This is a genomic window from Micromonospora sp. NPDC053740 (assembly GCF_040677775.1).
GTDB classification, from domain to species: Bacteria; Actinomycetota; Actinomycetes; order Mycobacteriales; family Micromonosporaceae; genus Micromonospora; species Micromonospora alfalfae.
This window is the reverse complement of record NZ_JBFASO010000007.1, coordinates 324071-381544: the sequence shown is the minus strand read 5'-3', so window position 1 is coordinate 381544 and position 57474 is coordinate 324071. Positions and strand designations below refer to the sequence as shown.

Sequence of the window (57474 nt, the reverse complement as noted above, 5' to 3'; positions counted from 1 at the left end):
AACCCGGCGCTCGCCAGCCGATCGGCCAACGGCCCGTCCGCGTCGGCGAGGCTGGCGACCGCCACCTGCACGTCGATGACGTTCTGGGCGGCCAGGCCGGGCACCGCCGTCGAACCAATGTGATCGATCCGGAGGGCATCCGAGCCGAGCGCGTGCTGGATCCGGGCGGCCAGCCGCGCGTACTGCTGCGGCCAGCTCGCGTCGGCCCCGGCCCGCTCGGCCGCGTCCGGCGGGACCACCCGCCGCTGGCGCAGGTTGTCCTCGTAGGGCACCAGCCGCTGCTTCCAGAGCCTGTCGACGGCGTCGTGCAGCGCCGTCAGGCTCCCGTCGTTGGTCAGCACCACGTCCGCGGCCGCCCGGCGGCGGGCGTCGTCGGCCTGCGCGGCGATCCTCCGCTCGGCCTCCGCACGACCCATCCCCCGGTCGCGCGCCAGCCGCTCCAGTCGCGTCGACACGGCCGTCTGCACCACGACCACCAGGTGGTACGTCGGCGCGAGACCCACCTCGACCAGCAGCGGTACGTCGTTGACGACTATCGCTTCGGGTGCCGCCGCAGCGGTCAGCTCCGCTGTGCGGGCCCGGACCCGGGGGTGGGTGATCGCCTCCAGCCGACGGCGGGCGGTCTCGTCGGCGAACACCACAGCTCCCAGTGCGGCACGGTCCAGTGCCCCGTCGGCGTCCACCACCGCGTCGGAGAAGGCTGCGACGATCTCGGCCAGCCCGTCCGTCCCCGGTGCCACCACCTCCCGGGCCACCCGGTCGGCGTCGATCAGCACCGCGCCCCGCTCGACGAGCCGCGCGGCCACCGCGCTCTTGCCTGACCCGATCCCGCCGGTCAACCCCACCTTCAGCACCCGAACAGTCAACCGGATCGACGTTCCCGCCGCCAAACCCGCCCACGTTCACGCGCACGTTCACGCCCACGCCCACGCGCACGCCCACACCCACACCCACACCCACGCCCACGCCCACGCCCACGCCCACGCCCACGCCGGCATGATCGTGCTCGAACCAGGATGTAGTGGTGTGCGGTGGCCGGGATGCCACTGCAACATGGATCGAGCGCGATCTTGGCCGTCCGTACGGGCCACCGGCCGGCCGCCTGGTGCGCCGCACCCGCCGCGGCTCAACGCGGGGCGCACCTCGCCACCCGAGGGCGGACCGCGGGTACGGCGAAGGCCCCGCCCCCAGCGATCCGGAGATCGCGGGGACGGGGCCCGTCGTCGTTCAGCGGGTCACTTACCGCCGGCGAGCTTCTCCCGCAGTGCGGCGAGCGCCTCGTCGGTGGCCAGCGTGCCGGCCGGCTCCTCGGCCTGCCGGCTGGGGGCCGGGCTGGACGAGGAGGTGGTGCCACCGCCACCGCCGCCGCCAGCGGCCGGAACGGCCGGGGTCGGGTTGGCGGCAGCCTCGGCGTCGGCGGCCCGAGAGGTCTGCACCTGCTTGGTGTGGGCCTCCCAGCGCAGACGAGCCTCGGCGTACTGGTTCTCCCAGGTCTCGCGCTGCTTGTCGTACCCCTCGAGCCACTCGCCCGTCTCCGGGTCGAAGCCCTCGGGGTAGATGTAGTTGCCCTCGGTGTCGTACGTCGCGGCCATGCCGTAGAGGGTCGGGTCGAAGTGCTCCTCGCCCTCGACGAAGCCCTCGTTGGCCTGCTTGAGCGACAGCGAGATCCGGCGACGCTCAAGGTCAATGTCGATGACCTTGACCATGACCTCGGAGCCAACCTGGACGACCTGCTCCGGGATCTCCACGTGGCGCTCGGCCAGCTCGGAGATGTGGACCAGGCCCTCGATGCCGTCGTCCACGCGGACGAACGCACCGAACGGAACCAGCTTGGTGACCTTGCCCGGCACGATCTGCTGGATCGCGTGGGTGCGGGCGAACTGCCGCCACGGGTCTTCCTGGGTCGCCTTCAGCGACAGCGAGACCCGCTCGCGGTCCAGGTCGACGTCCAGGACCTCGACCTCGACCTCCTGGCCCACCTCGACGACCTCGGACGGGTGGTCGATGTGCTTCCAGGACAGCTCGGAGACGTGCACCAGACCGTCGACGCCGCCCAGGTCCACGAAGGCGCCGAAGTTGACGATCGAGGACACGACGCCCTTGCGGACCTGGCCCTTCTGCAGCTTGTTGAGGAACTCGGTGCGCACCTCGGACTGCGTCTGCTCCAGCCAGGCCCGGCGGGACAGGACCACGTTGTTGCGGTTCTTGTCCAGCTCGATGATCTTGGCTTCGAGCTCCCGCCCGACGTACGGCTGCAGGTCGCGCACACGACGCATCTCGACCAGGGACGCGGGCAGGAAGCCGCGCAGCCCGATGTCGAGGATGAGGCCGCCCTTGACCACCTCGATGACCGAACCGCGGACGACGCCGTCCTCGTCCTTGATCTTCTCGATCGTGCCCCAGGCCCGCTCGTACTGTGCCCGCTTCTTGGAGAGGATCAGACGACCCTCCTTGTCCTCCTTCTGGAGGACCAGGGCCTCGATGTGGTCGCCAACCGTCACAACCTCGGCGGGGTCCACGTCGTGCTTGATCGACAACTCCCGAGAGGGGATGACACCCTCGGTCTTGTAGCCGATGTCGAGCAGGACCTCGTCCCGATCGACCTTGACGACGGTGCCTTCGACAATGTCGCCGTCGTTGAAGTACTTGATGGTCTCGTCGATCGCGGCGAGGAATGCCTCCTCGGAACCGAGATCGTCGTGGGTGACCCGGGTGGCGCTCGAGGGGGCCTCGATGCTGCTCGTCATGTGGGCGGTTGCTCCGGTCGGTGGGTTGTCACAGCAGGCTGGTGTGTCGCAGTGACCTGTTCGCGCCAGCGGATCCGTCGCCGGGCACACCGAACGATCGCCTAGTGAGATCATGATGTGGCTCCGTCGACCGCGCACCTGCTCCCTGCCGAGGCAACGCGATCCGCGAGCGCATCGTCTAGCCTACCGTGCGCATTACCACAGCGTGCAAGCCCTCCCGGCTTCTCTTCGTGCGATGACCTGCGAAAGCCGAACAATCGCCCGGAAAAGACCCCTGCTGTCTCCTGCGTCACAACGGCCCCTCCGGCCCCGCCGCCGCGCCCGCCCGCGAGGAGTCGCGTGGATCGTGGACGCGCCGCCGTACCCGATGGGGTGGGAGGGGCCTAGCGTGAGCGCGTGGATGACGACAGCCGGGTTACCCGGCGCCGGGTGGGTGACGCCGAGGCCCGGCGCGCCAACCGCGGCTGGTGGGACACCGACGCCGACGACTACCAGGCCGAACACGGCGCGTTCCTCGGCGACGTGGACTTCGTGTGGTGCCCCGAGGGCCTGCGCGAGGCCGACGCCCGGTTGCTCGGCGACGTGTCGGGGCGGCGGGTGCTGGAGGTGGGCGCCGGCGCCGCGGCCGCCGCCCGCTGGCTCGCCACCCAGGGTGCCCGGCCGGTCGCCTTCGACCTGTCCGCCGGCATGTTGCGGCACGCCGCCGAGGCCGCCGACCGCACCGGGGTACGCGTACCGCTGGTGCAGGCCGACGCGCTCGCCCTGCCGTTCGCCGACCGGTCGTTCGACGTCGCCTGCACCGCGTTCGGCGCGATCCCGTTCGTGGACGACTCGGCGGCGCTGCTCGCCGAGGTGCACCGGGTGCTACGCCCCGGCGGCCGATGGGTGTTCTCGGTGACCCACCCGATGCGGTGGATCTTCCTCGACGACCCCGGCGAGGGCGGCCTGACGGCAGTGCACTCGTACTTCGACCGCTCCCCGTACGTGGAGCAGGACGAGAGCGGCGTGGCCACCTACGTCGAGCAGCACCGCACCCTCGGCGACCGGATCCGCGAGCTGGTCGGCGCCGGGTTCCGGCTGCTGGACCTGGTGGAGCCGGAGTGGCCGCAGGGACACGAGGGGATCTGGGGGCAGTGGAGCCCGCTGCGCGGACGACTCTTCCCCGGCACCGCCATCTTCGTCACCGAGAAGCCCGCCGGGTGAGCGCGCCGCACCCGTTGTCCGAGGTGCGAGCCATCGATCGCCGGTAGGCTCGGCCCCATGAGCGCCGAGCCCATCCCGACATCACCTGGCCCCTGGTGTCCGGACCCGATGCGGCAGCAGCGTGCCGACTACACGCTGGAGGACCTGCTCGCTCTGCCGGACGACGCCCCCCGCGTCGAACTCGTCGACGGAGTTATCCAGGTGACACCCTCCCCCACCCTGGGCCACCAGAACATTTCCAGCCTGCTGTGGCTCTGGCTGCACAACCACGCGCCGCAGCACCTCGGCGCTGCCCAGGCCATCGGTGTCAAGCTCAGCCACAACACGAGCCGACAGCCCGACGTGCTGTTACACCGGGCCGACGTGGCGTCCGCTCACTCCATCCTGCGGCCCGCCGACGTCGTTCTCGCCGTCGAGATCGTTTCGCCGGGCACGCGACGGATCGACCGGTTCGCGAAGCCGGGTGAGTACGCCGCCGCCGGCATCCCGTTCTACTGGCGGATCGAGCAGGACCCGGTGCACGTGTACGCGTACCGGATCGGCGATCGGGTGGGGCCGGGCGGTGAGCGGCAGTACGAGCTGGTCGCCGACGGCGCCGACGTGATCGAGCTGACCGAGCCGTTCGACATCAAGCTGCCGGTCGCCGAGATCACGCCGTAGTCGTTTCGGCTTGGCCGCCCCGGGTAGCCGAGGGCCATGGCCGAACCGAGATTTCACAAGGGCGACCATGTCTCCTGGTCGGCCCACGGCAGCCGCGCGTACGGCGTGGTGCAAGGGACGATCACCGAGCGGACGCGGATCCGCGGGCGGGCCGTGAACGCGGCCCCTGACGACCCGCAGTACCGGGTCCGCAGTGGCGGCACGGGCCGCGACGTGGCCCACCGGCCCGAGGCGCTGCGCCATGAGCAGAGGTGACGACGGCCGGGACACCTACCGGGAGTTCACCGAAGCGGTGAACATGAAGCCCGGTGAGCTGTCCACATGGCTGGAGACCGACGAGTCGAAGCAGGTCGGCTGGCACAAGGGTGGTCGTGCTGGTGGCGGCGAGTCCGTCGGACACGAATCCGGGCGGAAGATCATCAATCTGCTCCGCCGCAAACGCGGTGACCTGTCCGACGGCGACTACAAGCACATGCGCAAGGTCGTCGGCTACGTGCGCCGGCACATGGCGCAGCGCCCCGCTGGCAACGTTCGCGACACCAAGTGGCGTTGGTCGCTCATGAACTGGGGCCACGACCCCCTGAAGTAACCGGCTGGTCCAGCAGGACCAGCACTACCACCCTGATTCGACATGTCACGGCCGCGACCAGGGCAACCCGGTCAGGGGTTCCGGGGCAGCCCGACCCACGCAGGGGTCAAGCCTGACCGCACGGAGTGGGTCGGGCTGCCCCGGAACCCCCACACCGCAACCACATCAGTGGTCGGCGCTGTTCCAGTCCCGACCCAGACCGACGGACACCTCCAGCGGCACCGACAACGGGTACGCCCCGCCCATCTCCTGGCGGACCAGGGCCTCCAACGACTCCCGCTCACCGGGCGCGACCTCGAAGACCAGTTCGTCGTGCACCTGCAACAGCATCCGTGAGCCCAGCCCAGCCTCGCGGAGCGCGGTGTCGACGTGCAGCATCGCCACCTTGATGATGTCGGCGGCGGAGCCCTGGATGGGGGCGTTGAGCGCCATCCGCTCCGCGATGTCCCGGCGCTGCCGGTTGTCGCTGACCAGGTCGGGCAGATAACGGCGTCGGCCGAGGATGGTGGAGGTGTAGCCGTCCTGGCGGGCCCGGGCGACCACCTGCTGGAGGTAGTCGCGCACCCCACCGAAGCCGGCGAAGTAGTTCTCCATCAGCCCGCGTGCCTCTTCGGTGCTGATGCTGAGCTGTTGGGACAGGCCGAAGGCGCTCAGGCCGTACGCGAGGCCGTAGTTCATGGCCTTGATCTTGCGGCGCTGGTCGGGGGTGACATCGCCGAGCGGCACCCCGAAGACCGACGAGGCGGTGGCGGCGTGGAAGTCGGCGCCGGAGTTGAACGCGTCGATCAGCGCGTCGTCCGAGCTGAGGTGCGCCATGATGCGCATCTCGATCTGGCTGTAGTCGGCGGTGAGCAGACACTCGTAGCCGTCTCCCACCACGAAGGCCCGACGGATCCGACGGCCCTCCTCGGTGCGGATCGGGATGTTCTGCAGGTTGGGCTCGGTGGAGGAGAGCCGACCGGTGGCCGCCACTGTCTGGTTGAAGGTGGTGTGGATCCGGCCGTCGTCGGAGACCGACTTCAGCAGCCCGTCGACTGTCGACTTCAGCTTGGCAACGTCCCGGTGACGCAGCAGGTGGGCAAGCACCGCGTGTGGCTGCTGCGCGTAGAGCCACTGCAGGGCGTCGGCGTCGGTGGTGTAGCCCGTCTTGATCTTCTTGGTCTTCGGCAGACCCAGCTCGGTGAAGAGGATCTCCTGCAACTGCTTGGGCGAGCCGAGGTTGAACTCCCGACCCACCGCCTCGTACGCGCCCTGCGCGGCGGCCTTCACCTCGGCGGCGAAGTGGGCCTCCAGCTCCGAGAGATAGTGGGTGTCGGCGGCGATGCCGGTGCTCTCCATGGTGGCCAGCACCCGCATCAACGGCAGTTCCACGCCGGCCATCAGCCGGGCGGACTGCTCTCCGTCGCGGGACAGCTCGGCGTCGATAGCGTCGGCCAGGTCGAGGGTGGCACGGGCCTGGAGCATCAGGTTCTGCTCGACCACCCCCTCGTCGCCGAGGCCGTCGAGCGTGAGCTGGCCGGACTCCGGGACGTCCACCCGCAGCTCCCGGTGCAGGTAGCGCAGCGCCAGGTCGGTCAGGTCGTAGGACCGCTGATCGGGGCGGGCCAGGTACGCGGCGATCTGGGTGTCCCGGACGATGCCGGCGAGCTGCCAGCCGTGCGCGGCGCAGGCCAGCACGGCCGGCTTGCTGTCGTGCAGCACCTTGGGGCGCTGCTCGTCGGCCAACCAGGCAGCCAGGGCGCCCTCGTCGGTCGGGTCGAGCCTTGCCGGGTCGACCCAGGCCGCCGCGCCACCGGCGGTGGCCAGCGCGAGACCGGTGATCGAGGCGGTGTGCCGGCGGTTGGGGCCGGTGTCGAGTTTGACCGCCAAGCCGACCGGGGTGCCGCTCGGAACGTGCGTGGTCAGCCACCCGGCCAGCGCGCCGGGCTCGGTGAGCACCTCGCCGGTGAGGTCGAAGCCGGACTCGGCCTCCGGCTCGACCGCCTCCAGGTACTGGTAGAGACGGTCGCGCAGGATGCGGAACTCCAGGGTGTCGAAGACCTGGTGCACCGCCTCCCGGTCCCAACCCGTCCAGCGGCTGTCCTCCGGGCGCAGCGGCAGCTCCAGGTCGGAGACGAGACAGTTGATCTCGTAGTTGCGGATCACGTCGGCGAGCCGCTCCCGCAGGCTGTCGCCGGCCTTGCCCTTGATCTCGTCGGCCCGGGCGATCACGCCCTCCACCCCGCCGTACGTGGTGATCCACTTGGCCGCGGTCTTCGGGCCGACGCCCGGGATGCCGGGCAGGTTGTCACTGGTCTCGCCGACCAGCGCGGCGAGGTCCCGGTACTGCTGTGGCGGAACGCCGTACTTCGCCTCGATCGCCGCCGGGTCCATCCGGGCCAGGTCGGAGACGCCCTTACGCGGGTAGAGGACGGTGATCTGATCGTCGACAAGTTGGAACGCGTCGCGGTCACCGCTGCTGATCAGCACCGACATGCCCTGGTCGCGGGCCTGGGAGGCGAGCGTGGCGATGACGTCGTCGGCCTCGAAGCCCTCTTTCTCGACCACCGGGATCTGCAGCGCGGCCAGGACCTCCTTGACCAGGCTGACCTGGCCCTTGAAGTCGGTCGGGGTCTCACTGCGGCCGGCCTTGTACTCCGCGTATTTGTCGGTGCGGAAGGAGTGGCGGGAGACGTCGAAGGCCACGACGATGTGGGTGGGCTGCTCGTCGCGCAGCACGTTGATCAGCATCGAGGTGAAGCCGTACACCGCGTTGGTCGGCTGCCCCGTCGTGGTGGAGAAGTTTTCCACAGGCAGGGCGAAGAACGCCCGGTATGCCATGGAATGTCCGTCAACGAGAAGCAGGCGCGGTGTCGTAGCTGTCACGGCAGCGACTCTAGCCCGCCGCTACGACAGGACGGGACACCGGCACGACGCCCGGCGCGGCCGAACAGATCGGCCGCGCCGGGTACCGGCTCAGAGCACCTTGGCCAGGAACGCCTTCGTCCGGTCGTGCCGGGGGTTGGCGATCACCTCGCGCGGCGCGCCGGACTCCACCACCACACCGTCGTCCATGAAGACCAGCGAGTCGCCGACCTCCCGGGCGAAGCCGATCTCATGGGTCACCACGATCATCGTCATGCCGTCGCGGGCCAGGTCCTTCATCACGTCGAGCACCTCGCCGACCAACTCCGGGTCGAGCGCGCTGGTGGGCTCGTCGAAGAGCATCAGCTTCGGCTGCATGGCCAGGGCCCGGGCGATGGCCACCCGCTGCTGCTGCCCGCCGGAGAGCTGACCGGGGTAGTTGCCCAGCTTGTCGCCGAGCCCGACCCGCTGGAGCAGCGCGGCGGCCCGGTCCCGGGCGGCGGCCTTGCGCTCCCGGCCCAACAGCACCGGCGCCTCGGCGACGTTCTGCAGGGCGGTCATGTGCGGAAAGAGGTTGAACCGCTGGAACACCATGCCGATCGCGCGGCGCTGGGTGGCGATCTCCTTTTCCCGCATCTCGTGCAGCTTGCCGCCGCGCTCCCGGTAGCCGATCAGGTCGCCGTCCACCCGGATCCGGCCGGCGTTGATCTTCTCCAGGTGGTTGATGCAGCGCAGGAACGTCGACTTGCCCGAGCCGGAGGGCCCGAGCAGACAACAGACCTCGCCGCTGCGGACCTCCAGGTCGATGCCCTTGAGCACCTCCACCGACCCGAACGACTTGTGCACCTGCTCAGCACGGACCATCACGCCGTCGCCCGCAGTTCCCTCGGCCTCCGCCGGTGTCGTCACCTGCGTCATCACCGACCCGCCTCGCTCGTGCTACCGCCCGCCTCCGCGGTGATCCCGCGCAGTCTGATCTTCGCCTGGGCGCTCCGGCCGAACCCCTTGGAGAAGTGCCGCTCCAGGTAGTACTGCCCGACGAGCAGGACGCTGGTCAGCAGCAAGTACCACAGGCAGGCCGCCACGTACATCGGGAAGACCTGGAAGGTCCGGTTACCCACGGCCTTGAGCTGGAAGAACAGCTCGGTGGAGACCGGCACGAAGGCCACCAGCGAGGTGTCCTTGAGCATCGCGATGGTCTCGTTGCCGGTCGGCGGGATGATCACCCGCATCGCCTGCGGCAGCACGATGCGGCGCAGGATCTGGGTACGGCTCAGGCCCAGCGCCTGCGCCGCCTCGGTCTGCCCCTCATCCACCGACTGGATCCCGGCCCGAACGATCTCGGCCATGTACGCCGCCTCGGAGAGCCCGAGGGCCAGCATGCCGGCGACGAATCCGGTGAGGATCTCCAGCGCGGAGAAGCCGAACAGGCGTGCTTCGAAGTCGTCGACTCCGAAGAGCGCGCCGATCTGCCGATCGAACGGGAGCCCGAACTCGATCCGGGCCCAGAGGATGCCGAGGTTGCCGAAGAGGATCGCCAGCACCAGCCGGGGCACCGCCCGGAAGAACCAGGTGTACGCCCAGGAGACGCCCCGCAGGATCGGGTTCTCCGACAACCGCATGATGGCGACGACAACGCCGAGACTGACCCCGATCACCATCGCGAGCACTGTCAGCGCGAGGGTACCGCGCAGACCCTCCATGATCGGCGGCCGGAACATCTCGTCGACCATGAACGCCCAGTTGAACGCCTTGTTCGTCACCAACAGGTGGACAAACATGGCCACCAGCACCCCGATCACGGCGACCGCGACCCAACGTCCGGGATGCCGGACGGGCACGGCCTGGATGGGTTCCGGCCGTGCCCGTTCGGTTGTGTCCGTTTCCGACGACATGCGTCAGCTGGCGGGGTTCAGCGCCGAGGAGGTGATGGCGCCGCCCTCGACGCCCCACTTCTTCAACGCGGTCTGGTACGAGCCGTCAGCGATGACCGCCTGGACGGCCTCCTTGAGCACCTCGGCGAAGGCGGTCTGGTCCTTCTTGACGGCGTAGCCGTACGGGGCGGACTCGTAGATGTCGCCGACCAGCTCCAGCGCGCCGTTGCTCTGCTTCACCGCGTACGCCCCGACCGGCGAGTCGGCCAGCATGGCGTCGTTCTTGCCGCTGAAGACCGCGGCCGTGGCGTCGCTCTGCGCCTGGTACTGGTCGATGGTGATCGCCGGCTTGCCGCCGGTGGTGCACTTCTTCGACCGGGCGGTGATGTCGTCGAACTGCACGGTGCCGGTCTGCACGGCGATCTTCTTGCCGCAGGCGTTCTCAATGTCGATCTTGGCCGCGTTGCCGGCCTTGGTCGCCCACTGGGTACCGGCGGAGAAGTAGCTCACCATGTTGACGCTCTTGAGCCGCTCGGCGTTGATCGTGAACGACGAGACACCGATCTCGTACTTGCCCGAGTCGACACCGGGCAGGACCGCGTCGAAGGGCGACGACTCGTACTCGGCCTTGAGACCGAGCTTCTGCGCCACCGCGTTGAACAGCTCGACGTCGAAGCCGACCACCGTCTTGCCGTCGGCGTCGAGGAACTCCGCCGGGGCGTACGTCGAGTCGGTGCCGACCTTGATCACACCGTCGGCCTTGATCGCGTCGGGCACCTTCCCGGCCAACGCCGAGTCGGCCGCCGCCGTGACGGTCGGACCGGCGCCGGGCGAGCCGCTGTTCTCCTTCTCCCCACACGCCGTCAGCGAGAGGGCGATCAGCGCCGCACTGGCGGCACCGAGCGCCGCCCGGCGGGCACCGTTGGTATTGAACATGTCTCTGCACTCCTTGCGTGAGGGGTGTGACGGCCGCTCAGGCCACGCCGAGGTATGCCTCTTTGACCGCCGGGTCGTGCAGCAGCTCGGCGCCGGTTCCGGTCTTGACGATCTTGCCGGTCTCTAGCACGTACGCCCGGTGCGCTCGGGCCAGCGCCTGCTGCGCGTTCTGCTCCACCAGCAGGACGGTGGTGCCCTGCTCGTTGATCTCCTTGATGATGTCGAAGATCTGTTGGATCAGCATCGGCGCCAACCCCATCGAGGGCTCGTCGAGCAGCAGCAGCTTGGGCCGGCTCATCAACGCCCTACCGACCGCCAGCATCTGCTGCTCGCCGCCGGAAAGGGTACCTCCGGCCTGCTTACGTCGCTCCGCCAGCCTGGGGAAGAGATCGAGCACCCGGGCCAGGTCCTCGGCGATGCCGGCGCGGTCGCGCCGGGTGTACGCCCCCATGTCCAGATTCTCGAGCACCGACATGCCGGGGAAGATCCCCCGGCCCTCGGGCGCCTGGCAGAGCCCTCGCCGGACCCGCAGGTCCGCCCGGAGCTTCGAGATGTCCTCACCGTCGAAACGGATGCTGCCGGTGGCGATCGGCCGAATCCCGGAGATCGCCCGCATGGTGGTCGACTTCCCGGCGCCGTTGGCGCCGATCAGCGCGACGATCTCACCCTCGGCCACGGTCAGGCTGATGCCGTGCAACGCCTGGATCCGCCCGTAGAGCAGGCTCACATCGTCGATCTCAAGCAACATCGTCCGGCACCCCCAGGTACGCCGCGACCACCTTCGGGTTGTCCCGCACCTCGGCGGGCAGCCCCTCGGCGATCTTCTTTCCGAACTCCAGCACGACGATCCGGTCAGTGACGCCCATGACCAGGCGCATGTCGTGCTCGATCAGCAGCACTGTCACGCCGGTGTCCCGGACCTGCCGGATGAGCTGGAGCAGTTCCTCCTTCTCCGCCGGGTTGAAGCCAGCGGCCGGCTCGTCCAGGCAGAGCAGCACCGGATCGGTGGCCAGCGCCCGGGCGATCTCCAACCGCCGCTGCTCCCCGTAGGAGAGGTTGCGGGCGAACTCGTGCAGCCGGTGCCGGATGCCGACGAACTCCAGCAGCCGCTCGGCCTTCTCCCGACCCTCGCGCTCCTCGCGCCTGTGCCGGGGCAACCGGAACAGAGCGGACAGCACACTGGTCTTGTGGTGCGCGTCCGCGCCGACCTGGACGTTCTCCAGGGCGGTCATCTCCGGGAACAGGCGGATGTTCTGGAACGTCCGGGCCATACCCAGTTGGGTGATCTGGTGGCGCTTCTTCCCGCTGATCTTGCCGCCACGGAACCGGATCTCACCCTTGGTGGGCTGGTAGATGCCGGTCATCGCGTTGAAGCAGGTGGTCTTGCCAGCGCCGTTCGGGCCGATCAGCCCAAGGATCTCCCCCTTGTAGAGGGTGAAGTTGACGTTGTCGAGCGCGACCACGCCGCCGAAGCGCAGCGTGACGCCGTCGACCTCCAGCAGCGGCTCCCGGCTGGGGACCGCCTCCATCGCGGGCGCGCCGGCCTGCGCCGGAACAGCCGGCGTCTGATCGGTGTCACTCACCGACGATCACCTCCTTGCGACGGTCTTTGAACTCCGCCGCCCGTCGTCGGTTCGGAATCAGGCCTTCCGGCCGGAAGATCATCATCACCACGAGGACCAGACCGAAGATCAGGAACCGGTACTCGTACAGCTCCACGCCGAACAGCTCGATGCCGCGGAACCGCTCGATCATGTACGCCACCAGGCCACCACCGACGATCGCGCCGACGATGTTCCCCGAACCACCGAAGATCACCGCCGCCAGGATGATGATCGAGTTGAGCAGCTCGAAGTTCTGCGAGTTGACGAAGTTCTGCTTACCGGCGAAGAGCGCGCCGGCCAGACCGGCGATCGCGGCACCCGAGGCGAACGCCCAGAGCTTGAACTTGAACGTTGGCACACCCATCAGCTGCGCGGCGTCCTCGTCCTCCCGGATCGAGATCCAGGCCCGACCGACCCGACTGTGCGTCAGGTTCCGCACACCGATCACCACCAGGATGATCAGCGTGAGCACCAGCCAGTAGTACGGCCGGGCGTCCAGCACGCCGAAGAACGGCTTGCCGTCGGCGTACTTGCCGGGCGGGTGCGGGATCTGGTTGAAACCCCGCTGGCCCTTGAGGAACTCCGAGCTGACCGCGGCGATCCGGATCATCTCGGCGAAGCCGAGCGTCACGATCGCCAGGTAGTCACCGCGCAGACGCAGCGTCGGCGTACCGAGCATCACACCCGAGAGCATTGTCAGCCCGATCGCCAGCGGCACCACGAGCAGCCACGGCCAGAGGGTCTTGAGGTTGCTGCTCGGCGAGGTCAGCACCGCGACGGTGTACGCGCCGACGGCGAAGAAGCCGAAGTAGCCCAGGTCGAGCAGGCCGGCGAAACCGACCACGATGTTCAACCCGACGGCCAGCAGCACGTAGATCGAGACGGTGAACAGCACCTGTGTGAAGTTCGCACCGGGGGTCGGGATCGGCCCGAGATACTGGTAGAACTCCCTGTTCGGCAGCGCGTAGAAGAACGCGATCACCGCGACCAGCAGCGCCCAACGCACCCAGCGCGGCGCCCCGCGCCACCGTTCTCCGGCCGCCTCGCGGCCGGAGCGCACCCTCTCCAGGACGGTCGTCATGCCCGTGCCCTCCCCAGCGATTCGCCCAGCAGACCGGTAGGCCGGAACATCAGCAGCACCACCAACACCGCGAAGGCAGCGAAGTCCTTCCACTGACTGCCGAACAGACCGGCGGCGTAGTTCTCCACCACGCCCAGCAGCAGGCCACCGATCAGCGCGCCGCGCAGGTTGCCGATACCACCCAGCACCGCGGCGGTGAAGGCCTTGAGCCCCAGCAGGAAGCCGACGCTGTAGGTCAGGGTCTGGATCCGCACGTCGTAGAGCAGACCGGCTACGCCGGCCATGGAACCACCGGTGATGAAGACCATCAGGATGATCCGGTCCTTGTTCACGCCCATCAGCGCGGCGGTGTTGGCGTCCTGGGCCACGGCCCGGATGCCCCGGCCGGTACGGCTGCGGTTGATGAAGAGGTCCAGCAGGACCATCATCAGCAGCGCCGCGCCAATCGTCAGCAGCTGCACCGAGTCGATCGGCACACCGAAGAGGTGGAACAGCGGCTTGCTGCTCACCAGACTGGGCGCGCCCTCGGGCAGTCGGCGGGTCCAGATGCCGAAGGCCTCGGAGATCGCGATAGAGGCGCCGATCGCGGTGATCAGGAAGGCCAGCGGCGGGGCGTTGCGCTTACGCAACGGCCGGTACGCCACCCGCTCGATCACCGTCGCCGTGCCCGCCGAAGCGATGGCGGCGACGATCATCGCCACCAGCAGGTAGAACAGGATCGATCCAACCCCGCTGACCTGTGAGTTCTGGTCGAGTCCAAAGCCGTTCCAGGTCCAGATCGCCGCGAACGCGCCGGCGATGAAGACCTCGGAGTGAGCGAAGTTGATGAGTCTCAGCACGCCGTAGACCAGCGTGTAGCCGAGCGCGACCAGGGCGTAGATCGCGCCCTGCGTCAGGCCGGTCGTGGTGAGTTCCCCGAAGTTGGAGAACAGTCCATTGAAGTCCAAGGGAGGGACGCTCCATCACGTCTGGAGAGAAAATTGGGGTGCGGCCGGGAGCGAGCAGCTCCCGGCCGCACCCGCGATCACAACTCAATCGCCGAAGCAGCGACCAACATCAGGACTTCGGGATCTCCTGGTCCGGGACAACCTTGCCGCCGGTGACCTTGAAGGCCCACACCTTGACCTGAGCCGGGTCCAGCTCGCCGGTCTCGGTGAACTTGTAGCTCGCCGCGACACCCTCGCCGCTGTAGCCCTTCACGAACTCCAGCAGGCCCTCACGGGTGGTCTTGCCAGCCTTGATACCGGCCAGCAGGATGTTCGCCGCGTCGTAGGCGGTGTCGCTGTAGGTGCCCGGGTCGGTGCCGTTGAGCGCCTTGAACTCCTGCACGAAGGTGCCCCGGGCCTCAGCGGCCGGCTGGCACGGGCAGGTGAGGATGGTGCCCTCGGCCGCCGCCTGACCAGCGGAGGTGATGTACGCGCCGTCGTTGACGCCGTCGCCAGCGACCAGCGGCGCGGTGACCCCGGCAGCGGTGAGCTGCTTACGGATCAGGCCAGCCTCCTGGTAGTAACCGCCGTAGAAGATCGCCTTCACGTTGGCGGCCTTGACCTTGGTGACCACGCCGGAGAACTCGGTCTGCTTGCCCTCGCCCTGGACCTTGTCCGAGCCGACAACCGCCGAGCCGAGCAGCTTCTTGACCTCGTCGGCCAGGCCGGCACCGTACGCGGACTGGTCGTCGATGACGTAGACCTTGTCGGCCTTCATCACGTTCTTCATGTAGTTGCCGGCCGCCGGGCCCTGGCTGAAGTCGTTGCCGACCGCGCGGAAGAAGGTCTTCCACTTCTGCTCGGCCAGGCTCGGCCGGGTGGCGGACGGGGTGATGGTCACCAGGCCGGCCTCGTTGAACAGCGGGCCGGCAGCCTCGGACTCACCCGAGTAGGCCGGGCCGACGACGCCAAGGATCTTGGTGTCGTCGATCGCCTTCTGTGCCAGACCAGGCGCCTGGTCCGGGCTGCCCTGCGAGTCCAGGGAGGCCAGCTCGACCTTGCAGTCGGCGTTTTCCTTGTTGTACTTGTCGACGGCGAGCTTGACACCGTTGTTCTCGTTGATGCCGAGCGCGGCCGAGCTGCCGGTCAGCGCGCCGAAGAATGCGATCTTGCTGCCGCAGGCGTCACCGCCCCCGCCTGCCGCATCGTCGCCACTGGAGCATGCGGTTCCGCCGGCGACGAGCGCCACCATGGCGACCCCACCGATAACGCGCGCGAGCTTTTGCCTCAAGGCCCGAACCCTCCTCGTCCCATGGTCCGAACCACCCGCTGGCTATTGGCCCTTGCGGGGGGCGGACGAACCAGACCGTCGTCGCCGGTCTGGGGCCGGACGTTATCCCACCGTGGAGCTGTGACGTAAGACCCAAGCGAGCGGGTTGACCGAACCGTTACACGCCGTGGCGGATTGGAAACGATCCCTGTAAGAACCTTCGGTCGTGAAGCTTTTTCACCTTCGTTTCTTCGGGGCCGGCGAGTGGGCCTCCGTCAGCTGCCGATCGAGGTCTGAAACCCCCGCCCACCAGGCACGCGACGTTTTTCCATCGTCCGCCACCAACAGCAGTCGATCTCCCGTCGAGGTCACCGCGACCGCAGTGTCTCCGCTGTCCGGTACCGGCTGCGGCATGGTCATCGCCCGCCACGACTCGCCCGCATCGACCGAGAGCCACAGTGCGTGACGGTCCCCGTCCCTCGTCACCGCCACCAACCTCTGCCCGACGGCCACCAGCCCCGCCGCCGACGCCACACCCGGTCCGGCCGCCCCGAACCTGCCCGCCGGCCGCCAGCCCTGCGCGGTCAGCCGCCAACTGCCGAATCCAGCCCGCACCGGCCCGACCGCCACCGACACGTCGCCAAGCACCGCCACCCGCTGCGCCTGCCCCCGCCCGTCCACCACCGGCAGGGCGGACCGCCGCCAGCTCCGGCCGTCCGCCGAGGACCAGGCCAGCGGCACCAGCGCGGTACCCCCGGGCGGCAGCAGCGCACCCACCATCAGCCAGCCCGACGGCACGGCGACCGCGTCGTACGCCGCCGTCCGCCCCCGCTCGTCACCGGCCAGCTCTGGTGCGCCCTCCACCAGCGCGAACCCGGCCGCATCCGGGGAGATCCAGACCGCCGCACCGTCGATCCGACTACCGGCGATCAACCAGCCCCGCGGCCCCGCCGCCAGCCCGGCCACGCTGACTGCGCGCGGCCCGGCATACCGCTCGAAGGGCGCGTCCACCTCGTGCAGCGCGCCGTCCGACGCCTGCCTCCAGGTGCCGGTGCGGGGATTGCCGTGCACGCCCCCGCTCTTCGCCCCGACCGCCGCCAGCCGTCCCTCCCGGCAGGCCGCCGCGGAGAGCACGTGCTGCTGCCCGTAGAACGTCACTGGCTCCGTCGGCAGCGGCACCCAGGAATTGGCGTCCGTGCTGCTCCAGGCGGCCGGGCGGGTCCCCCCGGCCGGATCGACCACGCCGCCGACCACGTACCACCGGTCGGCACAGGCGGTGGCGTCGCGCAGCACCGGTCGACCCGGCACACCCGGCGTGTCCGGCAGGACCACCGACTGCCAGGCCGGCCGGACCGGTAGCGGCTCCGCACAGTCGGGACAGGCCGAGACCTCACAGGCGGCCACCAGCACGGCGAGAACGCCGAGCACTGCCCCCACCCGCCGCCGCATGGATCGATGCCGGTCAGGGTGCCGGCAGGGTCACCTCGCCACCGGCGGTCTCCGCGAGGATCCGCTCGGCAACCTCTTTCATGGTCATCCGGTGGTCCATCGCCGTGCGTTGGATCCACTTGAACGCCTGCGGCTCGGTCATGCCGTACGTGGTCATCAACGCGCCCTTGGCGCGCTCCACCGACTTACGGATCTCCAGCCGGTCGGTCAGGCTCGCGACCTCCGCCTCCAGGGCCGCGACCTCCGAGTAACGCGACAGCGCGATCTCCACCGCCGGGACCAGGTCGCTCTTCTGGAAGGGCTTCACCAGGTACGCCATCGCGCCAGCCGCCCGCGCCCGCTCCACCAGATCACGCTGGCTGAACGCGGTCAGAATGATCACCGGGGCGATCCGGGCACCGGCGATGCGCTCGGCGGCGGCCAGCCCGTCCATGATCGGCATCTTGATGTCGAGGATGACGAGGTCGGGCTTCAGCTCCTCGGCGAGGCGTACGGCTGTCTCGCCGTCACCGGCCTCCCCCACCACCTCGTAACCCTCTTCGACGAGCATCTCGGCGAGGTCCAGCCGGATCAGCGCCTCGTCCTCGGCGATCAGTACGCGCCTACGCTCGGCATCCGTCGGCGTCTCAGCCACCAGCCCTACCCCCACCATCGATCACTGCACGGCTACCACCCATGCTCCCGCATGAGAGTAGTCGGGTACAGTAGGCGCCACCCGCCGGGATGGTGGAACGGCATACACGGAAGTCTCAAACACTTCTGCCCGAAAGGGCTTGCGGGTTCGAATCCCGCTCCCGGCACTTTGTCATACACGTGTTCGACGATGTGGGCGTGCATCCACCGCAGATGCGGGCACAGGCCCGCGCCCTCCGCGCTCGCGGACACAACATCCACGCAGTAGCGCGCACACTCTCCCTGCCGTACGCGACGGTCTGGCACTGGTGCGTCGATCGACCGGAACCGGTGAAGCGCGGCACGGAGCTTCGGTGCTTCCGGTGCCGGTCGGATGTCGAGAATCCGACCGACCCCGCTGCCTACGCCTACCTGCTTGGTCTCTACCTGGGTGACGGCCATCTGGCCATGTCACCAAAGGTCCCGGTGCTCCGAATCGCTTGCACGGCCACCTATCCGGATCTCACCGGCGCGTGCGAGGCCGCCATGCTCGCCGTGCTCGCCGCGCGTGTGCAGCGGATCCCCAAGCAGGGCTGCATCTCGGTCGAGAGCAGCGGGGCGCACTGGCCGTGCCTGTTGCCGCAGCACGGCCCAGGTAAGAAGCACGAGCGACCGATCGTCCTGGCCGACTGGCAGCGACCGATCCTCGAACGACACCCGGGCGACTTCCTGCGTGGACTGTTCCACTCCGACGGCTGTCGGTTCGCCAACCGGGTGACGGTGCGCGGCAAGGCTTACGTCTACCCGCGGTACATGTTCGTCAACGAGTCGGCCGACATCATGCGGCTCTGCCAGTGGAGCCTCGACCTGCTCGGCGTCACCTGGCGGATGAACCGACGCAACTCGCTGTCGGTGGCGCGACGCGACGCCGTCGCCACACTGGACCGGCACGTCGGCCCCAAGTCCTGAGCGGTACCGCGCGGATCACGCCGACCGTGGCAGCCTGACTGACGCGCGGCCGGATGGCCGGTGGCAGTGGCGGCGACAGGGGTGCGATCTGATGCGGGTGGTTGTCTTCGGTGCGACCGGGATGGTCGGCCAGGGTGTGTTGCGCGAGTGCCTGCTCGCCGATGACGTGACGGAGGTGCTCACCGTCGGTCGTCGGCCGACCGGCCGGCAGGATCCGAAGCTGCGGGAGCTGACCGTCGCGGACGTGGGCGAGTTGGAAGCGGTGCGGGCCGAGTTGACCGGTGTCGACGCGTGTTTCTACTGCCTGGGGGTGTCCTCGCTGGGTCTGGACGAGGCCGCGTACACCCGGGTCAGCTACGACTACCCCCTCGCCGCGGCGCGGTTGTTCGCGCAGGTGAGCCCGCAGCTCACTTTCGTCTACGTCTCGGGTCAGGGGACCGACTCGTCGGGTCGGGGTCGGGTGATGTGGGCGCGGGTCAAGGGTCGCGCCGAGAACGCGATCATGGATCTGCTGCCCAACGGTTACGCGGCGCGGCCGGGTTTCATCCAGCCGACGTACGGGGCGGTGTCGAAGACGCGGTGGTACCGGTTCGGCTACGCGGTCACCAGTCCGCTGTTTCCGGTGCTGCGTCGGTTGCTGCCGAATCAGGTCACCACCACCGACGGGATCGGTCGGGCCATGCTGCGGGTGGCTCGGCAGGGTTCGCCGGTGCGGGTGCTGGGCAACCGCGAGCTGCGCTGAGGCTCAGGCGATCACGTCGAGGGCGTGGGCCAGGTCGGCGCGCAGGTCTTCGGGGTCTTCGAGGCCGACCGAGAGGCGCAGCAGTGCGGCTGCGGGTTTGGCGTCGCCCTCGACCGGCCGGTGGGTGAGTGAGGCGGGGTGCTGGATGAGGGTGTCCACGCCGCCGAGGGACACCGCGTGGGTGATGAGGCGGCAGGCGCCGGCGACGGCGGCCGCGGCTGGCGCGCCGCCGCGTACCTCGAAGGCGAGCAGGCTGCCGGGTCCGGACATCTGCCGCCCGACCAGCGCCGCCGGGTCGTGCACCGAGGGGTGGTGCACCCGCTGTACGGCGGGGTGGTCGGCGAGCCAACCGGCGAGTTTCTCGGCGCTGGCCTGTTGGGCGCGGACCCGCAGCGGCAGGGTTTGCAGGCCGCGGTGCAGCAGGTAGCCGCCGAGGGGGTGCAGGATCGCGCCGGTGACCGCGCGGACCTGGCGTAGGCGTACGGCCCAGGTGTCGTCGCAGGCGACGACACCGGCGAGGACGTCGCCGTGACCGCCGATGCTCTTGGTGGCGCTGTGCAGGACGAGGGTGGCGCCGTGCCGGGCGGGTTGTTGCAGTACGGGGGTGGCGACGGTGTTGTCGACAAGCAGTGGGATGTCGCCGGCAGCGGCGGCGAGGGCGGCGATGTCGACCAGGTCGACTGTGGGGTTGGCGGGTGTCTCGACGATGACCAGCGCGGTGTCGGGGCGGATGGCGGCGGCGACCTCGTCGGGGCGCGTCCAGGTGACTGTGGTGCCGAGCAGGCCGGTGGCGAGGACGTGGTCGGTGCCGCCGTAGAGGGGTCGGACAGCGACGACGTGTCTGCGGTCGGCGCGGGCGGCGGCGAGCAGGGTGGCGGTGAGGGCGGCCATTCCGCTGGCGAAGGCGACGGCCTGGGCGGTGCCTTCCAACTCGGCGAGGGCGGTTTCGAAGCGGGCGACGGTGGGGTTCCAGAGCCGTTGGTAGACGGCGCTGCCGTCGGCGGGCAGGGTTCCGCCGGTGGCGAGTTGCTCGTACGCGGCACCGCCGTCGTCGACTGAGGGCAGCGGGTTGGTGGTCGACAGGTCGATGGGTGGTACGTGCACGCCGAGGGTGCGGAGGTCGTCGCGACCGGCGTGTACGGCCCGGGTGTCCATCGTTGTCATGGCGGTAGGGTCGAACATCTGGCGGCTGTCGGGCAACGGTTCGGCAGATGATTCTGCAAAATGAGTTGGTTTCCGTGTTGAGTTCGGGCGAGGATGGCGCAATGCCCCCTGAGCCGAATGATCTGCGGCCGTACCAGGCCCTGGATGAGGTGGACCGCGCGATCCTGACCGAGCTGGCGGCGGACGGCCGGTTGCCCAACAATGCGCTCGCCGAGCGGGTGGGTGTGGCGCCGTCGACGTGTCTGACGCGTACCCGGGCGCTGCGCGAGCGCGGCGCGATCCGTGGTTTTCACGCTGAGGTGGATCCGGCGGCGCTAGGCCTGCCGTTGCAGGCGTTGGTGTCGGTGCGGTTGACAGCGCACGAGCGGGCGGCGGTGGACGCGTTCCGGGCCCGGTCGGTGCGGCTGCCGGGGGTGGTGTCGGTGTTCCACGTGGCCGGCGCCGAGGACTACGTGCTGCATGTGCGGGCGGCGTCCGGCGACTCGTTGCGGGACTTCGTGCTGGACCACCTGGCGGTGGACCCGGTCGTGCAGCACACGCAGACCAGTCTGATCTTCGAACAGGCGCGTGGGATGGGCTGAGCGCCGGGTGAGGTGGCCGACGAAAACCCGCATGCTGGAACAAAGCCGGTCGGTGACGGGTTGGCTGACCGTGTGATCACCGTACCGTTGTCTGTTCTTGATCTTGCCCCGGTCGCCAAGGGCACCACCGCTGGCGCGGCGTTGCAGGCCACCACCGAGTTGGCACGCCGCACCGAGGAGTTGGGCTACCACCGGTTCTGGGTGGCCGAGCACCACAACATGCCAGCGATCGCCAGCTCCGCCCCCGCGGTGCTGCTGGCGCACCTGGCGGCGAACACCTCGACGATCCGGCTGGGGTCGGGCGGGGTGATGCTGCCCAACCACGCGCCGCTGGTGGTGGCCGAGCAGTTCGGCACCCTGGAGGCGCTGCACCCCGGTCGGATCGACCTGGGCATCGGGCGGGCGCCGGGCACCGACCAGGTGACCGCGCTGGCGTTGCGGCGCACCATGGAGGGCCTGTCGGCGGAGGGTTTCCCGCGCGAGCTGACGGACCTGATGAACTACTTCAGCGGGGAGAAGCCGGGGCAGATCATCGCCACGCCGGGCCGCGGTGAGCAGCCGGCCGTGTGGCTGTTGGGCTCCAGCGGTTTCAGCGCCCAGCTCGCCGGCCTGCTCGGTCTGCCGTTCTCCTTCGCGCACCACTTCAGCTCGCAGAACACCCTGCCGGCGTTGGCCCTGTACCGGCAGAACTTCCGCCCGTCGCAGTGGCTGGACAAGCCGTACGCGATGGTGGCGGTCAACGCGGTGTGCGCGGAGACCGACGAGCGGGCCGAGTGGCTGGCCGGGCCGAGCGCGCTGTCGTTCCTGAAGTTGCGTTCCGGGCGGCCGGAGCCGCTGTCCACGCCCGACGAGGCGGCGGCCTACCCGTACTCGGAGATCGAGCGGGAGTTCGTCGTGGCGCGCCGCGACGGTCAGGCGATGGGCTCGCCGGAGACGGTGCGTCGGCAGCTGACCGAGCTGGTGGAGCGCACCGGCGCGGACGAGCTGATGCTGACCACGCTGGTGTACGACGTGCAGGACCGGGTGCGGTCGTACGAATTGATCGCCGAGCAGGTGGCGGGCGGTCTGCGCCGGAGCGCGTGAAACACGATCTTCACGTCAGCGTCACCCCGCCGACCCGGACGGTGCCTAATGTTGGTGCCGGTGGTGGTACGGCATTCCCGGTCGGGACGGGTTGGGAATGCCGCGGTGTGGCGCACCGGGCCGGAGCTGAGCGGATTCCGCGGCTGCGGCCCGGTGCCTGCCACCCTAGGCGACCCCGCTCGGGACCGCCAGGGGTTGCATCAACGTAGGTAGATGTCCGGCGTCGGTGGGGTGCCCATTCCGTTGCCGATGAAGAACCCCGGGTGCGGCGGCTGGTTGTAGGCGGTGTTCTGCCACGCGATCGCCACCCGATACTGCGGATCGTGCATCAGGGTGTAGATCCGGGTGCTGGTCGGCGTGGGTGTGCTGTAGATGCGCAGCGCCCGACTGTCGGTGGTCCGCCAGATCACCTCCTCGCGCCAGTCGCCCAGGAAGTCGCCGGAGAGCGCCGGCGTCGACTTGGTGCCGTTGTTGGACGCCACACCGCTGCCGTCGAGCAGCCGGGTCTCACCACCGGTGCCGTACTTGTCGATCTTCGTGCCGTCGAGCAGTTCCCGCAGCGGGTCGCCGTCCCACCAGGCGAGGAAGTTGGCCGAGGACGGCTTGCGTCCGACGTTCTGCCCCCTGGTGTTCGCCAGTCCGGCGACCGCTGACGACCACGACTCCGCGCCAGGGCTGCCCGCCCAGATGTCCGCGGAGACGCCCCGGCCGTTGTCGCCGGACGCCGGCGTGGACCAGAGGACCTGGCCGGTCCGGGCGTCGGCGAAATAGGAGCTGGGCTTGCTGCCGTCCTCGTCGACCTTGAACACCTCCAGGCCGGCGCGGCCCGGGTCCAGGTCCCCGACGTGCATGGCGTCGCCGTGGCCGTTGCCGGTCGAGTGCAGCAGCCGGCCGTTGTCGTCGATGGTGGCGGCCCCGTACACGATCTCCTGGCGACCGTCGGCGTCGACGTCGGCGACGGAGAGCTGGTGGTTGCCCTGACCCGCGGCGGCGCCGTTGCCGGAGGAGTTCGAGTCGAACGTCCAGCGCTTGGTCAGCGTGCCGTTGCGGAAGTCCCAGGCCGCGATCACCGCGCGGGTGTAGTAACCCCGGGCCATGATCAGCGAGAGGCGTTGTCCGTCCAGGTACGCGGTGCCGGCGAGGAACCGGTCCACCCGGTTGCCGTACGAGTCACCCCAGGACGACACGGTGCCGCGCGGCGGGTCGTAGTTGACTGTGGAGGCGATCGCACCGGTCTGCCCGTTGAACATGGTCAGGTACTCCGGACCGGACAGCACGTAGCCGCTGGAGTTGCGGTAGTCCGCCGACGACGAGCCGATCAGCTGACCGGTGCCGGAGCGGGTGCCGTCGGCGGTCTTCATGGCCACCTCGGCGCGGCCGTCGCCGTCGTAGTCGTACACCTGGAACTGGGTGTAGTGGGCGCCGGCCCGGATGTTGCGGCCCAGGTCGATCCGCCACAACCGGGTGCCGGTGAGTGTGTAGGCGTCGACGTAGACGTTGCCGGTGTAGCCGGACTGGGAGTTGTCCTTGGCGTTCGACGGCTCCCACTTGAGCACGATCTCGTAGCTGCCGTCGCCGTTGAGGTCACCGACCGAGGCGTCGCTCGCGCTGTACGAGTAGCTCTCGCCACTCGGGGTGCTGCCCCCGGCCGGGACCTGCAACGGCACGTCCAGGTAACCCGCGCCGAACTGCAACGCCGGCGGTGACGCCGCCTGCTCGGCGCCGCCCACCACGGCCCGCACGGTGTACGCCGAGCCGGCCGCCGCGCCGCTGTCGAGGTAGTTGGTGGCACCGGTGATCGGACTGGCGTTGACCTTGGTGGAACCCCGGTAGAGGTTGAACGACACCCCTGAGGTCTCAGTGCCGAGCAGCCGCCAGGAGACCAGGTTGCCACTGCCGGAGCGGACGCTGACCAGCCCCCGGTCCAGCTTCTCCATCTGCAACACCCCGGCCGACGGCGGAGGCGTGGTCGGGGGTGGGGTGGTCGGCGGTGGGGTGGTCGGGGGTGGGGTCGTCGGCGGTGGGGTCGTCGGCTCGTCGGTGGGTGGGGCGCCGGTGCAGGTGGTGCCGTTGAGCGCGAAGCTGGCCGGCACCGGGTTGCTGCCGGTCCACGAACCGTTGAAGCCGAACGAGGCGCTGCCGTTCGTGGCGATGGCGGTGTTGTGGTCGACGTTGCGCGCTGTCACCTGGGCGCCGGACTGGGTGACGGCGGCGTTCCACGCCTGGGTGACCTGCTGGCCCGCGGCGTACGACCAGGTGACGGCCCACCCGTTGACCGGGTCGCCGAGGTTGGTGACTGTGACGTTGGCGCCGAAGCCGCCCTGCCACTGGTTGGTGATCTGATAGTCGATCCGGCAGCCGACGGCGGCGGCCGAGGCGACGACCGTGCCGAGGGTGCCGGCCACGACTGTGGCCGCCGTCGTGGCGGCGAGCAGGATCAGCCGATGTCTGGACGGGTGCATGCACTGCCTCCGGGATCCGGTGATGATCGCTACGACCCACCGGCCCTGCCCGGGAAGCACAGTGGACCGACCCCACCGCGACGGCGGTGGACGGCGATCTGATCGGGGTGAAACGCCCTGGAACTCACGGATCCGACTCACCGCGCATCGTAAGGCAAGCGCTTTCCGGTCCGCAACATCGACCATCATCGCTTGACTGCGGGTACCACCCTTGCCTCGGTGATCGATGCCTGATCAACTCGTTCAGATGAGCGCTCACCACATGGACCCCACCGAATTCCGTCGCGCCGGCCACGCCGTCGTCGACTGGATCGCCGACTACTGGGCGACAGTGGAGCAACGCCCGGTCGCCCCGGCCGACCCCCCGGGCACGGTGGCCGCCGCCCTGCCCAGCGAACCCCCCACCACCGGCGGCGAACCGGTCGAGGCGATCCTCGCCGACCTGGACTCGATCGTCGTACCGGGGCTGACCCACTGGCAGCACCCGGGCTTCTTCGGCTACTTCCCCGGCAACACCTCCGGCCCGAGCGTGCTCGGCGACCTGGTCAGCTCCGGGCTCGGCGTCCAGGGCATGCTCTGGGCCTCCAGCCCCGCCTGCACCGAGCTGGAGACGGTGATGATGGACTGGCTGGCCCACCTGCTGGACCTGCCACCGCGGTTCCGCTCGACCAGCACCGGCGGTGGGGTCATCCAGGACTCGGCCTCCTCGGCGACGCTCGTGGCCACCCTGACCGCACTGCAACGGGCCAGCGGCGGCCGCTGGCGGCACACCGGCATCGACCGGCGTTACCGCGCCTACACCTCCGTGCACGGGCACTCGTCCATCGAGAAGGCGGTACGGATCGCCGGGCTGGGCAGCGACGGAATCCGGTCGATCGAGGTGGACCCGGACACCCAGGCGATGCTGCCGGACGCCCTGCGGGCCGCCATCGAGGCCGACCTGGCCGCCGGTGACGTGCCGGCCATCGTGGTGGCAACCATCGGCACCACCTCCACCACCGCCGTCGACCCGCTGCCGGAGATCGGGGCCATCTGCGCCGAGTACGGGATCTGGCTGCACGTGGACGCCGCGTACGCGGGCTCCGCCGCCGTCTGCCCCGAACTCCGGTGGACGCACGCCGGCCTGGAGTACGCCGACTCCTACTGCTTCGACCCGCACAAGTGGCTGCTCACCGGCTTCGACTGCGACGCGTTCTGGGTGGCCGACCGGGCCGAACTGATCGAGGCGCTGACCGTACTGCCGGAGTTCCTGCGCAACGCGGCCTCCGAATCCGGTGCGGTGATCGACTACCGGGACTGGCAGGTGCCACTGGGCCGGCGGTTCCGGTCCCTCAAGCTGTGGTTCGTGCTGCGCTGGTACGGCGCCGAAGGGCTACGGGCGCACATCCGCTCCGGGGTGGCGCTGGCCGAACGGTTCGCCGAGCGGGTCCGCGCCGACGACCGGTTCGAGTTGGCCGCGGCGCACCCGTTCTCACTGGTCTGCTTCCGACTGCGCGCCGACGACGATACCAACGCGGCGTTGCTGGCCTCGGTGAACGCCACCGGGCGGGTGCACCTCACGCACACCCGGGTCGACGGCCGCTACACGCTGCGGCTGGCGGTCGGATCACCCCAGACCACCGAAGCGCACACCGACGAAGCCTGGACCCTGCTCTCCGATGCGGCCACCACACTGCTCACCCCCTGACCCGCCGCCGCCCCGCCGTTCCACGCCCCGTTCCCCCGTTTCTCCGCGCTCCCGGTCCCTCGCGCCCCGGGGCCCCCGGTCCCTCGCGCCCTCGCGCCCTCGCGCCCTCGCGCCCTCGCGCCGGGATCTGCGCAACTTCCCGGACGTTGCCACCTCCGACGCGCGGGAGACAGCAACATCCCCGATGTTGCGCGAATCCTGACGACGAACACCGTGTCCAACCGACCGGGGGCAGGGTTCAGGGCGCCCACCGCCGCCAAGGTCACGCTCGATCCTGGATGTAGTGGCTTCGACGAGCCGGGATACCACTACATCCAGGATGTAGCGCGATCTTGGTGACTCAACCTGGGCGATGGCGACGTTTGACCGGGGCGCGGCGGGCGCGTGGGTGGGTGAGCCCAACCCGGGGGGCGGCGTGGGGTGGGCGCAACGGGGGCCAGCGGGGGGTGGGCGCAACCGGGGGGTCGGCGTGGGGTGGGCGCAACGGGGGCCAGCGGGGGGGTGGGCGTAACCCGGGGGTCAGCGGGGGGTGGGCGTACCCGTTGCGGCCAGATCGGCCGGGGCCTCGCTGACGGACGCCGCGTCGGATGCCTCGGCGGGCACACCGGCAGCGGCGGCGGGAGCGGCGGCGGCCTCGGCGCGGGCGCGGCGGGTACGGCGTAGGGCACGGACGGCCAACACCAGGGCGGCCAGCCAGCCGGCGGCGAGCAGGGCGTACAGGGCGGGGCGGGCCGGACCGTCCAGTTCGGCGGAGCGGATCAGGGTGCGGGCGTTGGTCAGCACGATCACGCCGCCGACTGCCGCGCCGAGCAGTTGGGCGGGCACGATTCGCACCAGCCAGGCGGCCAGTGGGGCGGCGATGAGGCCGCCGATGAGCAGCGCGGCGACGGTGGGGAGCAGGAATCCCTCCGAGCCCAACCCGATCAGGAAGCCGATGCTGGCCGCGCCGGCCACGACGAACTCGGCGGTGTCGACGGAGCCGATCACCTTGCGGGGTTCCATGCGGCCGGAGACCAGCAGCGCGGGGGTGGCCACCGGACCCCATCCGCCGCCGCCGGTCGCGTCGACGAAGCCGGCGACCAGGCCCAGGGGGCCGAGGAAACGACTGCGGAGCCGTCCGCCGACCCGGTCGGTGCGCAGTGGGCGGGCGAAGCGGATCAGGAGGTACGCGCCGAGCGTGAAGAGGATGCCGGCCATCCACGGTGCGGCGGCCTCGGTGGAGATCGAGCTGAGCAGAGTGGCGCCGGCGAAGGCGCCGACAGCGCCGGGTAGGGCGATGCGGGACACCACCCGCCAGTCGACGTTGCCGAACCGCCAGTGCGCGACCCCGGCGGCGAGCGTGGTGCCGATCTCGGCCAGGTGCACCGAGGCCGAGGCTGCGGCCGGGGCGACCCCGGCGACCAGCAGCAGAGTGGACGAGGTCAAGCCGTATGCCATGCCGAGCGAACCATCGATCAGTTGCGCGACGAGCCCGACCAGAGCGAGGACCAACAGCTTGCGCACGAGCGCCCCCAGACTTTTCGGCATCTCCTATCGACTTGGTCGACAATGCGGGATGGGCCAGCCGGGGTCAAGCCCCCGATCGGTGGATGGGACGCGAACGGGCGGTGCGCCGGGTCAGCGGCCAGGTGGCGCGGGCCGGCAAACGAGCGGCGGCAATCCAGGCACGCAGGGCCAGGGGCCAGGCGACGCCAGGCCGGAAACCTGGTCGGCGTGCGGACCCAGGCGAAGAAGGCAGCGACCAGGTGGCGTGAAGCCGGGAGCGGAACCGGCGCTCAGATCCAGGCGCGCGGGTCGGCGGCCAGCTCGGTGACCCGCGCGGGCAGGGTGCCGGCGGCGACGTCGGCGACGCTGACCAGTTCCAGGATCTCCCGCTCGCTTGCCCGTAGCGCGATCCAGACTTCCTGGAGGGCATGTGCCGGACCGTGGTAGCCGAGCTGCTCGGGGCGTTGCCCGCGTACGTGGGCGAGGGGCCCGTCGATCACCCGGATGACCTCGGCGAGGGAGATCTCCTCGGCGGGGCGGGCCAGCCAGTAGCCGCCCTCCGGGCCGCGCTGGGCGTGCACGATGCCGCCTCGGCGCAGTTGGAGAAGGATGCTCTCCAGGAACTTCGGCGGGATCTCCTGGGCGCGGGCGATCTGGTCGGCCGTCACCGGCCGACCGCGCCCGGGGCCGCTGGCCGTCGCGGCAAGCTCGGCGGCCGCACGGAGGGCGTAGTCGACCCGAGCGGAGAGGCGCATGTCGGCAAGGTTAGTCGCTGGTCAACCGGGCGGGCGGGCGACCCTCGGCCGATCGGCCACGCATCGATGGAAAGTAGCGCCGCCGGCACCCGATCGGGACCGATGAACGGCCGCCGGTAGGGACCGGTGAAGTACGTCATGATCCACCGAACGGTGGCGGCCGAAATGCCGGTCCGGAGCGTCCCTATGCTGGGCGTGACTACGAATGTCTGGCCGTTTACCCGGCCGCCAGCACCATATTGATAAACACCCGGGTGTGCTCGGGGGGAAGGCAACACGATGACCGATATCGCCACACGCACCTGGGACGGCATGACCATCCCGGTGGCCGGCTCCTATCTTCTCGATCAGGCGCACAAGCGGATCGGTTTCCTGTCCCGGCACATGATGGTGAGCCCGGTGCGCGGCGAGTTCGCCGAGGCCACGGCGGAGATCTTCGTGGCGGAGGACCCGCTGCTCTCCTCGGTGACGGCCACCATCATGTCGGCCAGCATCACCACCGGAAGCGTCGACCGGGACACGCATCTGAAGAGTGCCGACTTCCTCGACGTGGAGCGTTTTCCCACCCTCGAATATCGAAGCACCGGCATTAAGTGGCAGGGCAACGAGGACCCCATATTCCAGTGGGCGCGTCTGCGCAACCACCGGTTGGGCGGACGAGGCAGAAGTCACATTGTTCCGCCGCAGTCCGACGGTATTCCCGGACGATTCGTCCTCACCGGTGAGTTGACGGTGAAGGGGATCACCCGGGCCGTCGACCTGGAGGTGAATTTTGGTGGTGCTCGTCAGGATCCGTACGGGCAGAACATCTTCGGGTTCAGCGCGACGGCAGAGATGAACCGTGAGGACTACGGCCTGCTCTGGAATGTCGTCCTGGAGAGCGGCGGGGTGCTGGTCGGCAAGACCGTGCAGATCGAGATCGCCGGCGAAGCCATCTACCAGGCCTGAACCACGTCATCCCCGCCAGTTGCCTGGCGGGGACGAGTGACGATCAAGCGGCGGAGATGAGCCAGAGCGTCAGGCTCCGACGCGGCGCAGCAGACCCTCCTGGACGGCGCTGGCGATCTGCTGGCCGTCGGTGGTGAACATCCGGCCGGTGGCCAGCCCGCGCGCGCCGGACGCCGATGGGCTCAGGCAGTCGTAGAGGAACCACTCGTCGGCCCGGAACGGCCGGTGGAACCACAGCGCGTGGTCCAGGCTCGCGCCGACCAACCCGCCCGGCCCCCACACCTCGCCGTGCGCGGAGAGCACCGAATCCAGCAGGGTGAGGTCCGAGGCGTAGGTGAGCGCGCAGGCGTGCAGCAGGGGGTCGTCGGGCAGTTTGCCGTCGATGCGCATCCAGACGCGCTGGTGCGGGTCGGCGGGCCGGTCGCCGGGGCGGACCCAGCCGGGCTCGCCCACGTAGCGCACGTCGATCGGTCGTGGGATCTGACCCCAGATGCCCAGCCGCTCCGGGTAGCGGGAGAGCCGGTCGGTCATCGTCGGCACGTCCTGCGGCGGTGGTACGTCCAGCGGGGCCGGGGCCTGGTGGTCCAGGCCCTCCTCGGCCCGCTGGAACGACGCCGACATGAAGAAGATCGGCTTGCCGTGTTGGAGGGCCACCGCGCGGCGGACCGAGAAGGACCGGCCGTCGCGGATGTTCTCCACCTCGTACGCGATCGGTTCGACAGGGTCGCCGGGGCGGACGAAGTAGCCGTGCAGCGAGTGCACGAACCGCTCCGGGTCGACGGTACGGCCGGCGGCGACCAGGGCCTGACCGGCGACCTGACCGCCGTACACCCGTTGTGGGCCGACCGGGGGGCTCATCCCCCGGAAGGTCATTTCGCCGGTCGGGTCGAGGTCCAGCACTTCCAGCAGCTGGTCCACCGCCGCCTGGCCGACCGCGACCCGACCGTCGCTCACTGCAGGGCCCGCGCCGACGCGGCGTCGACAAGCGAGCCGAGCTGGTGTACGCGCAGCGTGTTGGTCGAGCCGGGGGTGCCGGGCGGGCTGCCCGCCACGATCACCACGTAGTCACCGGGGTTGGCCCGGTCGAGGCCGAGCAGCGCCTGGTCGACCTGGCGGAACATGTCGTCGGTGTGCTGCACGAACGGCATCAGGAAGGTCTCCACGCCCCAGGTGAGGGCGAGCTGGTCGCGCACCTCGGGGACCGGCGTGAAGGCCAGCAGCGGCAGGTCGCAGTGCAGGCGGGACAGCCGTCGCACGGTGTCGCCGGTCTGTGAGAACGCGACGAGCGCCTTGGCGTTGATGGCCCGGGCGATCGACGAGGCGGCCACGGTGAGGGCGCCACCGTGGGTACGCGGGTCGTGCTGCAGGCGCGGCACCCCGATGGAACCGGCCTCGGTGGTCGTCACGATCTTGGCCATGGTGCTGACAGTGAGCACCGGATACTTGCCGACGCTGGTTTCGCCGGAGAGCATCACCGCGTCCGCGCCGTCGAGCACCGCGTTGGCGACGTCGGAGGCCTCCGCCCGGGTCGGGCGGGAGTTCTCGATCATGGAGTCGAGCATCTGGGTGGCCACGATGACGGGCTTGGCGTTCTCCCGGCACAGCTGCACGGCGCGCTTCTGCACCAGCGGGACCTCGTCCAGTGGCATCTCGACACCGAGGTCACCGCGGGCGACCATGACGCCGTCGAAGGCCAGCACGATGGCCTCCAGGTGCTCCACCGCCTCCGGCTTCTCGACCTTGGCGAGCACCGGCCGGAACACGCCCTCCTCGGCCATGATCCCGTGCACGAGCTTGATGTCCTCGGCCGAGCGGACGAAGGAGAGCGCCACCAGGTCGACACCGAGACCCAGGGAGAAGCGCAGGTCCTCGGCGTCCTTGTCCGACATGGCGGGCACACTGACCGCCACGTTGGGCAGCGACACGCCCTTGTTGTTGGAGACCGGGCCGCCCTCGGTGACGAGGCAGCGGATGTCGTTGCCGGTGACGTCGGTGACCTCGACGGCGACCCGACCGTCGTCGATCAGCAGCCGGTCACCGGGCTTCACCTCCTGCGGCAGCTTGCGGTAGGTGCAGGAGACCCGCTCCTTGGTGCCGATGACGTCGTCGCCGGTGATGACGACGGAGTCACCGGTGCGCCACTCGTGCGGGCCGTCGGCGAACCGACCGAGCCGGATCTTGGGGCCTTGCAGGTCGGCGAGGACGGCGACCGGCTTACCTGTTGCCTCCGACGCCTCCCGGACCAGTCGGTAGACCGCCTCGTGGTCGGCGTGGCTGCCGTGGCTGAAGTTGAGCCTCGCCACGTTCATGCCGGCCTCGACGAGACCCCGGATGCGCTCCGGGGACGAGGTGGCGGGACCAAGAGTGCAGACGATCTTCGCGCGGCGTGTCACGCCCATCAGGCTAGTCTCTCCTTCAGGTCGGACTCAGGGCCGACCCCTTGCAGGCAGTGGAGCAGGTGTCCAACGACGCGCGGTGCGCGTCGGGCCGGCGGGCGGAACCGCACCGGGAACGTTGTGGCGACGGGCATCAGCGACCGCGCGCCGGGAATCGTACGCCTCCGTCGGCGTGCGCTGTCGGGGTGCTCCCGGCGGCGGCTCACTCCGGGTGCCCCGAGCACGGCAGGTGACGGCTCATTCCGGGTGCTCCGGGGGCCGCGGGCGACGCCTCATTCCGGATGCCCAGAGGGTGGCAGGGTGGGCACCGCGTGCAGCAGGTCGCGGGGGTCGTAGCGGCGCTTGGCCCGGCGTAGCCGCTCCCAGTTCGCGCCGTAGGCGAGCCGGACCCGGTCGGTCTCCTCGGGGGCGAGCAGGTTGGGATAACCACCGGGCAGGGCACGCGGGGCGAGCGCCGCCGAGGTCCGCTCGGCCCACTCGCGGTGCGGACCGGCCTGGTCGCCGGGCGCCCACACCGCGATGATCTCGGCCATCAGGTGATCGGTGCGCAGCCCGAACGCCGTGTCGGCCTGTCGGACCCGGCTGGCCGCGCCGTGGAAGTGGTGCACTGCCAGCGCGGAGAACGGCGAGGTGACCTGCCGGGCCGCGTCGACGAGCGTGTCCACCGTGCCGTCGGTGAGCGCTGGCAACCACCGGGTCCGCAGCAGGTAGTGGTTGCCGTCGACCATCCCGCCGTCGAACATCCGCAGCGCGTCCGCGTACGGCATCGGGCCGATCTGGTCGACCAGCGGGGTGCCCAGCGCGCGCAGCCGGTCCATCCACTGCCCCCCGGCGTCCAGGTCGGGGCCGCTGTAGAACGGGCAGACGAAGATCACCGGCTCGCCGGCCGGGCCAGGCAGGAAGCCGGTCATCACTGTCAGCTCGTCCGGGGCCTCGGCGACCAGCGCGCCGTAGCCGCGCAGCACGGCCGGTGCCTCGGAGAGCGCGAACATGATCATGCCGGCCAGCACGCCGGGCAGCCGGTGCGCGCGGAAGCGCAGCTCGGTGACGATGCCGAGGTTGCCACCGCCGCCGCGCAGCGCCCAGTACAGCTCGGCGTCGTGGCGGGGGTCGGCGGTGACCCGGCGGCCGTCGGCGAGAACCACCTCCGCGCCGAGCAGGCTGTCCACCGCCAGGCCGAACCGGCCGCACAGCGGGCCGTACCCGCCGGCGAGGGTGAGCCCGGCCATTCCCACGCCGCCAACCGTGCCGGTGGGCACCACCAGCTCGTAGGGGCGGGCCGCGGCGAGCAGCTCGGCCGCCGTGACGCCGCCGCCGATGGTCACGGTGGCCGCGTCGGGGTCGACCTCGACGGCGCGCAGCCCGGTCAGGTCGAGCGCCAGAGCGCCGTCGCGCAGCGCCCGGCCGGCCCAGTCGTGCCCGCCGGAGCGGACCGAGAGGGGCAGGTGGCACCGGGTGGCGACGCGGACTGCCTCGGCCACCTCGTCGGAGTCCCGGCACTGGGCGACCAGCGCGGGCGTGCGCGCCACCGCGCCGTTCCAGAGCTGGGTGGTGGCGGCGTAACCGGGATCGCCCGGCTCGTGCAGCCGGTCGCCGAGCAGGGCCCGCAGTCGGGCGGCGGCTGACGCGACATCACCGGTGGCGGCGGAGATCATGGCGACTCCTCGACCGGGGCCGACCCACGACACCGGGTACGCCCCGGCGGCGGCCCGCGCTGGGCGCGACCGTAGCACCGGCGGGCGGGTGAGCGCCGTCGCCATCACGACAGCCACCGATGGACCGGTGACTCAGCTACCCGCCTTGACCAGCGGAAATTCCAGGGAGCCGGCCGGGCAGAGGAAGGTCAGCACCTCCACCCGGTAGAGCCCGGCCTGCACCGCCGGGTCGGCCTCCAGCACGCTGCGGACATCGTCGACGCTGCCGGTGCGGGCCAGCCCGAAACCGATCGGCGGGTCCGGCTCGCGCGCCGGCCCGTCCACCGAGCCGGCGACCAGGACGATGCCGCGGCGCTGCAACGCCTGCATGTGTTCGGCGTGCTCGGCCTGCAACCGCTGCACGGTCTCCGCGGGCAGGGCCCGCCCGGCCGCGCCGGGATAGATCACGATGCACTCGTACGTGTCGAGCGCGAAGTTGACCTGCGGCACTCCCATGGGTGCTCCCCTCGCCGTCGCGCCGGAACGCACCGGCTCCGGCCAGCGTCGCACGGCCACCCCGGTCGTACCGGGCGCTCCCGCCAACTCGGGTCGGCGCGCTGACGGCGTGTCCGCGCCCACAGTCGGCCGACCGGCGGCATGGCTGCGGGGTTCCGGGGGATGATCCATCGGTGGCGGGTGGGCACTTCACGCCCGCGCTGTCCACGCCCGCCACGACGAGACGATTGGGGATCGGGCAATGGCGACAAATATCAGTGAGCAGCCCGCGAAGGCGTCCGGCACGTACCGGATCGGTGGCGATGTCACAGTCAACCGGCTCGGCTACGGGGCCATGCAGATCACCGGCCCGGGTGTCTGGGGTGACCCGAAGGACCCGGCCGAGGCGGTTCGCGTGCTGCGCCGTGCGGTCGAGCTGGGCGTGACGTTCATCGACACCGCCGACTCGTACGGGCCGTTCGTGTCGGAGTTGCTGATCCGGGAGGCGCTGCACCCGTACGCCGATGACCTGGTCATCGCGACGAAGGGCGGGTTCACCCGATCCGGGCCGGGCGACTGGCGGGTGGTGGGCCGCCCGGAGTACCTGCGTCAGCAGTGCGAGCTGAGCCTGCGCCACCTCCGTCTGGACAGCATCCCGCTGTACCAGCTGCACCGGATCGACCCGAAGGTGCCGCTCGCCGATCAGCTCGGTGAGCTGGCCCTGCTGCGGGAGGAAGGCAAGATCCAGCACATCGGGCTGTCCGAGGTGAGCGTCGCGCAGATCGAGGAGTCCCGGGCGATCACCACCATCGCGTCCGTGCAGAACCTGTACAACCTGGCCAACCGCAGCGCCGAGGACGTGCTGGAGTTCTGCGAGCGCAACGACCTCGCGTTCATCCCGTGGTTCCCGATCGCGACCGGTGAGCTGGCCCGACCGGGCGGCCCGCTGGACGCCATCTCCACTGCGCACGGCGCGTCGCCCGCGCAGCTCGCGTTGGCCTGGCTGCTGCGCCGCTCGCCGGTGATGCTGCCGATCCCCGGCACGTCCTCGGTGGCGCACCTGGAGGAGAACGTGGGCGCTGCCGACGTGCGACTCACCGACGACGAGTTCGAGGCGCTCGCCAAGGCGAGCTGACCCACCGTTCCGGACGCCGTCGGGTCACCCGGCGGCGTCCGGGCCTGGCTCGCGGGCGGCGCGCAGCGCCTCGGTCGCCTGGGCCAGCAGGCGAGCGGAGTCGGTCCGCCCGCTCACCTGCAACTCCACTTCGGTGTCTCCCGCCTGGATCCGGATGCTGGCCTCGGTGCGCTGCTGGTCCACCCAGGACTGGAGCAGGTTGAACAGCCCGGGAAGCAGCCCCTGGGCGAGCACCGCGATGATCACCGCGTCGCTGAATCCCGGCCGGCCCCCGCCGCCGCCGGCCGGGCGGACTCCCGGCCGGTACTCGGGGCGGCGGTGGATCCAGGTCAGCAGGTCGACCGACGGAGGCTGGCGCTGCCGGGGGCTGATGGTCAGCCGGACGGGTAGCCGGGCTGCGGTGTCGCTGTCGGTCACGGTCTGTCTCCCGGTCAGTCGGCGGCGGGTCGGAAGGTCACGTTGTCCCCGTCGGCGGTGGCGACGCCCGTGACCGTGAACGCGGTGTCGTCAGTGAACGGTGAGCTGCCGCCGAAGTAGGTGGTGGTGCCACTGGCCTCCACCCTGCCCTGGGTCTCGGTCGGGGTGGAGACCTGGGCGCTGGCTGGGCCGGTGAGTTCCACGGCGAGCTTCGGATACTCCAGGATCTTCCAGGTGATCTTCTGGGTGGAGCCGCCGTAGTAACGGAACGGGCAGCCCGGCGGGGCGGCGACCTTCTGCTTGGCGCACTCGTCCAACCAGGCGCGTACCTGCGCCTCGACGGCCTCGGTCGCCGCCGGCTTGAGCACCGGCGCCAGTTGCAGGACGGCGGCGGTCTCCCCCGGGCCGACCAGCATCGTCGTGCTCGGCGTCTCGCTGAGCGCACTGGACGGGCCGGTCGCTGTGTAGCCGCCGGGCAACAGCACCAGCGGGGCACCCTCGGTGGCGACAGGCAGCTCCACCCCGTTGAGCCGTACCCCGGGGTCGGCGATCGCGGCGTTGAGCGGGGTCGGCCCGCCGCTCAACCGCCAGCCGTGGAACAGCCCGGCGGTGGTCTCGTCCTCGCGGCGCAGGGTGAGGGCGGCGGTCTCCCGCGCGTCACCCAGCCGGTACGCCACTGTGGCTCTGGCGCTGTCGCCGTCGCGCTCCAACGAGCTGATCTCGACGTCGGTCGGTGGTTGGTAGCCCTTGCCCCGCAGCAGTTGAGCGAGCAGCTTGGTGTCGGTGTCGCTGCCCTGGTCGGTCAGGTAGCCGAGCGCGGCCTCGCTGTCCCGATCGGCGAGCGCGGAGAAGTAGCCGTCGATCGCCGCCTGGGGCCGGAAGAACGCCCACTGCACCACGCCGAGTCCGCTGGTGCCGAGGCAGGCGGCCAGTGTGAGGGCGCCGACCAGCAGCCAGGTGCGGCGGGTGCCGACCGGACCGGAGCTGTTGAACAGCCCGTCGACGGTGACGGGCTGACCCGCCCCGGCGGGCGAACCCGCCAGCGGCGCCCGCTCCAACGCGTCGAGCCGCAGCTCGTGCGGCGGGTGGGTGGCGCAGACCGCCTCGTCCCAGCCGCTGCGGCCGGTCTCGAAGGACAGCCGTCGTTCCAGGATGCGCCGCAGGCCGTCGACGTGCCCGGTGAGCACCGCGCCGAGGTCGGCCCGGTACTCGGCCGCCCGCACGTCACGGGCGTGCAGTGGCAGCACCACGTACCGCATGGTGAGCAGCACCGGCCAGAAGAACACGAAGACCACGAAGTTGGTGCCCGGGTGTGGGAACGTCCGCATCAGCCAGGTCGGCAGGGCGTGCGCGAGGGTCAGTGGCAGGCCGACACCGCGGACGAAGGCGCTGGTGATCTCGTCCCCGGTGCGCCAGTGCACCAGCTCGTGGCTGAGCAGCGCGGCCACCTCGTCGTCCGGTTCGCCCAGCACGGCGGTGGTGACCACCACGTGCCGAGCGTACGTGCGCGCGTTGCTCAGGACCGGGTCGTCCTCCATGAGCAGCCTGGGCACGCTGGGCAGGCCGAGCCGTCGGGCGCAGTCGTCGAGCACGGGGCGCAGCCGCGCGTACTCGCGGCGGCTGGGCTGGCGCGCACCCGAGACGACAAGCAGACGGGGTTCGAGCAGCACCCGGTACAGCGTGTAGAGGACCCCGATCAGCGCCGCCGCGACGACAGTGCCAATCAGGCCGGTGAGCAGCGCGAAGGGCTCGTCGGCTACGCCCATCCAGGGCAGGGCCAGCACGGCGAGGAAGCCGACCAAAAAGCCGATGGCGAAACCGGCGATGCCGCCGAGCAACCCGCCGGAGCGGGTCAGGAACGCCTCGGTCAGCGAGCCGATGAGCGGGGCGTCGCGCAGCACCTGGGGCAGCTGGTCGTCGGCGCCGGTCCCGACGGCGAAGAGCCCGACGATGCCGAACGTGAGGCCGCCCCAGAACGCCAGGAGCAGCGCCACCGGCAGGTAGAACCAGGTCGCGAGGAACGCGCCGAGCACGCCGCGCCAGTCCCGCAGGATCCCGGCGCGCAGCCAGACCAGCGCGCTGGGATAGCCCGGTGGGCGGTCGGCGAACCCGCCGGTGGGCGGCGGGGTGTCGGCCGACGGCGGTTGGGCGGCCCGGACGTCGAGCTGCGGCACTGTCGGCGGGGTGTTCTCCGGCGGCACTGTGGGCGGCTCGGTCATGAGCGCTGCTCCCTCTCGGAGGATGGCGTCCACTGTCGGGAATGGACAGCCGGAGCAGGCTATCGAGGGCATCTGATGTCTGCCACACCGTTTGGGGGAATCGTCGCGCACCCGACACTCACCGTCGCGGGCCCGGTGCGGCGGTCCCCTCCGGGACCGCCGCAGCGCAGCGGGTCAGAGCGCGAGGCAGTTGGGTCGCACCGGGCCGTCGACCAGGGCACCACGCACGATGGTGTACGCCGTGCCGTCGAGCACCAGGCCGAGGTGCCCCACCACCCGCAGCGGGCAGTACGCCTGGATCAGCACGTTCGTCGCACCGTCGTTGACGGCGGCGTTCCCGGTCGGCCGGACCAACTCGTCCTGCACTGTGCGGATGGTGGTGTAGCGCACCGCGCCCGGGGTGTCGTCGCCGTCGTTGAGGTCGGCGAGGAACGCCGAGCCGATGCTCATCTGTTGGCAGGCCACCACGCCGGCGCAGCTGCCCAGGCCCAGGAACGCCACGATATTGGCGACGTACGTGCCGTACTGCGGTGTGCCCAGGCTGACGTAGCGGCCGACGGTGGCGGTGCCGCCGAGCCGCTTGAGGTAGTACCGGCTCACCAGACCCCCTTCGGAGTGGGCGACGACGTCCACCGTCGCCGCGCCGGTGTTGGCGCGGACCTGGTTGACGTAGCTGGCGAACGCGCGGGCCGAGGTGGGGATGTCGCCGAGGCCCAGCCCGGGCAGTTGGTAGATGAAGGCGCGGTAGCCGTCGGCGCGCAGGCGGGCGGCGATCGGCTCGTACGCGACGGCGACGCCGCTGAGCCCGCCGACCACGATGACGGGGTTGGCCGCCGCGGCGGCGGCGAAGGGTGTCGTGGGGGCGGCGGTGGCCGGGGCGGGGGCGGCGTTCGCCGTGGCGGTGGACGTGAGCAGCGCGGCGGTGGCGAGGGCCAGGACGAGGGCGGTCTTTCGGAGCAGCATCGCTGCACCTCCGGGGGGAGGCGCCCGGCGAACCGGGCAGGTGGGTGGGGGTGTCCGGTCGACCGTGCGACGATCATCCCCGCAACAATTCAGAAACGTCAATGACTTGTTACGCGTCGGTAACCCGTTGTTCCGACGGAGGCGTAAACGGTCATACCGCCACGCTCCATATCGGACACCGGCGCTGCCTGGCATGCTGTGGCCGTGGCTGTCGACGAACCCACCGAGCGCGAGCTGAGGGTGATGCCGTGGTGGCTGGTCCTGGTCGGCCTGCTCGTCGCCGTCGCCCTGGGCTGGCTGGTGCTGGACCTGCTGCTCACCGAGGCCGACCGGGCCAGCCAACCGGACACCCGCGCCACGCTGCGCATCGACGCGATCCGCACCGGCCTGACCGTCGTCGCCGGCACCGGCGGAGGGCTCGCGCTGCTGCTGGCCGCCCGCCGCCAGTGGATCGCCGAACGCGCGCAGCGGCACCAGGAGAACGTCGCCACACGGGACCAGGTGCACCGGGACCGGGTACAGGCACACGCCGAGGCGGTGGCCGAGGCCGCGCAGCGCCACCAGGAGCGGCAGTCCGGGGCCGCCGAGCACGACGCGGCGGAGCGTCGACTGACCGAGCTGTACACCCGGGCGGTCGAGCTGCTCGGCAACGACAGCGCGGCGGTACGCCTCGGCGGTCTGCACGCGCTGGAGCGCCTCGGTCAGGACAACCCGGGGCAGCGCCCGACGATCGCGGCGGTGCTCTGCGCGTACCTGCGGATGCCGGCGTCCGACGGCGAGCCGCGCGAGACGGAGGTCCGGCGCAGCGCGCAGCGCGTGCTCACCCGGCACCTGCGCGCTGACGACGCGGCCCACTGGCCGGAGCTGACGCTCGACCTGGCCGGCGCCACGCTCATCGACTTCGACGCCGCCGGCTGTACGCTCGTCGACGCGAACTTCACGGCGGCGGTGTTCACCGGTTCGACCACCTTCGCGGGCGCGACGTCGCGGGGGCGGCTGCTGTTCGGTGCGGCGACCTTCGGTGACGTGGTCTTCGACGGGCTCGTGGCCGACGGCGAGGTCGTCCTCGACGGCGTCCGCGTCGGCGGCGCGGCCAACGTCGACGGCGCCGCCTTTCCCGGCGGTCTGTCCTGTCGGCGAGCCAGCTTCACCGGCCCGACCTCGTTTCGCCGGGTGACCTTCGGCCAGCCGACCAGCTTCGACCTGACCCGCTTCGAGGACGTCACCTCGTTCCGCGAGGCCGTCTTCGAGGGCGCCCTGTCGATGGAGCACACCGAGTTCGGCCGGTCGGCCAGCTTCCACGCCGTCCGCTTCACGAACATGGCGCTGTTCCGCTGGACGGTGTTCGGCGCGGAGGCGCTGTTCGACAGGGCCCGTTTTCTCGACGCGGCGAACTTCGGCCGGGCCCGGTTCCACAGCATGGCCAGCTTCCGCGACACGCAGTTCAGCCGGCCGCCGCAGGTAGAGCAGGCCCGGGCGGTGGCCGATCCCGGCCACCGCTGGCCGGCGGACACGACAGTGGAACGCCTCGACGACGAGTGGCTGCTGCTGGTCGACCGCTGACCGGTCGGACGGTCGTCAGCGCGGCGCGGCCGACTGGGCCGTCAGCGCGGCGTGGCTGGTGGACGCAGGCCGTCCAGTGCCACGCCGAGCACCCGGTCACGCTGCTCGGGTGACGGGAACTGGGCCATGGTGAGACCACTGATCAGCCGCACCACGTCGTCGAAGCCGATGTCGCCACGGACCACACCGGCGTCCTGTGCGCGACGCATCAGCGGCTCACCGGCGGAGAAGATCTCCGCCCGGCAGCTGGTGAAGATCTCGGAGTCGTGCAGCAGTTGCTCGGCGAGCGCCCGCTTGGTGGCGACGTACGCGACGAAGCGGTGCAGCCAGGCGACGAGCGCGTCCCAGGGCGGCAGCTCGGCCAGGCCCTCGGCGGAGTGGCACAGCGCCCGGACCTCCTCGACGTAGACGGCCTCGAACAGGTGCCGGCGGGTCGGGAAGTTGCGGTAGAGCGTGCCGATGCCCACGCCGGCCCGGCGGGCCACGTCCTCCAGGGAGGCGGCGGCGCCGTTCTCGGCGAACGCCTCGCGTGCCGCCACGATCAGGGCGTCGTAGTTACGCCGCGCGTCGGCCCGCTTGGGCCGCTGGGCGAAGACCTCGGGCGCCTGCCCCGCGCTGGTCATGACGTGCGTCACCTCACTCTATTTGCATCCGGAGGACGCCCTCCGCTAGCTTAGCGGAGGCACCCCTCCGGAATCCCGGAGGGGTGCCTCCGGTTACTCTACCTCGGGACCCGCCCGATCGCCGCCTGGCCACCCCGATCGCCCGGACCCCGACAGACCACCCCGTCCGACGACGGACGACAAGCCTTCATTCCCGTACGTAATCAGGGAGTTTCCTCTCGTGGCAGTGACCTCCCGACGCAGCTCGCGTCGGCTCACCTTCACCGTGCTCGCGGCCGGCGCCGGGTTCTTCGCGATGCTCCAGTCGCTGATCACCCCCGTGCTGCCGACCATCCAGCAGGACCTGCACACCTCCCAGAACACAGTGACCTGGGTCCTGACCGCCTACCTGCTCAGCGCGTCGATCTTCACGCCGATCCTCGGACGCGTGGGCGACATGATCGGCAAGGAGCGGATGCTCGTCGTCTCGCTCGCCGCCCTCGCCCTCGGCTGCCTGCTCGCCGCCATCGCGCCGAACATCGGCATCCTCATCCTCGCCCGGGTCGTACAGGGCATCGGCGGAGCGGTCTTCCCGCTGTCGTTCGGCATCATCCGCGACGAGTTCCCGGCCGCGCGGGTCTCCACCGCGGTGGCCGCCATCTCGGCCATCGTCGCCGTCGGCGGCGGTCTGGGCATCGTGCTGGCCGGCCCGATCGTCAGCACGCTGGACTACCGCTGGCTGTTCTGGATCCCGATGATCGTGGTCGGGCTGACCGCGGTGGCCGCGCACCTGTTCGTGCCCGAGTCGCCGGTCCGTACCCCCGGTCGCATCGACTGGCGCGCCACAGTGCTGCTCTCCGGCTGGCTGGTCGCGTTGCTGCTGCCGATCAGCCAGGGCGCCACCTGGGGCTGGACCTCCACCCGGGTGCTCGGTCTACTGGCGCTGGCCGTGGTCCTGCTGGTCGGCTGGCTGGTCACCGAGCTTCGCTCCAGCAACCCGCTGATCGACATGCGGATGATGCGCCTGCCCGGCGTGTGGACCACCAACCTGGTCGCCCTGCTCTACGGCGCGTCGATGTTCTCCATGTACGCGTTCCTCCCGCAGTTCCTGCAGACCCCTACCGCCGCCGGTTACGGCTTCGGGGCGAGCATCAGCCAGGCTGGTCTGCTCATGCTGCCGATGGTCAGTGCGATGTTCGTCGCCGGCGTCATCGCCGGGCGACTCCAGGCCGTCTTCAGCGCCAAGGCGCAACTCGCCACCGGTGCCACCTTCAACGTGGCCGCCTCCGCGATGCTCGCCACCGCACACGACACCCGCTGGGAGGTCGCCATCGCCGGTGGCCTGGTCGGCCTCGGCATCGGCCTGGCCTTCGCCTCGATGGCCAACCTGATCGTGGCCAGCGTGCCCGCCAGCCAGACCGGCGTGGCGACCGGCATGAACGCCAACATCCGCACCATCGGCGGCGCGATCGGCGCCGCAGTGGTCAGCGGCGTGATCACCGCCAACCCGCAGGCCAACGGCCTGCCCAGGGAGGCCGGCTTCACGATGGGGTTTCTCGTCCTCACGGCGATCGCCCTGGCAGCCGCGCTCGCGGCCCTCGCCGTCCCGTCCGCCCGGCGGCCGTCGGCCGGTCGCCGGCCGTCCGCCGCAACGATCGTCGAGTCGGAGCTAGCCGGCGAGTTCGCCACCATGCCGGCGACCCGCTGAGGAAACGTGTCGCAGCCCGGGCGGTTCGCCGCCCGGGCTGCTCCACGTCCAGGAGTACGCTGGCCGCTCCCCCACCCACCGACAGTCGTCTTTCAGGATGCGCCCATGTCCGAGTTGCTCACCGCCGACCGCATCGAGGAGATCGGCGCCCTCGGCTTCGAGAGCCCCGACCCGGCCGCGCTCGTCGCCGAACTGGTAGGTGCCGTCGACGAGGGTCGGGTAGCGGACCCCGACGACACCGGGTACGCCCTGCTGGTCGCCGCGGACATCCTGGAACAGGCCGGTGACCTGGCCGACGCGCTCGCCCTGGCCACCCGCGCCATCGCCGAACAGCCGGACGACAACGCGTACGCCCGAGCGGTGCGCGGCGGTCTGCTGCTGCGCCTCGACCGCTCGGACGAGGGCATGGCCGAGCTGACCGCCCTGCGTCCGCTGCTGGAGACCGATCCCGCGGCCACGTACCTGATCGACGAGCTGGCCGAGTCCGGCCACGGCGACACGGCGTTGGAATGGCTCACCGGGGCACTGGACGCCATCCTGGAACGGACCCGCACCCAACAGCACGAATCCGAGGACGCCCAGGACGAGGCCGCCGCCATGATCTACGGCCTGGCCCAGCGACGCCACGACCTGCGCGAAGAGCAGGGTCTACCCCACGACGAGTACGACAACCTCGCCGACCGGCTGCGCGCCGCGAGCACCCACGCGCTCGACGCCCTCGACGACGGCCCGGCGACGCTGCTGTTCTGGCCGCAGGCGGAGTTCACCGCGCTGCTGCTGCGCTGGCCCACCCTGGTCGACAGCTACCCCGCCACCTGGGACGAGCACCGCGCCCAGATCGAACGCGCCCTCGTCGACGCCTCCGGGATGGGCGGCGCGGACCTGGGCGTGGTCGTCGGCACGGTCGCCGACCTGGCAGCCTTCGCCGAACGCACCGACAGCGACCCCACCAGCGAGGAAACCCTCGACGAGTACGCCGACAGCCTGGACGAGGCCGGCGTGAACGCCTGGCCACCCGGCCGCAACGACACCTGCTGGTGCGGCTCCGGCGCCAAGTACAAGAAGTGCTGCCTGCCGCGCTCGCGCGGCTGATCCTCCCCCGCCGGCTCGGTCCCTGCGGCCCCGGGTGCCTGCGGCCCCGGGAGGCCATGTCCCTGGAGAGCCTGATGCCTGTGAGTCATCACGATGACTCACAGGCATCACGTTCGACCACAACCGCCGGCACCCTCTTGCGCGCCGGCCACCGCATGAGCCCCGCGTATGATCGACACCCCGTTCGACCGTCCGGGCTCGACGATGGAGGCGATGGCGTGACCACACACGAGCAGCACGAGACGGTCGAGGACAGCCCTGTCGGCTGGGTCGCCAGCCACATCCGGCGCTACGTGAAGACCGACGGCGCGGACGGGGGCACCTTCCACGGCGTACCCTCGTTGCTGCTCACCACCCGGGGACGCCGATCGGGCACGCTGCGCCGCACGGCCCTGATGTACGGGCGCGACGGCGACAACTATGTGCTGGTGGCGTCCAACGGCGGCGCGGCCAGGCACCCCGCCTGGTACCTGAACCTGAGCGCCGACCCGGCGGTGGAGATCCAGGTCGGCGCGGAGCGGATCGTCGGTCGGGCCCGGACCGCGACCGGCGACGAGCGCGTCCGGCTGTGGCCGGTGATGACGAAGGTCTTCCCGACGTACGCCCGCTACGCGAAGGAGACCGACCGCGAGATCCCGGTCGTCGTCATCGAACGCGAACCCGCCATGGATTGACACCTCTGGTCCGGCACGGGGGTGTCGCGCCGATCAGCGGCGGATTCGAGCCGTGCGACCAGGGCGTCTGTGACGAGCGGAATCGCACGTCGCACTGGTGGTTGGTGGGTTGCTCTGTCACCACCCGTGGTCAATTGCCCAGCGCTCGGACCTTGGCGATCGTCTCCTGCACATGCTGCTTCGCGGGGTCACCACCCTGGGACGCCTGCGCGAGCGCCTGACGGTAGGAGTCGATCATGCTGATCAGCGGACCGGCGGCCACGCCTTCCAGCGCACCGGCGACGAGTGCCCGCGCCTCGGCCGCGTCCTGTGCTGCCGCTGCGGTCTTGGCCTTCGCCTCGTCCAGCTTCTGCGACGCCGCCGCCAACCTCGCGATGATCTGTGCTGCGCTCACGCGCACCTCCCCGTGATCGACCATCGCCTCCGCCACCGCACCGGCAGAGACCACATGGGAGCGTACGAGATCCGCGCACCCAGCGCGACCGGCCGCCCGCTCCCGCGTCGCCTCGTGGGCAGTGGTCCCTCCACGCGAGCAACCGTGCCCCGACCGAGTCCGTGTGGCGACCGAGATCTTGGACGGTTTCCGTTAGCTCGTAACGGAAACTGTCCAAGATCTGGAGCGACGCGGGACAGCTGAGGTCGGGGTATCCCGATGGCACGGATACCCCGACTTCCGTGGAACCGAGTGGATCATGCCCTCCGGCGGGCCCGGACGGCCAGGCAGGGGGCTACGCCGACGGCGGGCCGCTCTGCGCCCGGCTGATCAGGTCGTGCAGCGGCTTGGTGCCGCTGCCGACCATCACACCCGTCACCACGGCGTCGACCCAGACTGCCACTCCGTTCCAGTCGGCACCGGCGACCGCGTGCAGAACGTAGAACCCGCCGGCGCTGGACGCCACTGTGGCCAGGCCGCTGGCGAGGCCCCACGCGACGATGGTGCGGTTCGCCTTCGCCCGCGCGACCTTGGCGGTGGCCACGGCGATCGCCTCGCGGTCGGCCTCGGTGGGGCCGTCGGCCCGGCTGGTCACGTCGGCCACCGTCCGGGAGAGCGCGGCCTCGGCGGCGCGTCCGGGAAGCCACCGCGAGAACGGTTCCAGGATCCGCTCGACCGCTGCGGCGAAGACCAACAGGGTGAGGAAGACACCTGTGGTGTCCTCGGGCTGGATCTTCGCCGCGGAGGCGCCGCTGCGCCAGATCAGCCAGCCCCCTACGGCGCCGACGGCGATCAGCCCGAAACCGGCGACCACCGCGCCCGGGCCGGCCTGCTGTGATGCCGTGACGACCGACGGCCCTGACTCCTGTTCGGAGCGAGGCGTCGCCGCTTCGGCGTTGACCGGCGGCGAAACGGCGATCCCGCCCCCTGCCGGCATCGGCTCAACCTCGGTGGACGTGTGTCCCTGCAATTCCCTGACCAACCTTTCGACCTACCGCTCAGGAGACGCCGAGGTGTGACGATCCGGAGCCCCGGCAAGCGCATTGCGCACCGATAGCGCTCGGGGCGCGAGACTACGGCACCGAGGCGGACACAATGGATGGCGGCGTCGTGTGCCCAGGTGGCCTGCCCGGCACGAACACGCTGACGACCGGCTGCGCGGCGAAGCGCAGACCGGATGTCAGGTCAGTCATCAGCGCAGGCCACGGACCATCAGCAGGTACGCGCAGTAGGCCATCGGCACCACCAGGAAACAGATCAGGAAACCGAGCGGCAGATATCGCGGCGGGGTGCCGGCGACCATCGCGGGCCGCCCCCACCGGCCCAGCACCAGGTAGCCGCCGAAGAACGCCACCGCCGGCAACCCCGCGCAGATCCACGCGCCGAGGGTGAACCCGTCCACCAGACCGACCCCGGAGGCGAGCACCAGGATCAGCACGAGCACCCCGGCCGCCGCGCCGCACGCGGCGTAGACGGCGACCGCCCGCGCCAGCGGCGACCACGTCGGCAGCAGCGCTGGCCGCTGGGCCAGCAACTCCGTCTGCTGCCCATGCCGGTCGGCCTCGTCGGCCATCCGCCGGGCCAGCTCCAACTCCACCGCCGGGTCGGCCGCCGCCACGCGCTGCGCGGGCACCCCGCCGCCCGCCGGGCTCCCCGCCGTCGGCAGCGCCAGCCGCGCCTCCCCCGCCGCCAACTGGGGGTACGCCCCGACCCCCGCCCGCCCCGGCGCGCCGGCTGCGCCGGCGACTTCCCCGTCCCCGGTTCCGGGTGCGGTGGGAGCGCCGGCAGCGAAGGGCGGGCCGGAGCTGGGAGCGGTGGGCACCCCGGCGCCGGACGGCGGGCTGGGCCAGGCGGCGGTCTCACCCGGCGTCCCCGGGGCCGGGGCAGGGGCAGGGGGTGGTTGGTCGATGCCGATGGCGCGGCCGAGCTGGTCGAGGCGCTGGCCCTGGGCGGTCAGCCGCTGCTGGAGGTAGTCGACGGCGGCGTGCAGGTCGCGGCGGCGCGCGGATTCGGCGGCGGCGTGCTGTTCCCCGGCGCGGTGCTGGGCGGAGAGTTGTCGGGCCAGCGCCGCGTACTCCTCGAAGGACACTGTCACCGCTCCCCGTCCGGGTCGTGCCCGTCGCCGACGAACGGAACGATCAGCCGGGTGCGCTGGTCGTGCCGGTCGATCAGCAGCGCCCGGTCGGGGCGGGGCGTGTAGGCCAGGTCGTGCGCTCCGAGGTGCATTGCCAGCTCGGCGCCGGGCACGTTGAGCGCGACCAGGCAGGCGACGTCGTCGCGGTTCTGGGTGCCGCCGAGGTCGTCGGCGAGCCGGCGCAGCCCCCGCCACCAGCCGAGCAGATGCACCCCCTGGCCGGGGCCCTGACGCAGGACGGTACGCAGGTCGTCAAGGCCGGAGCGGAACGTGGCGGGGTCGGTGGCCCCGAGGACGGGCGCGGCGGCGTCCATGCCGAACACCACAAGGTATTCGCGGCCGGTGGGCTCGGCGGCCAGCGCGGCGATCCGGTCGCGCAGCCCGGCGGCGTCGAGGCGCTGCACCGGGTGGCCGGCGGCCCGCAGCAGCGTTTCGGTGTCGTCGGCGACCGGGTCGGCGGCGGTGACCAGGCAGGCCAACTGGAAGCGGGCGTCGCCGGGGGTGTGCTGGCGGGCCAGGCTGAGCGTCGCGGCACGCAGCACGTCCGCGCCGGCCGGTGCGGTGCCCACCACGGCGAGGTGCCGGCCGGGGGTGGTGTCCATCAGGAACAGTGCCGTGGTGCCGTGCACGTCGACGGTTCGGCCGACCAGGGCCATCGGGCGTCGACCACCGGGACGCAACCCGGCGAACGTGGTGTCGTCCTCGATCCGTGCGGCTTCGTACCCCTTGAAGACCGCTGGGGGCCGCGAGCCCGGCGGGCGGGCCTGCCACAGGTCGTGGCGTAACGCGGCGAGGTCCGCCGTGGCGGCGTGCGCGTCGGGGAAGCGCAGCACCGTGTCGGCGCCGACCGCGCCGGCGGCGGTGTTGACCACCGCGGAGCCGACCGGTAGGGCCGCGGCGGCGGCGTTGAGCTGGTCGAGCACTCCACCACCGCCGGGCAGCGCCACCCGCAACGCGAACTGCCCGAAGATCGCCTCGGCCCGACCGTAGAGGGCTTCGATGCCGGTCATGCTCTGGCTGGCGAGCACCAGGTGGATGCCGTACGAGCGGCCCTTGCGGGCCAACTCCTCCAGCAGGTCGACCGACTCGCGGGCCAGCGGGTCGTTGCCGGCGAGCAGCACGTGGAACTCGTCGATGACCGTCACGATGCGCGGCAGCGAATTGTCCCGGGGCAGGTCGGCGAGCTTGGTGACGCCGTGCCGTTTGAGTGCTGTGGCCCGGCGCTGCGCCTCCCGGCGCAGCTCACGCAGCACGGCGAGACCGTACTCGCGGTCGGATTCGATGCCGACGGCACGGGCGTGCGGCAGCCAGGACGGATCCCGACCGGTGGGCACGAACTCGGTGAAGCTCACGCCCTCCTTGAAGTCGAGAAGGTAGAGCTGCAACTCGGCCGGCGAGTAGCGGGCGGCCAACCCGTAGAGGACGTCGAGGAGGAAGACCGTCTTGCCGGCGCCGGTGCGCCCACCGACCAGCCAGTGTGGGGTGGCGTCGTCGAAGGCGAGCGTCAGCGCGGTGCCGCCGGCCCGGCCGATCACCGTGCGCAGGCCGTTGCCGGCGGACTCGGCCCAACGCCCTTCGGGCAGCAGGTCGGTGAAGGGCAACGCGTCGGCGCGACGGGTGGCGGTGCCGAGGTGCTCGGCGAGCGCGCGTACCGAGGCGGGCGGCGGGTCGCCGTCGAGCAGGACGGGTACGGCGAGCCCGCTGCCGTCCGCGCTGAACGGGGTGCCGGGCGGGTCGCCGACGTGCGCGTACCCCTGGTTGAGCCGCACCGCTGTGGTGCCGCCCAGCGGCGGCGCGGTCTCGCCGGGCAGCCGGGACGGATGGCCGGCGAGCAGCACGCACACGGCGGCCGCCGGGCCGGCGTGGGTGAGCGCGGCGAGCCGGGCCAGCTCGCGCGGCGGCGGCGCGGCGGTGGCGACCACCACCAGCAGGCGACGGGCGGCGGGCTGACAGTGCTGCGCGGCGCGGGCGTGCTGCTCGGCGGCGTCCAGCAGCGCGGCAACCTCGGCCTCGCCGGTGGCCGGCGGGTCGAGCACCCCGGCGTCGAGCAGTGGTCGCAGTGGGCCGAAGGTGGCGCCGAGCGCTGCGGTGTCGATGCCGGCGACGCGGACCTGACCGGCCGGTGCGGTGGCGACGAGCCGCAGCACCAGCGCCCGCAGCAACCCGGCGACCTGCGGGTCCCGGGCGTCGGTGTCCACTGCGAGGTGGTGGCCGCCGCCGAGCGGGACCAGCACCGGAAAGGTGCCGTCCGCTGTGGACGCCTCGCCGATCCGCACCGCGGCCGGCTCGTCGGTCAGCGGGGTGACGCCCGGGGCAGGGGTTGCCAGTGCACCGCCGAGGCGGGCGAGGCGGGTCACCAGGTCGTCGGCGCCGACCGGCGCGACGGCGGTCGGCGCCGCCCCCAGGACGCTGCGGGCGGTGTCCAGATGTGCCCGGGCCGCCCGGTGAGAGTTGACCGCCTGCCCGTACGCCGACGCGAGCCTGCCCACCCTCTGCCCCCAACGCCACGGCCGCCTGGTCCCAGGAACCCTAACGGACACCGACGGCACGCGGACAGTCCTGCGAGGACGTGTCACGCCGGACCGGTCAGGCCGGGCCGCACGCCGCCGGGCCGGACCCGTCGGCGGCCCCGCAGCGGAACACCTCCACCGGTGCCGTCGCCACGTCGGGCACCTGCTCCACCCGCATCAGGGCCAGCCGCTTGTCGACCGGCTCCCCCGAGTCGGGAGTGAACCGGATCAGCCCGGCCACCCCCGGGTAGCCCTGACCGGCGTTCTGCCGGAGCACCTCCGCGTGCACGCCCACCGGGTTCACCGACTCCGGCTCCCAGCGTTGCCGGGGGTCGGCGTGGTGCAGTCGGGCGGCGAGGCTCTCCACCGCCCGGACCAGCATCATCGACGCGTCGTAGGCCAGGCTGACGCGCTCGCCGACCTGTTCCTCCGAGCCCGGCCGGCAGCGCGGCGGGTCGAGCAGGTCGTCGGCCTGGATCCAGGACAGGAAGCTTGCCCGCGCGTCGTCGTCGCGCCGGTCCTGGGCGGCCCGCAGCGCCGCGCAGGTGGCCAGGGCCGCCTTGGAGACGTACGTGACGGGCAGGTTCCCGGGCGCGGCGGCGCGCAGACCCGGGTTGGCCATGTACCTGTTGGCCGAGTCGTCGGCGACGAGGTGTCGGGGCGGGTTGCCGCCGCACTCGCGCAACGCCCGCAGGAAACCGTCGAACTCCGTCCATCGGCCCGCGTAGAAGAGCATCCCGGGGTAGCCGCACTCGTCGGTCAGCCGCTGCCCGGTGCGCCACTCGTCTAGGCGGGTGATCCGGGTGCCGAACTGTTGTCGGAGCCCGTCGACGAGGGTGCCCACGTAGAGGTCCTCGGTGAGCGAACTGCCCTCCAGGGTGGTGTAGAAGACGTGCGCGTCGTTGACCTTCAGCACCTGCTTGGCGTACGCGTCGACAAGCTTCACCTGGTCCTTGTTCGGTGCGGAGATCTGGAGGTAGAGGCGGGAGTTGGCGTCCATCCTGTCGGCGGAGAGGGTGGGCGCCAGCACCGGCAGCCCGACCTGGTTCAGCTCGCGCAGCGCGCGGGCGGTGCTGGTGCGGCTCTCCACCAGCCCGACCACCCCGAGCACAGTGGGGTCGTCCCGGGCCAGCTCGGCCAGCATCGCCACGGCGCGATCGGCGTAGATCATCTGGCGGCCACCGTTTGCCACCACGATCCGCAGCAGCGCCGCGCCGTCGGCGCCGGCCGACTCCTTCAGCAACGCGTACTGGGCGGTGGCCATCCCTTCGAGCTCCTCGCGCTCGGAGACGTACGACTCCTCGTCCGCGCGGGTCCGGTTGCCGGTGAGGGTGCCGAGGTAGACCAGGGTGAGGAAGGGCCGTCGTCGGTCGCTGCGCTGCCAGACCTCCTCGGCGGCGCGGTTCTGCGCGAAGATGCGCTCTTGAACTGTGCGCAGCCGGTCCTGGCCGGGGTCGTTGTTGAACACCTGGGCCGCGCTGTCGCTGTAGCCGACACACTCGCCGCTGCCGACCACCTCGACCGAGACCTTTCCGGTGAGCGAGGGGTGACAGCCCGGCCCCAGCGGCTGGCCACCCAGAGGCCGAGCACCGCCACCAGCACCAGGCACAGCGCCGTCGGTAGGAAGCGCCGCGACCACCACGGCGGGTCGGGCGCGGAGAAGGGCCGCAGCCCGCCACGTGACGGTGGGCCGGTGTCGGTCTCGTCGGGGCGCAGCGCCACCAGCCAGGTGGCCGGGCGGCGCAGCCGTCGCATCTCCGGCAGCGCCCCGGCCCACTCGTCGTACGCCTCGTCGGCCTCGGTCAACGGGTGCGGTTCCGGCAGGTCCGGTGGGGGTTGCCCACCGGACGCGACGATCAGCAGCGGGTCGTTGCGGCCGGTCTCGGTGCGGACGTCGCCGAGCAGGCGGACCAGCTCCCCGCCGACGTTGCCGGGGGCGACGTGATCGATCAGCAGAGCCGGGTACGCGGTGCGCCGCCAGTCCGACGGGCGCCAGGGCCGACGCCGGTACGCCTGCCGCAGGTCCTCCAGGAACGCGTGCAGCAGCAGCTTGTTGACCTGGTCGGGTTGCTCCCCGTCGCGCCAGCCCGCGGTGAGGCGCTCGGCGAAGCCGAGGAAGGTGACCGACTGCCGGGGCGCCAGATACTGCTGGCGCATGAACCAGTTGTAGTGCCGCCCGAGCACCGGCACCCGACCGGAGACGGCAGCCCGGAAGACCACCCCCGGCACGGCGCGACGGACCAGCCAGAGCAGCACCTGGGAGGCGATGCTGACCGCGTCGCCGCCGGAGGGCAACGCCTCCGGCGTGCGCGGGCCCCTGCGGTCGCGCAGCCGGCGGACCAGTGCCGCGCGGCTGTCGTCGGCGTCGATGCCCAGGTTGAGGCTCTGCTGCATCAGCCAGTCGGCGAGCGGATAGTGCCGGAAGCGCAGCCGGGCGGCGCCGAAGGCCTCCAGGGAGAGCTGCCGGTGCAGCTCGCGCAGCAGCGCCGGCACGTCCCCCGCGCCGGGCGACGCGTCGGCGTCCAGCACGGCGTGCGGGACCCGCCGCCGGGGGCCCTGGCCGAGGAACCGGCGCAGCGGCACCATCAGATCCGCGGTGTCGGAGCGGACCAGCCACACCAGCGGGAGCCGGCGGTCGCCGCGACGGGGTCGCCGCAACAGCCGGGCGAGCAGCGCGAACAACTCCAGGCCGCCGGCCGGCAGCCGTTCCCGACCTGCTGTCGCCTGCCGTTGGCCGATCACCTCTCGCCTGGGCAACTCCGAGCGCCGCACGTGTCACCTCCGATCAACACAGTGTGACCTTGCGGTGCAACGCACGCCAGGGGGCGACGACCGACGATGGGTGTGGCGACCGGCGACGTTCACAGTTGTCGATTAAGTTGGCCTGGCGAACACCCGATGGAGGGAGTCCACCCCGTGCGACGAGTCCTCACGGCGGCCACCACCGCCCTGACCCTCACCACCGCCGGCACCATGCTCGCCGGCACCCCCGGCCAGGCCGCCCCGACGGGCTGGGGCCGTCCGGTCGTCTCCGCAGCGCCGCAACCCGGCGCGCCCGGACTGGGCGACAGCTACTTCCCCGACTACGGCAACGGCGGCTACGACGTCGAGCACTACGACGTCCGGCTGCGCTACGAACCGGCCACCGACCTGCTCACCGGCACCACCACCATCCTCGCCACCGCCACTGAGGACCTCTCGACGTTCAATCTGGACTTCCTGCTCGACGTCGAGTCGGTCCGGGTGAACGGTTGGGCGGCGAGCACCAGCACCGCTGGGGCGCACGAGTTGGTGGTCACCCCGGCCCGCACCGTGACCCGGGGCCAGCAGCTCACCATCGTCGTGCGTTACTCCGGTGTCCCGTCGGAGGCCCTGGTCAACGGCTACACCGCCTGGACGCGTACCGACGACGGCGCCCTCGCCGTCGGCGAGCCCGAGTCGGCGTGGTGGTGGTTCCCGAGCAACGACCACCCGCTGGACAAGGCCACCTACGACATCTCGGTGTCGGTGCCCACCGGCGTCGAGGTGATCAGCAACGGCGTGCAGCCGAGGCCGCCGCTGGCCGAGGCCGGCAACCGCACCCGGTGGATCTGGCGGACCACCTCCCCCACCACCACCTACCTGGCCTTCATGGCCATCGGCCAGTACGACATCGTCACCGACACCGCCCCGAGTGGCCAGCCGGTGATCAACGCGTACAGCACGTCGCTGGGGGCGCTCGGGCCGGCCGCGCGGGCCAGCATCGAACGGACCGCCGAGATCGTCGACTGGGAGAGCGGGCTCTTCGGCCCGTACCCGTTCGAGGCGCAGGGCGGCGTGGCCGGGCCGGTCGACGGGATCAGCTTCGCGCTGGAGACGCAGACCCGCCCGGTGTACGGGCCGGGCTTCTGGCGACGCGGCGCCAACACCTACGTGGTGACGCACGAGCTGGCCCACCAGTGGTTCGGCGACTCGGTATCGGTGGCCGACTGGCGCAACGTCTGGCTCAACGAGGGCTTCGCCTCGTACGCCGAGTGGCTCTGGTCGGAGGAGCAGGGCGAGGGCACCGCCCAGGAGGTCTTCGACTTCGCCTACGCCAGTTACCCGGCCGACGACGGGTTCTGGCAGGTGCTGCCCGGCGACCCGGGCGCCGCTCGGATCTTCGACAACGCCGTCTACGACCGGGGCGCGATGACCCTGCACCAGCTGCGGCTGGCGGTCGGCGATGACGCGTTCTTCGAGATCCTGCCGACGTGGACGGCCGAGCGCCGGTACGGCAACGGCACCATCGAGCAGTTCCAGGCACTGGCCGAGCGGATCTCCGGACTGGACCTTGACGACCTGTTCACCACCTGGCTGTTCACCGCCGGCCGGCCCGACGTGGCCAGCGCCGCCCGTAAGGCCGCTCCGCCGACCGAGCCCAGGTCCTGGGACAAGATCCGCGAGTCGCACCACCTGATGTCGCACTAGCCCCACCCGCCCGCGTCGATCATGGACTTGTGGTGCCTCACAGATGAGGCAAGGGCGTACCTTCTGCCCACCACAACTCCATGATCGACCGGCGGGGTCGGAGCAGCCTGGCCGGCGGCAGGGTTTACGGGGTTGAAGCTCCTGCCTCTTCGACGGCGCGGATGTGCCGGTACGCGAACCAGAGCGGCGGGAACGCCCCGACCGCGAAGGACAGGTCGACGACAGTCCAGAACCAGGGGATGTCCCGGATCGGGCCGCAGATCAGCGCCAGCGGAATGATGCCCGCGCAGGCGATCATGCCGACCTGCACCACCCAGACGTTGCGCACCGGGTCGCGCAGCGGCCCCCAGAAGGCCACCGCCAGCACCAGGTGGGCGAAGGCCAACCAGTCGGTGCCGTAGAGCAGGAACGGGTAGTCCTCGCCGGCCGTCACGAGCCCGGTGTGCACCCGCTCGATCCAGGCGACAAGCGCGGGCAGTTGGCCGGCGAGCGGGTCCAGTGCGCGCAGCAGCCAGCGCACCTCGATCTCCAGCGGAAACGCTGTGACACCGCTCAGGAAGAGCCCGATCAGCACGACCCACAGCCATCGGCGAGTCCGCCGTAGGCGTTCCTCGATCTCCATGATCGCAGCGTAACGATGATCTTCGTGTCGCCCTGTCCCGGAAGCCGGCCGCCGAGGGTGACAGCTGTCTCAGCGGTTCGTTACCGGCCCGGCGGTGACCAACTCCCGGAGCCGCACCCCGCCCGACCGCACCGCACCGGCTTCGGCGGGCGCGATGACGCAGACCGCACCGGTGGGCCGGACCATGCGGGCGGCCCGGAACGCCGCTCGTCGTACCGGATGACGAGGTCGCGGAACGACGAGCGCGAGGGTCGCCGCGCGGCCGCGCTGCCGGTCCAGGGCGACGCCCGCCGCCGTCGTGGCGATCGCCGCCGCGGCGCCGGCGAGGACGAGCGTCTGCCGGGGCCCGGCGTGTTCGGCGAGCCAACCGAGCAGCGGGGCGCCGACCGCGGCGGAGACCGAGCCGGTGACAGCCAGGGCGGCGAGCACCCGGCCCCGCATCGCGCCGTCGGTGTCGAGCTGGGCGCGGGTGCCGACTGTGGTGTCGATGACCACAGCGGCGGCGGCGATCGGCAGGATCACCGCGGCGAAACTCCAGGTGCCCGGTGCGAGGCCGGCGACGATCTGCAACCCGCTGGCGAGCAGGCCCGCGACGACAAGCGTCCGGTAGCCCAGCGAACGCCGCCGGGCCGCGACGAGCGCACCCACCACGGTGCCGACAGCGAACACCGTCGACAGCAGGCCGTACCCGGAGGCCCCGGCGTCCAGCGGCCCGTCGCTCATCGCGGCCATGGTCACCTGGTAGTTGCGGCCCAGGCTGCCGAGCACGAACGACAGGGCGAGCGCGAGGAGCAGCACCGGCTGCCCGCGCAGGTAGGCGAACCCGGCGCGGACACCGCCCCGGGTCCGCCCGGCGTCCGGCACCGGGAGGCCGGGCACCGCTCCCGGGCGTACGGCGAACAGCGCCACCACCACGGCGGCGAAGCTGGCCGCGTTGATGCCGAACAGAAGGGCGGGTCCGACGGCGGCCACCACCACCGCGCCGAGGCTCATGCCGAGGATGCGGCCGGCGGAGTTGGTGAGCGAACCGAGCGCCAGCGCGTTGCCCAGCGTCTCCCGGTCGACGAGGCTGGCGGCCCAGCGCCCCATCACCGGGCCTTCGATCGCCGAGACGGCACCGGTGGCCAGCGAGATCGCGAAGATCAGCGGCAGGCCGCCGACCCCGGTCAGGGCGACCGCCGCCAGTCCGGCGGCGAGCGCCGCGTGGGCGCCCTGGGCGGCGATCAGCAACGGGCGGGCGGGCAGCCGGTCGGCCAGCACGCCACCCCAGACGCTGAGCAGCAGCGTGGGCGCCGCCTGGAGCAGCACGGCGAAGCCCATCGACGTCGCCGAGCCAGTTTCCTTCAGGACATACCAGTTGACCCCGAGGACCTGCATCCACGTGCCGATGACGGAGACGAAGCCGGCGAGCGCCCAGATCCGGTAGTTGCGGTGGCGCAACGCGGCGAAGGTGGCACCTCTGGCCACGACGAACCTCCAGCAATCGGCAGCATGCTCACTCAGACCGATCGCGGCGCGGTTCGGCAGCCGACAAGTCTTGCCGGCTTAAACCTCTTTGCCCACATTTGTGAGCGGCTTCACCAGCGGGAATGCCCGGCCGGTGCGGCGGCGGACCTGCCGCACCGACCAGACAACCGCACCTCAGCGAGCGGCGAGGGCCTGCGCGGCCGGGCCCACCGGGGCCGGCAACGCACCGACACCGCCCAGATAGCCGTGGATGGCGGCGGCGACCGCCCGCCCCTCGGCGATGGCCCAGACGATCAACGAAGCGCCCCGGTGCATGTCACCAGCCACGAACACCCCGTCGGCGTCGGTCTGCCAGTCGTCGCGAGCGTCGATCGCGCCCCGAGGGTTGCGGGCCACACCGAACTGGGCCAGCAGCGGCTGCTGCTCGGTGCCCTCGAAGCCGATCGCCAACAGCACCAGATCGGCCGGCAACTCCCGCTCGGAGCCCGGCACCACAGTGACGACCCGCCGGCCGTCGCGCTTCTCCACTGTCACCTCGGCGATCCGCACCGCCCGCACCTGGCCGGCACCGTCGTCAACGAACTCCTGCACCGCCACGGCGAAGACCCGCTCGCCGCCCTCCTCGTGCGCCGGGTAACTGCGCAGCACCCACGGCCAGGTCGGCCACGGATCCCGTGCCTCGTCGCGCTCCTGCGGCGGCTGCGGGTACAGGTCGAGCTGGTGCACGCCCGCAGCGCCCTGACGGTGCGCGACGCCGAGACAGTCGGCCGCCGTGTCACCTCCGCCGATGATCACCACGTGCTTGCCGGCCGCGTCGATCGGCGTGCCGTCCGGCAACACCGCCGGCGCCAGCCGACGCTCGGCGGTGGCCACCACGCCGGCCTGGTCGGTGGCCGCCGTGGCGACCGCGCGATTCGCCGCGACCAGGTGCGCCATCGCCTGGTGTACGCCCCGAAGCGCCCGCCCCGGGGTCTCGGGGGTGTCCCGGCCCTGCAACGCCCCACAGGCCAGCAGCACCGCGTCGTGCTCGGCGCGCAACTGCTCGGCGGTGACGTCCACCCCGACGTTCACGCCGGTGCGGAAGCGCACCCCCTCGGCGGTGAGCTGGGCCAGCCGGGCATCGATGTGCCGCTTCTCCAACTTGAAGTCGGGGATGCCGTACCGGAGCAGGCCACCGATCGCGTCGTCGCGTTCGTACACAGTGACCGCGTGACCGGCGCGGGCCAGCTGCTGGGCGGCGGCGAGGCCGGCGGGCCCGGAGCCGACGACGGCGACCGACCGGCCCGACGG

At 71.2% G+C, this 57474-nt stretch carries 50 protein-coding genes and 1 tRNA gene (2 of these 51 only partly in view); 17 read left to right on the top strand and 34 right to left on the bottom strand.

Going from position 1 to position 57474, the window contains the following annotated elements:
* Nucleotides 1-854 carry the 5' portion of a dephospho-CoA kinase gene (coaE, locus tag AB0K35_RS20820; RefSeq protein ID WP_238671668.1) on the bottom strand. It extends 328 nt beyond the left edge of the window, so only the first 854 of its 1182 coding nucleotides appear in the window; the start codon lies at nt 852-854; its stop codon lies off the left edge, out of view.
* 381 nt (nt 855-1235) lie between these two features.
* Nucleotides 1236-2747: a 30S ribosomal protein S1 gene (rpsA, locus tag AB0K35_RS20815; RefSeq protein ID WP_112582670.1), complete on the bottom strand. Its 1512-nt coding sequence runs from the start codon at nt 2745-2747 to the stop codon at nt 1236-1238.
* Nucleotides 2748-3143: 396 nt separating this feature from the next.
* On the opposite strand from rpsA, the gene AB0K35_RS20810 reads away from it, so the two are divergent.
* From AB0K35_RS20810 to AB0K35_RS20795, 4 genes are read left to right on the top strand one after another with little or no spacing between them, the layout of a single operon-like run.
* Nucleotides 3144-3950 carry a class I SAM-dependent methyltransferase gene (locus AB0K35_RS20810; protein ID WP_238671652.1) on the top strand — a complete coding sequence of 269 codons (807 nt, stop codon included), beginning with the start codon at nt 3144-3146 and terminating at the stop codon, nt 3948-3950.
* Between the two features lie 57 nt (nt 3951-4007).
* Complete coding sequence (locus tag AB0K35_RS20805) at nt 4008-4610, top strand: Uma2 family endonuclease (RefSeq protein ID WP_238671653.1); 603 nt, start codon at nt 4008-4010, stop codon at nt 4608-4610.
* A gap of 36 nt (nt 4611-4646) precedes the next feature.
* Nucleotides 4647-4865: a DUF2945 domain-containing protein gene (locus AB0K35_RS20800; protein WP_363886902.1), complete on the top strand. Its 219-nt coding sequence runs from the start codon at nt 4647-4649 to the stop codon at nt 4863-4865.
* A complete protein-coding gene (locus AB0K35_RS20795) occupies nt 4852-5199 on the top strand; it encodes a DUF3140 domain-containing protein (protein ID WP_308193575.1) in 348 nt (115 codons plus the stop codon). The genes AB0K35_RS20800 and AB0K35_RS20795 overlap by 14 nt, the downstream gene beginning before the upstream one ends.
* A gap of 165 nt (nt 5200-5364) precedes the next feature.
* On the opposite strand, the gene polA is transcribed toward AB0K35_RS20795, so the two are convergent.
* From polA to AB0K35_RS20740, 11 genes are all read right to left on the bottom strand, one after another.
* Nucleotides 5365-8064 carry a DNA polymerase I gene (gene polA, locus AB0K35_RS20790; RefSeq protein WP_238671655.1) on the bottom strand — a complete coding sequence of 900 codons (2700 nt, stop codon included), beginning with the start codon at nt 8062-8064 and terminating at the stop codon, nt 5365-5367.
* Between the two features lie 90 nt (nt 8065-8154).
* Entirely contained in the window at nt 8155-8961 is an 807-nt protein-coding gene (locus tag AB0K35_RS20785) for an amino acid ABC transporter ATP-binding protein (protein ID WP_274526426.1), read from the bottom strand.
* Complete coding sequence (locus AB0K35_RS20780) at nt 8961-9938, bottom strand: amino acid ABC transporter permease (protein ID WP_238671656.1); 978 nt, start codon at nt 9936-9938, stop codon at nt 8961-8963. The genes AB0K35_RS20785 and AB0K35_RS20780 overlap by 1 nt, the downstream gene beginning before the upstream one ends.
* Nucleotides 9939-9941: 3 nt before the next feature.
* Nucleotides 9942-10853, bottom strand: coding sequence for an ABC transporter substrate-binding protein (locus AB0K35_RS20775; protein WP_363886898.1), 912 nt, complete (start codon nt 10851-10853; stop codon nt 9942-9944).
* Between the two features lie 37 nt (nt 10854-10890).
* The gene (locus AB0K35_RS20770) at nt 10891-11601 is read right to left on the bottom strand and encodes an ABC transporter ATP-binding protein (RefSeq protein WP_238671658.1); all 711 of its coding nucleotides are present in this window, start codon (nt 11599-11601) and stop codon (nt 10891-10893) included.
* Nucleotides 11591-12382, bottom strand: a complete 792-nt coding sequence (locus AB0K35_RS20765) for an ABC transporter ATP-binding protein (RefSeq protein WP_238671670.1) — start codon at nt 12380-12382, stop codon at nt 11591-11593. Before AB0K35_RS20765 ends, AB0K35_RS20770 begins: the two co-directional genes overlap by 11 nt.
* Before the next feature lie 46 nt (nt 12383-12428).
* Nucleotides 12429-13538, bottom strand: a complete 1110-nt coding sequence (locus AB0K35_RS20760; protein WP_091407909.1) for a branched-chain amino acid ABC transporter permease — start codon at nt 13536-13538, stop codon at nt 12429-12431.
* The gene (locus AB0K35_RS20755) at nt 13535-14485 is read right to left on the bottom strand and encodes a branched-chain amino acid ABC transporter permease (protein ID WP_124853572.1); all 951 of its coding nucleotides are present in this window, start codon (nt 14483-14485) and stop codon (nt 13535-13537) included. The genes AB0K35_RS20760 and AB0K35_RS20755 overlap by 4 nt, the downstream gene beginning before the upstream one ends.
* A gap of 109 nt (nt 14486-14594) precedes the next feature.
* Entirely contained in the window at nt 14595-15755 is a 1161-nt protein-coding gene (locus tag AB0K35_RS20750; RefSeq protein ID WP_238671659.1) for a branched-chain amino acid ABC transporter substrate-binding protein, read from the bottom strand.
* 216 nt (nt 15756-15971) lie between these two features.
* On the bottom strand, nt 15972-17183 hold the full coding sequence (locus AB0K35_RS20745; RefSeq protein WP_363886895.1) for a hypothetical protein: 1212 nt from the start codon (nt 17181-17183) through the stop codon (nt 15972-15974).
* A gap of 13 nt (nt 17184-17196) precedes the next feature.
* The gene (locus AB0K35_RS20740; protein ID WP_091408093.1) at nt 17197-17817 is read right to left on the bottom strand and encodes a response regulator; all 621 of its coding nucleotides are present in this window, start codon (nt 17815-17817) and stop codon (nt 17197-17199) included.
* Between the two features lie 83 nt (nt 17818-17900).
* Between AB0K35_RS20740 and AB0K35_RS20735 the strand changes: the two genes are divergently transcribed.
* The 3 genes from AB0K35_RS20735 (at nt 17901) to AB0K35_RS20725 (ending at nt 19506) form a co-directional block, all read left to right on the top strand.
* A tRNA-Leu gene (locus AB0K35_RS20735) sits at nt 17901-17983 on the top strand.
* Between the two features lie 298 nt (nt 17984-18281).
* Nucleotides 18282-18764 (top strand): hypothetical protein, encoded by a 483-nt coding sequence (locus AB0K35_RS20730; protein ID WP_238671661.1) that lies wholly within the window; start codon nt 18282-18284, stop codon nt 18762-18764.
* 91 nt (nt 18765-18855) lie between these two features.
* Nucleotides 18856-19506 (top strand): NAD-dependent epimerase/dehydratase family protein, encoded by a 651-nt coding sequence (locus AB0K35_RS20725; protein WP_363886893.1) that lies wholly within the window; start codon nt 18856-18858, stop codon nt 19504-19506.
* A gap of 3 nt (nt 19507-19509) precedes the next feature.
* Here the strand turns inward: AB0K35_RS20725 and AB0K35_RS20720 are convergent, their stop codons facing one another.
* Nucleotides 19510-20688, bottom strand: a complete 1179-nt coding sequence (locus AB0K35_RS20720) for an aminotransferase class I/II-fold pyridoxal phosphate-dependent enzyme (protein WP_238671663.1) — start codon at nt 20686-20688, stop codon at nt 19510-19512.
* Between the two features lie 83 nt (nt 20689-20771).
* Here AB0K35_RS20720 and AB0K35_RS20715 point away from each other — a divergent pair, with 83 nt between their 5' ends.
* Nucleotides 20772-21251 (top strand): Lrp/AsnC family transcriptional regulator, encoded by a 480-nt coding sequence (locus AB0K35_RS20715; protein WP_238671664.1) that lies wholly within the window; start codon nt 20772-20774, stop codon nt 21249-21251.
* A 72-nt stretch (nt 21252-21323) separates the two neighbouring features.
* Nucleotides 21324-22334 (top strand): LLM class flavin-dependent oxidoreductase, encoded by a 1011-nt coding sequence (locus AB0K35_RS20710; RefSeq protein ID WP_238671665.1) that lies wholly within the window; start codon nt 21324-21326, stop codon nt 22332-22334.
* 200 nt (nt 22335-22534) lie between these two features.
* Here AB0K35_RS20710 and AB0K35_RS20705 read toward each other — a convergent pair whose 3' ends face one another.
* On the bottom strand, nt 22535-24796 hold the full coding sequence (locus AB0K35_RS20705) for a cellulose binding domain-containing protein (protein ID WP_363886890.1): 2262 nt from the start codon (nt 24794-24796) through the stop codon (nt 22535-22537).
* A 247-nt stretch (nt 24797-25043) separates the two neighbouring features.
* On the opposite strand from AB0K35_RS20705, the gene AB0K35_RS20700 reads away from it, so the two are divergent.
* On the top strand, nt 25044-26483 hold the full coding sequence (locus AB0K35_RS20700) for a pyridoxal-dependent decarboxylase (RefSeq protein ID WP_238671666.1): 1440 nt from the start codon (nt 25044-25046) through the stop codon (nt 26481-26483).
* A 519-nt stretch (nt 26484-27002) separates the two neighbouring features.
* Here the strand turns inward: AB0K35_RS20700 and AB0K35_RS20695 are convergent.
* Together AB0K35_RS20695 and AB0K35_RS20690 are read right to left on the bottom strand one after the other, a co-directional pair.
* Nucleotides 27003-27986, bottom strand: coding sequence for a sulfite exporter TauE/SafE family protein (locus AB0K35_RS20695; protein ID WP_363886954.1), 984 nt, complete (start codon nt 27984-27986; stop codon nt 27003-27005).
* 272 nt (nt 27987-28258) lie between these two features.
* The gene (locus tag AB0K35_RS20690; RefSeq protein ID WP_091407884.1) at nt 28259-28723 is read right to left on the bottom strand and encodes an Rrf2 family transcriptional regulator; all 465 of its coding nucleotides are present in this window, start codon (nt 28721-28723) and stop codon (nt 28259-28261) included.
* Between the two features lie 279 nt (nt 28724-29002).
* On the opposite strand from AB0K35_RS20690, the gene AB0K35_RS20685 reads away from it, so the two are divergent.
* The gene (locus AB0K35_RS20685; protein WP_238667323.1) at nt 29003-29671 is read left to right on the top strand and encodes a YceI family protein; all 669 of its coding nucleotides are present in this window, start codon (nt 29003-29005) and stop codon (nt 29669-29671) included.
* A 69-nt stretch (nt 29672-29740) separates the two neighbouring features.
* Here AB0K35_RS20685 and AB0K35_RS20680 read toward each other — a convergent pair whose 3' ends face one another.
* The 4 genes from AB0K35_RS20680 to AB0K35_RS20665 form a co-directional block, all read right to left on the bottom strand.
* Complete coding sequence (locus AB0K35_RS20680; protein WP_112582692.1) at nt 29741-30625, bottom strand: acyl-CoA thioesterase II; 885 nt, start codon at nt 30623-30625, stop codon at nt 29741-29743.
* The gene (gene pyk / locus AB0K35_RS20675) at nt 30622-32070 is read right to left on the bottom strand and encodes a pyruvate kinase (RefSeq protein ID WP_112582693.1); all 1449 of its coding nucleotides are present in this window, start codon (nt 32068-32070) and stop codon (nt 30622-30624) included. Before pyk ends, AB0K35_RS20680 begins: the two co-directional genes overlap by 4 nt.
* 269 nt (nt 32071-32339) lie before the next feature.
* Nucleotides 32340-33722 (bottom strand): FAD-binding oxidoreductase, encoded by a 1383-nt coding sequence (locus tag AB0K35_RS20670; protein WP_363886885.1) that lies wholly within the window; start codon nt 33720-33722, stop codon nt 32340-32342.
* Between the two features lie 132 nt (nt 33723-33854).
* On the bottom strand, nt 33855-34217 hold the full coding sequence (locus AB0K35_RS20665; RefSeq protein ID WP_091407872.1) for a YciI family protein: 363 nt from the start codon (nt 34215-34217) through the stop codon (nt 33855-33857).
* A gap of 241 nt (nt 34218-34458) precedes the next feature.
* Here AB0K35_RS20665 and AB0K35_RS20660 point away from each other — a divergent pair, with 241 nt between their 5' ends.
* Nucleotides 34459-35331, top strand: coding sequence for an aldo/keto reductase (locus AB0K35_RS20660; RefSeq protein ID WP_238667325.1), 873 nt, complete (start codon nt 34459-34461; stop codon nt 35329-35331).
* A 24-nt stretch (nt 35332-35355) separates the two neighbouring features.
* Here the strand turns inward: AB0K35_RS20660 and AB0K35_RS20655 are convergent, their stop codons facing one another.
* The 3 genes from AB0K35_RS20655 to AB0K35_RS20645 form a co-directional block, all read right to left on the bottom strand.
* Complete coding sequence (locus AB0K35_RS20655) at nt 35356-35748, bottom strand: hypothetical protein (protein WP_238667326.1); 393 nt, start codon at nt 35746-35748, stop codon at nt 35356-35358.
* 14 nt (nt 35749-35762) lie between these two features.
* Nucleotides 35763-37967: a M48 family metalloprotease gene (locus AB0K35_RS20650; protein ID WP_363886881.1), complete on the bottom strand. Its 2205-nt coding sequence runs from the start codon at nt 37965-37967 to the stop codon at nt 35763-35765.
* A gap of 174 nt (nt 37968-38141) precedes the next feature.
* Entirely contained in the window at nt 38142-38930 is a 789-nt protein-coding gene (locus tag AB0K35_RS20645) for an alpha/beta fold hydrolase (protein ID WP_363886878.1), read from the bottom strand.
* A gap of 204 nt (nt 38931-39134) precedes the next feature.
* Between AB0K35_RS20645 and AB0K35_RS20640 the strand changes: the two genes are divergently transcribed.
* Nucleotides 39135-40493: a pentapeptide repeat-containing protein gene (locus tag AB0K35_RS20640; RefSeq protein WP_363886875.1), complete on the top strand. Its 1359-nt coding sequence runs from the start codon at nt 39135-39137 to the stop codon at nt 40491-40493.
* 41 nt (nt 40494-40534) lie between these two features.
* Here AB0K35_RS20640 and AB0K35_RS20635 read toward each other — a convergent pair whose 3' ends face one another.
* A complete protein-coding gene (locus AB0K35_RS20635; RefSeq protein WP_238667330.1) occupies nt 40535-41116 on the bottom strand; it encodes a TetR/AcrR family transcriptional regulator in 582 nt (193 codons plus the stop codon).
* Nucleotides 41117-41336: 220 nt separating this feature from the next.
* On the opposite strand from AB0K35_RS20635, the gene AB0K35_RS20630 reads away from it, so the two are divergent.
* From AB0K35_RS20630 to AB0K35_RS20620, 3 genes are all read left to right on the top strand, one after another.
* Nucleotides 41337-42803, top strand: a complete 1467-nt coding sequence (locus tag AB0K35_RS20630) for an MFS transporter (protein ID WP_238667331.1) — start codon at nt 41337-41339, stop codon at nt 42801-42803.
* 105 nt (nt 42804-42908) lie between these two features.
* Nucleotides 42909-43895, top strand: a complete 987-nt coding sequence (locus AB0K35_RS20625; RefSeq protein ID WP_238667332.1) for an SEC-C domain-containing protein — start codon at nt 42909-42911, stop codon at nt 43893-43895.
* Nucleotides 43896-44113: 218 nt separating this feature from the next.
* On the top strand, nt 44114-44569 hold the full coding sequence (locus AB0K35_RS20620) for a nitroreductase family deazaflavin-dependent oxidoreductase (RefSeq protein WP_363886872.1): 456 nt from the start codon (nt 44114-44116) through the stop codon (nt 44567-44569).
* 130 nt (nt 44570-44699) lie between these two features.
* On the opposite strand, the gene AB0K35_RS20615 is transcribed toward AB0K35_RS20620, so the two are convergent.
* From AB0K35_RS20615 to AB0K35_RS20590, 6 genes are all read right to left on the bottom strand, one after another.
* Nucleotides 44700-44963, bottom strand: coding sequence for a DUF6244 family protein (locus AB0K35_RS20615; protein ID WP_357362812.1), 264 nt, complete (start codon nt 44961-44963; stop codon nt 44700-44702).
* Nucleotides 44964-45297: 334 nt separating this feature from the next.
* Nucleotides 45298-45939 (bottom strand): hypothetical protein, encoded by a 642-nt coding sequence (locus tag AB0K35_RS20610; protein ID WP_238667334.1) that lies wholly within the window; start codon nt 45937-45939, stop codon nt 45298-45300.
* Nucleotides 45940-46194: 255 nt separating this feature from the next.
* Nucleotides 46195-47091, bottom strand: a complete 897-nt coding sequence (locus AB0K35_RS20605; RefSeq protein ID WP_363886868.1) for a hypothetical protein — start codon at nt 47089-47091, stop codon at nt 46195-46197.
* A 2-nt stretch (nt 47092-47093) separates the two neighbouring features.
* Nucleotides 47094-49625: an FtsK/SpoIIIE domain-containing protein gene (locus AB0K35_RS20600; RefSeq protein ID WP_363886866.1), complete on the bottom strand. Its 2532-nt coding sequence runs from the start codon at nt 49623-49625 to the stop codon at nt 47094-47096.
* Between the two features lie 97 nt (nt 49626-49722).
* Nucleotides 49723-50910 carry a hypothetical protein gene (locus AB0K35_RS20595; RefSeq protein WP_363886864.1) on the bottom strand — a complete coding sequence of 396 codons (1188 nt, stop codon included), beginning with the start codon at nt 50908-50910 and terminating at the stop codon, nt 49723-49725.
* Complete coding sequence (locus AB0K35_RS20590) at nt 50883-52418, bottom strand: hypothetical protein (protein WP_363886861.1); 1536 nt, start codon at nt 52416-52418, stop codon at nt 50883-50885. The genes AB0K35_RS20595 and AB0K35_RS20590 overlap by 28 nt, the downstream gene beginning before the upstream one ends.
* Before the next feature lie 144 nt (nt 52419-52562).
* Here AB0K35_RS20590 and AB0K35_RS20585 point away from each other — a divergent pair, with 144 nt between their 5' ends.
* Nucleotides 52563-54095, top strand: coding sequence for a M1 family metallopeptidase (locus AB0K35_RS20585; protein ID WP_238667338.1), 1533 nt, complete (start codon nt 52563-52565; stop codon nt 54093-54095).
* A gap of 124 nt (nt 54096-54219) precedes the next feature.
* Here the strand turns inward: AB0K35_RS20585 and AB0K35_RS20580 are convergent, their stop codons facing one another.
* From AB0K35_RS20580 to AB0K35_RS20570, 3 genes are all read right to left on the bottom strand, one after another.
* Nucleotides 54220-54717 carry a hypothetical protein gene (locus AB0K35_RS20580; RefSeq protein ID WP_238667339.1) on the bottom strand — a complete coding sequence of 166 codons (498 nt, stop codon included), beginning with the start codon at nt 54715-54717 and terminating at the stop codon, nt 54220-54222.
* A gap of 69 nt (nt 54718-54786) precedes the next feature.
* Entirely contained in the window at nt 54787-56184 is a 1398-nt protein-coding gene (locus AB0K35_RS20575; protein WP_238667340.1) for an MFS transporter, read from the bottom strand.
* 174 nt (nt 56185-56358) lie between these two features.
* A protein-coding gene (locus AB0K35_RS20570; RefSeq protein ID WP_357362828.1) for a glutamate synthase subunit beta crosses the window boundary here: on the bottom strand, nt 56359-57474 show its 3' portion. It continues 420 nt past the right edge of the window; only the last 1116 of its 1536 coding nucleotides appear in the window; the start codon falls outside the window, past its right edge; its stop codon occupies nt 56359-56361.

Excerpts from the sequence above, each read along its gene's own strand:
- AB0K35_RS20670 (WP_363886885.1), bottom strand. The coding sequence starts at position 33,722 with ATGATCTCCGCCGCCACCGGTGATGTCGCGTCAGCCGCCGCCCGACTG.
- AB0K35_RS20700 (WP_238671666.1), top strand. The coding sequence starts at position 25,044 with ATGAGCGCTCACCACATGGACCCCACCGAATTCCGTCGCGCCGGCCAC.
- AB0K35_RS20595 (WP_363886864.1), bottom strand. The coding sequence starts at position 50,910 with ATGGCCACCGCCCAGTACGCGTTGCTGAAGGAGTCGGCCGGCGCCGAC.
- AB0K35_RS20610 (WP_238667334.1), bottom strand. The coding sequence starts at position 45,939 with ATGCCGGCAGGGGGCGGGATCGCCGTTTCGCCGCCGGTCAACGCCGAA.
- AB0K35_RS20580 (WP_238667339.1), bottom strand. The coding sequence starts at position 54,717 with ATGGAGATCGAGGAACGCCTACGGCGGACTCGCCGATGGCTGTGGGTC.
- AB0K35_RS20805 (WP_238671653.1), top strand. The coding sequence starts at position 4,008 with ATGAGCGCCGAGCCCATCCCGACATCACCTGGCCCCTGGTGTCCGGAC.
- AB0K35_RS20705 (WP_363886890.1), bottom strand. The coding sequence starts at position 24,796 with ATGCACCCGTCCAGACATCGGCTGATCCTGCTCGCCGCCACGACGGCG.
- AB0K35_RS20745 (WP_363886895.1), bottom strand. The coding sequence starts at position 17,183 with ATGCGGCGGCGGGTGGGGGCAGTGCTCGGCGTTCTCGCCGTGCTGGTG.
- AB0K35_RS20625 (WP_238667332.1), top strand. The coding sequence starts at position 42,909 with ATGTCCGAGTTGCTCACCGCCGACCGCATCGAGGAGATCGGCGCCCTC.
- rpsA (WP_112582670.1), bottom strand. The coding sequence starts at position 2,747 with ATGACGAGCAGCATCGAGGCCCCCTCGAGCGCCACCCGGGTCACCCAC.
- pyk (WP_112582693.1), bottom strand. The coding sequence starts at position 32,070 with ATGGGCGTGACACGCCGCGCGAAGATCGTCTGCACTCTTGGTCCCGCC.
- AB0K35_RS20685 (WP_238667323.1), top strand. The coding sequence starts at position 29,003 with ATGACCGATATCGCCACACGCACCTGGGACGGCATGACCATCCCGGTG.
- AB0K35_RS20780 (WP_238671656.1), bottom strand. The coding sequence starts at position 9,938 with ATGTCGTCGGAAACGGACACAACCGAACGGGCACGGCCGGAACCCATC.
- AB0K35_RS20795 (WP_308193575.1), top strand. The coding sequence starts at position 4,852 with ATGAGCAGAGGTGACGACGGCCGGGACACCTACCGGGAGTTCACCGAA.
- AB0K35_RS20770 (WP_238671658.1), bottom strand. The coding sequence starts at position 11,601 with ATGTTGCTTGAGATCGACGATGTGAGCCTGCTCTACGGGCGGATCCAG.
- AB0K35_RS20690 (WP_091407884.1), bottom strand. The coding sequence starts at position 28,723 with ATGCGCCTCTCCGCTCGGGTCGACTACGCCCTCCGTGCGGCCGCCGAG.
- AB0K35_RS20800 (WP_363886902.1), top strand. The coding sequence starts at position 4,647 with ATGGCCGAACCGAGATTTCACAAGGGCGACCATGTCTCCTGGTCGGCC.
- AB0K35_RS20720 (WP_238671663.1), bottom strand. The coding sequence starts at position 20,688 with ATGTTCGACCCTACCGCCATGACAACGATGGACACCCGGGCCGTACAC.
- AB0K35_RS20775 (WP_363886898.1), bottom strand. The coding sequence starts at position 10,853 with ATGTTCAATACCAACGGTGCCCGCCGGGCGGCGCTCGGTGCCGCCAGT.
- AB0K35_RS20635 (WP_238667330.1), bottom strand. The coding sequence starts at position 41,116 with ATGACCAGCGCGGGGCAGGCGCCCGAGGTCTTCGCCCAGCGGCCCAAG.
- AB0K35_RS20760 (WP_091407909.1), bottom strand. The coding sequence starts at position 13,538 with ATGACGACCGTCCTGGAGAGGGTGCGCTCCGGCCGCGAGGCGGCCGGA.
- AB0K35_RS20665 (WP_091407872.1), bottom strand. The coding sequence starts at position 34,217 with ATGGGAGTGCCGCAGGTCAACTTCGCGCTCGACACGTACGAGTGCATC.
- AB0K35_RS20765 (WP_238671670.1), bottom strand. The coding sequence starts at position 12,382 with ATGGAGGCGGTCCCCAGCCGGGAGCCGCTGCTGGAGGTCGACGGCGTC.
- AB0K35_RS20725 (WP_363886893.1), top strand. The coding sequence starts at position 18,856 with ATGCGGGTGGTTGTCTTCGGTGCGACCGGGATGGTCGGCCAGGGTGTG.
- AB0K35_RS20660 (WP_238667325.1), top strand. The coding sequence starts at position 34,459 with ATGGCGACAAATATCAGTGAGCAGCCCGCGAAGGCGTCCGGCACGTAC.
- AB0K35_RS20645 (WP_363886878.1), bottom strand. The coding sequence starts at position 38,930 with ATGCTGCTCCGAAAGACCGCCCTCGTCCTGGCCCTCGCCACCGCCGCG.
- AB0K35_RS20715 (WP_238671664.1), top strand. The coding sequence starts at position 20,772 with ATGCCCCCTGAGCCGAATGATCTGCGGCCGTACCAGGCCCTGGATGAG.
- AB0K35_RS20650 (WP_363886881.1), bottom strand. The coding sequence starts at position 37,967 with ATGACCGAGCCGCCCACAGTGCCGCCGGAGAACACCCCGCCGACAGTG.
- AB0K35_RS20785 (WP_274526426.1), bottom strand. The coding sequence starts at position 8,961 with ATGACGCAGGTGACGACACCGGCGGAGGCCGAGGGAACTGCGGGCGAC.